Annotated in this window: 57 protein-coding genes and 1 tRNA gene (2 of these 58 only partly in view); 30 read left to right on the top strand and 28 right to left on the bottom strand. The window is 46.0% G+C overall.

Annotation, left to right across the window (positions count from 1 at the left end):
* A tRNA-Met gene (locus ICN10_RS07225) sits at window positions 1-12 on the top strand; it begins 65 nt to the left of the window's first position.
* Between the two features lie 99 nt (window positions 13-111).
* On the opposite strand, the gene ICN10_RS07220 is transcribed toward ICN10_RS07225, so the two are convergent.
* From ICN10_RS07220 to ICN10_RS07200, 5 genes are all read right to left on the bottom strand, one after another.
* Window positions 112-483, bottom strand: coding sequence for a glycine zipper family protein (locus tag ICN10_RS07220; protein WP_216214141.1), 372 nt, complete (start codon window positions 481-483; stop codon window positions 112-114).
* A gap of 27 nt (window positions 484-510) precedes the next feature.
* Window positions 511-2874, bottom strand: a complete 2364-nt coding sequence (locus ICN10_RS07215; RefSeq protein WP_370626219.1) for a DNA internalization-related competence protein ComEC/Rec2 — start codon at window positions 2872-2874, stop codon at window positions 511-513.
* Between the two features lie 115 nt (window positions 2875-2989).
* On the bottom strand, window positions 2990-3826 hold the full coding sequence (locus ICN10_RS07210) for a TatD family hydrolase (protein WP_216215255.1): 837 nt from the start codon (window positions 3824-3826) through the stop codon (window positions 2990-2992).
* Window positions 3827-3837: 11 nt separating this feature from the next.
* Window positions 3838-4533, bottom strand: coding sequence for an ABC transporter ATP-binding protein (locus ICN10_RS07205; RefSeq protein ID WP_216214139.1), 696 nt, complete (start codon window positions 4531-4533; stop codon window positions 3838-3840).
* Window positions 4526-5788: a lipoprotein-releasing ABC transporter permease subunit gene (locus tag ICN10_RS07200; protein ID WP_216214136.1), complete on the bottom strand. Its 1263-nt coding sequence runs from the start codon at window positions 5786-5788 to the stop codon at window positions 4526-4528. The genes ICN10_RS07205 and ICN10_RS07200 overlap by 8 nt, the downstream gene beginning before the upstream one ends.
* A 67-nt stretch (window positions 5789-5855) precedes the next feature.
* On the opposite strand from ICN10_RS07200, the gene ICN10_RS07195 reads away from it, so the two are divergent.
* The 4 genes from ICN10_RS07195 (at window position 5856) to lysS (ending at window position 11308) form a co-directional block, all read left to right on the top strand.
* On the top strand, window positions 5856-6812 hold the full coding sequence (locus ICN10_RS07195; protein ID WP_255536831.1) for a hypothetical protein: 957 nt from the start codon (window positions 5856-5858) through the stop codon (window positions 6810-6812).
* Window positions 6813-6833: 21 nt separating this feature from the next.
* On the top strand, window positions 6834-8585 hold the full coding sequence (gene recJ / locus ICN10_RS07190; protein WP_216214132.1) for a single-stranded-DNA-specific exonuclease RecJ: 1752 nt from the start codon (window positions 6834-6836) through the stop codon (window positions 8583-8585).
* 34 nt (window positions 8586-8619) lie between these two features.
* Window positions 8620-9724, top strand: a protein-coding gene (gene prfB, locus ICN10_RS07185) for a peptide chain release factor 2 (RefSeq protein ID WP_216214130.1) whose coding sequence is annotated in 2 segments (ribosomal slippage) — window positions 8620-8700 and window positions 8702-9724 — 1104 coding nt in all. Because the reading frame shifts where the segments join, the coding sequence is not laid out codon by codon here.
* Between the two features lie 33 nt (window positions 9725-9757).
* Window positions 9758-11308, top strand: coding sequence for a lysine--tRNA ligase (gene lysS / locus ICN10_RS07180; protein ID WP_216214121.1), 1551 nt, complete (start codon window positions 9758-9760; stop codon window positions 11306-11308).
* A 47-nt stretch (window positions 11309-11355) separates the two neighbouring features.
* Here the strand turns inward: lysS and ICN10_RS07175 are convergent, their stop codons facing one another.
* On the bottom strand, window positions 11356-11832 hold the full coding sequence (locus ICN10_RS07175) for a disulfide bond formation protein B (RefSeq protein ID WP_216214120.1): 477 nt from the start codon (window positions 11830-11832) through the stop codon (window positions 11356-11358).
* A 166-nt stretch (window positions 11833-11998) separates the two neighbouring features.
* Between ICN10_RS07175 and ICN10_RS07170 the strand changes: the two genes are divergently transcribed.
* From ICN10_RS07170 to ICN10_RS07120, 11 genes are all read left to right on the top strand, one after another.
* On the top strand, window positions 11999-12775 hold the full coding sequence (locus tag ICN10_RS07170) for a ferredoxin--NADP reductase (protein WP_215348661.1): 777 nt from the start codon (window positions 11999-12001) through the stop codon (window positions 12773-12775).
* Between the two features lie 9 nt (window positions 12776-12784).
* Window positions 12785-13579 carry a sulfite exporter TauE/SafE family protein gene (locus ICN10_RS07165; protein WP_216214119.1) on the top strand — a complete coding sequence of 265 codons (795 nt, stop codon included), beginning with the start codon at window positions 12785-12787 and terminating at the stop codon, window positions 13577-13579.
* 106 nt (window positions 13580-13685) lie between these two features.
* Window positions 13686-13850: a hypothetical protein gene (locus ICN10_RS07160; protein WP_216122241.1), complete on the top strand. Its 165-nt coding sequence runs from the start codon at window positions 13686-13688 to the stop codon at window positions 13848-13850.
* A gap of 152 nt (window positions 13851-14002) precedes the next feature.
* The gene (locus ICN10_RS07155; protein WP_216214118.1) at window positions 14003-15007 is read left to right on the top strand and encodes a sulfate ABC transporter substrate-binding protein; all 1005 of its coding nucleotides are present in this window, start codon (window positions 14003-14005) and stop codon (window positions 15005-15007) included.
* A 152-nt stretch (window positions 15008-15159) separates the two neighbouring features.
* On the top strand, window positions 15160-15996 hold the full coding sequence (gene cysT / locus ICN10_RS07150; RefSeq protein ID WP_216214117.1) for a sulfate ABC transporter permease subunit CysT: 837 nt from the start codon (window positions 15160-15162) through the stop codon (window positions 15994-15996).
* Window positions 15996-16871 carry a sulfate ABC transporter permease subunit CysW gene (cysW, locus tag ICN10_RS07145; protein WP_216214116.1) on the top strand — a complete coding sequence of 292 codons (876 nt, stop codon included), beginning with the start codon at window positions 15996-15998 and terminating at the stop codon, window positions 16869-16871. The genes cysT and cysW overlap by 1 nt, the downstream gene beginning before the upstream one ends.
* A complete protein-coding gene (locus ICN10_RS07140) occupies window positions 16868-17953 on the top strand; it encodes a sulfate/molybdate ABC transporter ATP-binding protein (RefSeq protein WP_216214115.1) in 1086 nt (361 codons plus the stop codon). The genes cysW and ICN10_RS07140 overlap by 4 nt, the downstream gene beginning before the upstream one ends.
* 40 nt (window positions 17954-17993) lie before the next feature.
* Window positions 17994-18935, top strand: coding sequence for a CysB family HTH-type transcriptional regulator (locus ICN10_RS07135; protein ID WP_216214114.1), 942 nt, complete (start codon window positions 17994-17996; stop codon window positions 18933-18935).
* 157 nt (window positions 18936-19092) lie between these two features.
* Window positions 19093-19848, top strand: a complete 756-nt coding sequence (locus ICN10_RS07130) for a phosphoadenylyl-sulfate reductase (protein WP_216214112.1) — start codon at window positions 19093-19095, stop codon at window positions 19846-19848.
* Window positions 19849-19883: 35 nt separating this feature from the next.
* Entirely contained in the window at window positions 19884-20807 is a 924-nt protein-coding gene (gene cysD, locus ICN10_RS07125; RefSeq protein WP_216214109.1) for a sulfate adenylyltransferase subunit CysD, read from the top strand.
* Complete coding sequence (locus ICN10_RS07120) at window positions 20807-22150, top strand: sulfate adenylyltransferase subunit 1 (RefSeq protein WP_216214107.1); 1344 nt, start codon at window positions 20807-20809, stop codon at window positions 22148-22150. Before cysD ends, ICN10_RS07120 begins: the two co-directional genes overlap by 1 nt.
* A 61-nt stretch (window positions 22151-22211) precedes the next feature.
* Here ICN10_RS07120 and ICN10_RS07115 read toward each other — a convergent pair whose 3' ends face one another.
* The 10 genes from ICN10_RS07115 to uvrB all read right to left on the bottom strand — a co-directional run bounded on the left by ICN10_RS07115 (window position 22212) and on the right by uvrB (window position 30820).
* Window positions 22212-22430 (bottom strand): DUF2892 domain-containing protein, encoded by a 219-nt coding sequence (locus ICN10_RS07115; RefSeq protein ID WP_216214106.1) that lies wholly within the window; start codon window positions 22428-22430, stop codon window positions 22212-22214.
* A 255-nt stretch (window positions 22431-22685) separates the two neighbouring features.
* Entirely contained in the window at window positions 22686-23123 is a 438-nt protein-coding gene (locus ICN10_RS07110; protein WP_216214104.1) for a cupin domain-containing protein, read from the bottom strand.
* A 9-nt stretch (window positions 23124-23132) separates the two neighbouring features.
* The gene (gene fdx / locus ICN10_RS07105) at window positions 23133-23471 is read right to left on the bottom strand and encodes an ISC system 2Fe-2S type ferredoxin (RefSeq protein ID WP_216214102.1); all 339 of its coding nucleotides are present in this window, start codon (window positions 23469-23471) and stop codon (window positions 23133-23135) included.
* Between the two features lie 38 nt (window positions 23472-23509).
* Complete coding sequence (gene hscA / locus ICN10_RS07100) at window positions 23510-25375, bottom strand: Fe-S protein assembly chaperone HscA (protein WP_216214101.1); 1866 nt, start codon at window positions 25373-25375, stop codon at window positions 23510-23512.
* 27 nt (window positions 25376-25402) lie between these two features.
* Window positions 25403-25942, bottom strand: a complete 540-nt coding sequence (gene hscB, locus ICN10_RS07095; RefSeq protein WP_216214099.1) for a Fe-S protein assembly co-chaperone HscB — start codon at window positions 25940-25942, stop codon at window positions 25403-25405.
* On the bottom strand, window positions 25908-26231 hold the full coding sequence (iscA, locus tag ICN10_RS07090) for an iron-sulfur cluster assembly protein IscA (RefSeq protein ID WP_012357505.1): 324 nt from the start codon (window positions 26229-26231) through the stop codon (window positions 25908-25910). Before iscA ends, hscB begins: the two co-directional genes overlap by 35 nt.
* Before the next feature lie 12 nt (window positions 26232-26243).
* Complete coding sequence (gene iscU, locus ICN10_RS07085) at window positions 26244-26630, bottom strand: Fe-S cluster assembly scaffold IscU (RefSeq protein ID WP_068322308.1); 387 nt, start codon at window positions 26628-26630, stop codon at window positions 26244-26246.
* Between the two features lie 38 nt (window positions 26631-26668).
* The gene (locus ICN10_RS07080; RefSeq protein ID WP_370626199.1) at window positions 26669-27928 is read right to left on the bottom strand and encodes an IscS subfamily cysteine desulfurase; all 1260 of its coding nucleotides are present in this window, start codon (window positions 27926-27928) and stop codon (window positions 26669-26671) included.
* Between the two features lie 29 nt (window positions 27929-27957).
* Entirely contained in the window at window positions 27958-28527 is a 570-nt protein-coding gene (locus ICN10_RS07075; protein ID WP_216214098.1) for a Fe-S cluster assembly transcription factor, read from the bottom strand.
* 151 nt (window positions 28528-28678) lie between these two features.
* On the bottom strand, window positions 28679-30820 hold the full coding sequence (gene uvrB / locus ICN10_RS07070) for an excinuclease ABC subunit UvrB (RefSeq protein WP_370626198.1): 2142 nt from the start codon (window positions 30818-30820) through the stop codon (window positions 28679-28681).
* A gap of 171 nt (window positions 30821-30991) precedes the next feature.
* On the opposite strand from uvrB, the gene ICN10_RS07065 reads away from it, so the two are divergent.
* The 5 genes from ICN10_RS07065 to ICN10_RS07045 are packed head-to-tail and all read left to right on the top strand — an operon-like array spanning window position 30992 to window position 35318.
* Window positions 30992-32191, top strand: coding sequence for an amino acid aminotransferase (locus ICN10_RS07065; protein ID WP_216214096.1), 1200 nt, complete (start codon window positions 30992-30994; stop codon window positions 32189-32191).
* 31 nt (window positions 32192-32222) lie between these two features.
* The gene (locus ICN10_RS07060; protein ID WP_216214094.1) at window positions 32223-33503 is read left to right on the top strand and encodes a polyhydroxyalkanoate depolymerase; all 1281 of its coding nucleotides are present in this window, start codon (window positions 32223-32225) and stop codon (window positions 33501-33503) included.
* 54 nt (window positions 33504-33557) lie between these two features.
* Window positions 33558-34244 (top strand): electron transport complex subunit RsxB, encoded by a 687-nt coding sequence (gene rsxB, locus ICN10_RS07055; protein ID WP_216214092.1) that lies wholly within the window; start codon window positions 33558-33560, stop codon window positions 34242-34244.
* Window positions 34244-34900 (top strand): endonuclease III, encoded by a 657-nt coding sequence (gene nth, locus ICN10_RS07050; RefSeq protein ID WP_216215248.1) that lies wholly within the window; start codon window positions 34244-34246, stop codon window positions 34898-34900. Before rsxB ends, nth begins: the two co-directional genes overlap by 1 nt.
* Window positions 34887-35318, top strand: coding sequence for a DUF1841 family protein (locus tag ICN10_RS07045; RefSeq protein ID WP_216214090.1), 432 nt, complete (start codon window positions 34887-34889; stop codon window positions 35316-35318). Before nth ends, ICN10_RS07045 begins: the two co-directional genes overlap by 14 nt.
* Here ICN10_RS07045 and ICN10_RS07040 read toward each other — a convergent pair.
* From ICN10_RS07040 to clpB, 4 genes are all read right to left on the bottom strand, one after another.
* The gene (locus ICN10_RS07040; RefSeq protein ID WP_216214088.1) at window positions 35315-35755 is read right to left on the bottom strand and encodes an HIT family protein; all 441 of its coding nucleotides are present in this window, start codon (window positions 35753-35755) and stop codon (window positions 35315-35317) included. The two genes, ICN10_RS07045 and ICN10_RS07040, sit on opposite strands and share 4 nt — an antisense overlap.
* A gap of 107 nt (window positions 35756-35862) precedes the next feature.
* Entirely contained in the window at window positions 35863-37161 is a 1299-nt protein-coding gene (gene aceA, locus ICN10_RS07035; protein WP_216214086.1) for an isocitrate lyase, read from the bottom strand.
* A 282-nt stretch (window positions 37162-37443) separates the two neighbouring features.
* Window positions 37444-38679, bottom strand: a complete 1236-nt coding sequence (locus ICN10_RS07030) for an MFS transporter (RefSeq protein WP_216214084.1) — start codon at window positions 38677-38679, stop codon at window positions 37444-37446.
* A 53-nt stretch (window positions 38680-38732) separates the two neighbouring features.
* Window positions 38733-41336: an ATP-dependent chaperone ClpB gene (gene clpB, locus ICN10_RS07025; protein WP_216214082.1), complete on the bottom strand. Its 2604-nt coding sequence runs from the start codon at window positions 41334-41336 to the stop codon at window positions 38733-38735.
* Window positions 41337-41429: 93 nt separating this feature from the next.
* Here clpB and ICN10_RS07020 point away from each other — a divergent pair, with 93 nt between their 5' ends.
* A complete protein-coding gene (locus tag ICN10_RS07020) occupies window positions 41430-41684 on the top strand; it encodes a GIY-YIG nuclease family protein (RefSeq protein WP_068322262.1) in 255 nt (84 codons plus the stop codon).
* 29 nt (window positions 41685-41713) lie between these two features.
* Here the strand turns inward: ICN10_RS07020 and ICN10_RS07015 are convergent, their stop codons facing one another.
* From ICN10_RS07015 to ICN10_RS06980, 8 genes are read right to left on the bottom strand one after another with little or no spacing between them, the layout of a single operon-like run.
* The gene (locus tag ICN10_RS07015) at window positions 41714-43372 is read right to left on the bottom strand and encodes a carboxylesterase/lipase family protein (RefSeq protein WP_216214079.1); all 1659 of its coding nucleotides are present in this window, start codon (window positions 43370-43372) and stop codon (window positions 41714-41716) included.
* Window positions 43373-43420: 48 nt separating this feature from the next.
* Window positions 43421-44002: a hypothetical protein gene (locus ICN10_RS07010; protein ID WP_216214077.1), complete on the bottom strand. Its 582-nt coding sequence runs from the start codon at window positions 44000-44002 to the stop codon at window positions 43421-43423.
* Entirely contained in the window at window positions 43999-44463 is a 465-nt protein-coding gene (gene moaE / locus ICN10_RS07005) for a molybdopterin synthase catalytic subunit MoaE (RefSeq protein ID WP_216214075.1), read from the bottom strand. The genes ICN10_RS07010 and moaE overlap by 4 nt, the downstream gene beginning before the upstream one ends.
* A 1-nt stretch (window position 44464) precedes the next feature.
* Window positions 44465-44722 (bottom strand): molybdopterin converting factor subunit 1, encoded by a 258-nt coding sequence (gene moaD, locus ICN10_RS07000; RefSeq protein WP_216214073.1) that lies wholly within the window; start codon window positions 44720-44722, stop codon window positions 44465-44467.
* An 18-nt stretch (window positions 44723-44740) separates the two neighbouring features.
* Window positions 44741-45964, bottom strand: coding sequence for a gephyrin-like molybdotransferase Glp (glp, locus tag ICN10_RS06995; RefSeq protein WP_216215246.1), 1224 nt, complete (start codon window positions 45962-45964; stop codon window positions 44741-44743).
* A gap of 55 nt (window positions 45965-46019) precedes the next feature.
* Window positions 46020-47462: a threonine synthase gene (thrC, locus tag ICN10_RS06990; protein WP_216214071.1), complete on the bottom strand. Its 1443-nt coding sequence runs from the start codon at window positions 47460-47462 to the stop codon at window positions 46020-46022.
* A 19-nt stretch (window positions 47463-47481) separates the two neighbouring features.
* Window positions 47482-48792, bottom strand: a complete 1311-nt coding sequence (locus tag ICN10_RS06985) for a homoserine dehydrogenase (protein WP_068322246.1) — start codon at window positions 48790-48792, stop codon at window positions 47482-47484.
* Window positions 48789-50045 carry an aminotransferase class I/II-fold pyridoxal phosphate-dependent enzyme gene (locus tag ICN10_RS06980; protein WP_216214069.1) on the bottom strand — a complete coding sequence of 419 codons (1257 nt, stop codon included), beginning with the start codon at window positions 50043-50045 and terminating at the stop codon, window positions 48789-48791. The genes ICN10_RS06985 and ICN10_RS06980 overlap by 4 nt, the downstream gene beginning before the upstream one ends.
* A gap of 79 nt (window positions 50046-50124) precedes the next feature.
* On the opposite strand from ICN10_RS06980, the gene ICN10_RS06975 reads away from it, so the two are divergent.
* The 8 genes in view from ICN10_RS06975 to ICN10_RS06940 are tightly spaced (at most 42 nt apart) and all read left to right on the top strand, a layout consistent with a single transcriptional unit that may run on beyond the window.
* Window positions 50125-50502, top strand: a complete 378-nt coding sequence (locus ICN10_RS06975; protein WP_216214067.1) for an Mth938-like domain-containing protein — start codon at window positions 50125-50127, stop codon at window positions 50500-50502.
* The gene (locus ICN10_RS06970) at window positions 50502-52193 is read left to right on the top strand and encodes a glycosyltransferase family 39 protein (RefSeq protein WP_216214065.1); all 1692 of its coding nucleotides are present in this window, start codon (window positions 50502-50504) and stop codon (window positions 52191-52193) included. Before ICN10_RS06975 ends, ICN10_RS06970 begins: the two co-directional genes overlap by 1 nt.
* A 24-nt stretch (window positions 52194-52217) precedes the next feature.
* Window positions 52218-53384, top strand: a complete 1167-nt coding sequence (locus tag ICN10_RS06965) for a DegT/DnrJ/EryC1/StrS aminotransferase family protein (RefSeq protein WP_216214063.1) — start codon at window positions 52218-52220, stop codon at window positions 53382-53384.
* A 42-nt stretch (window positions 53385-53426) separates the two neighbouring features.
* On the top strand, window positions 53427-54389 hold the full coding sequence (locus ICN10_RS06960) for a glycosyltransferase (RefSeq protein ID WP_216214061.1): 963 nt from the start codon (window positions 53427-53429) through the stop codon (window positions 54387-54389).
* A complete protein-coding gene (locus tag ICN10_RS06955) occupies window positions 54390-55259 on the top strand; it encodes a formyltransferase (protein ID WP_216214054.1) in 870 nt (289 codons plus the stop codon). It abuts the gene before it with no gap.
* A 25-nt stretch (window positions 55260-55284) separates the two neighbouring features.
* Window positions 55285-56331 carry a bifunctional UDP-4-keto-pentose/UDP-xylose synthase gene (locus ICN10_RS06950; RefSeq protein WP_068322225.1) on the top strand — a complete coding sequence of 349 codons (1047 nt, stop codon included), beginning with the start codon at window positions 55285-55287 and terminating at the stop codon, window positions 56329-56331.
* 22 nt (window positions 56332-56353) lie between these two features.
* Window positions 56354-57271 (top strand): polysaccharide deacetylase family protein, encoded by a 918-nt coding sequence (locus tag ICN10_RS06945; protein WP_216214052.1) that lies wholly within the window; start codon window positions 56354-56356, stop codon window positions 57269-57271.
* Between the two features lie 40 nt (window positions 57272-57311).
* Window positions 57312-57671, top strand: the 5' portion of a protein-coding gene (locus ICN10_RS06940; protein WP_216214037.1) for a peroxiredoxin. It continues 108 nt past the right edge of the window; the window shows 360 of its 468 coding nt (coding positions 1-360); its start codon is at window positions 57312-57314; its stop codon lies beyond the right edge, outside the window.

The raw sequence follows: 57671 nt of genomic DNA, 5'->3' as shown, positions 1-57671 counted from the left end.
CCCCCGCAACCAAGATTTACGTACTAAGCCCTTAATTATTAAGGGCTTTTTGCTTTTCTGGGCAACAAAAAAGCCCGATTTCTCGGGCTTTTGGACTATTTAGGGCTGGGTTTAATTCAAAACCTTGTAACCGCGCCCACTTAAACATCTCTTAACTACTGCTTCTTGGGCTTGATTGCCGGTAAAAGCGCCGCCTGCTCCGCCAATAACTGCACCCGCACCTGCAGCTTGGGCGATACCAGAGGCATTGCCGCCAGTTACCAACCCCAATAATCCGCCAACCACAGCACCAGCGCCGACACCTTTGGCCGCATTCTCGCCCATGCCCGACTGTTGTTGGGCGTAAGCCTGGCAATCACTTAGATCCTTTTCGTATGCCGCCTCATTGACGCCCTTCATATCCACCAGTGGGCGCACATTCGCCCCAGCGCAGCCAACTGTTACAGCAACCACCAAAGAAGATAAGGCGAGTAGCTTGTTCATATGCAAATCCTTTATTTAATTCCACATCTAGCGATGCCATAGTCGTTTTATATCATGCCTCCAAAAATGTGTCGAAGACTTAGCAGTATTTTTAAATAACCAAGTCTGAAATCCTGTTTCTGGAGTTTGATAAAAAGGAATATCTAAACCCCTGTAACGCGCTGTCACATCCGGATGTGGATGCCCATATCGATTTCGATAACCATTTTGCGCAAATGCTTGATCGGGATCTAATTGTTTTAGAAGCGCCAATGAAGAAGATGTTTTGCTGCCATGATGGGGTGCCATAAATATCAGCTCCCTTGCGCCAATTTCCTTAAGCATTTCTGCATCTAGCCGCTCTGTAATTTCTGCTTCACCCTGTTTTTCAACATCACCAGTTAACCAAAGCGAGCTTTGCGTATTGCGCACTTCCAGCACACAGCTCATCTCATTGGGTTTTCCAGGATATTGCTCCTGAAATACCGTTTCTTCATGAGGGTGCCAGATCACAAACTCCACGCCATCCCATATCCAGCGCTGTCCATAACGACAAGGAATGCTAGGAATCCTTCTCTGCTGCAAATTTTGCAGCAATGGATTGTTGCTAGGCAAAGATCCCATCATGGAATCAAACTGAATATGTTTTAGTAGTGTTGCAGCGCCACCCACATGATCACTATCACTATGACTAATCACCATGCGATCGATATGATCAATCCCCCTGCCTCGCAAATACGGCAAGATAATTCTCTGTCCGGCATCATCTTTTTTGCCTTGAATGGGTCCAGTGTCGTACAGCAGCCTTCTATTCTTAGTTTCAATGAGTACTGCAGTACCCTGGCCGATATCTAAAACGCTTGCTCTAAATTCTCCTTGAGAAATTCGAGATGCGCTCAATAGCTGGAGGGGTGAAATAAATAACGGTACGGAAAAAGCAATGCCTAGCAATCTTTGCTTCCATGTATCCATAATTTCGCCTGGAGGGATCGCATAAACAATACCCACTCCGGCGGCTAGCAACAGCCACCACTCTGGTTGCCTTGACCAAACTACAGAGCAACTCCAATTCGCCATCCATTCAAGAGCAATTGCTAAATATTCCATAGCTGCATGAGCAGGCCACATTAACCAGCGCCCAAAGAATTCCGGGAGTATTGCTCCGATGATTGCCAACGGCGTCACGATATAACTTACCAAGGGTATGGCAAAAGCATTTGCTAACGGCGAAACAACAGAAACTTGATAAAACCAATACAAAGTAAATGGCAACAGCGCCAATGTGACAACGGCTTGTACACGGCATGCCTCACGCAATGCTTGAGCAGTGCGAAGAGTCCAATGAACTTGCAACTCCTTCCCGGTGGGAATGCCCAGCAAACCAGACGAATCGCCCATCGCATACAAGATGGCCGCTACCGCACCAAAAGATAACCAAAAGCCTGGGGTATAAGGAGCCATAGGATCAATGAGCAGCACAAAAGCCAAGGCCCACCACCAGATGTCAAACGATCGAGGATTTCTACCGGTCCATAAAGCAAACGCTACAACACCGACCATGTACATGGTTCTCTGTGCGGGTATCTGAAAGCCAGCCAACCATGCGTAAATAAATGCTGTGATAAATCCAGAGAGTGCTGCAACCTTGCTAACTGGTGCAATCAGGGGCCAAGTACGTCTACGCCAAATAAAGGCCGCAAAAGAAGCGCCAACACCAGCCAACATCGTGACATGTAACCCTGATATGGAAATGAGATGCCCAATACCAGTTGCGTTAAACACTTGCCAATCATCCTGGTTGATTGCATTTTGATCACCCATCACTAAAGCAATGAGTACACCTACATACCTTGCATCATCTGGAAGCATAGACCGTATCTTTTTACGCAAGTGCCAACGCATCAGCTCCATACGCAACTCAATCTCAGTCCAAGCGATATCTTTATCTAGCAATAACTCCCCCGCCCTGACTGAGCCACTTGCGCCAAAGTCTTGATGAAAAGACCAGCGCTCAAAATCAAAGGTATAAGGATTAAGAGATCCATAAGGACGCTTTAACTTAGACTTGAACTTCCAGCGCTGACCAGGAATGATGTCCGGAATTTCTTGAGGATTTCTCCAGGCGGGCTGCCAACTTAAGTAGATTCGTCTTGGAAATAGATTAAGAACTTCTTTGCCCAAACTAGCGCTGTCAACCTCAAAAGAAAACTTTGCTCCCGACGAATTACTTTGCGGCAAAGCTGCTACCCTGCCCTCAAGATTTAACTCTTTGCCCTCCAACTCTATTGCAAGAATATTTTCCAAGCGGTTTTCAGCATATCGAGCATTCCATGCAAACCCCATTATGAATAGCAAACCTATGATTGCAATCTTTTTAATCAGCGTAGATTGATGAGTAAAGTAAATTACCAACAAACATAGAGCGCTGAATGTGATATAGGCAAATACCCAATTTTCGGGAACTTGCGGCAAAAAGAGAAGGAGCGATCCCCCGGCGATAAACGCCGTAATGGCTAAACGCAATGAATTAAGAGGCTAGATTGAGATTGGGTAGATCAGCGCAGAGAGCTGACCAGCGCGGCAATGCTTGCATCGCATTAGCCCAAACCGCAGAAGCAAACTCAGCATCATTAATATCTCGAATCAATGCCAATTCTTTTGCAATTCTCTCAACAAAAGCGGGTTCATTAAAGGCAATGCCTTCTTCTCTGAGCCACGCAGGCGGAATATCAGGAGAATCCGTTTCAGTCACGATGCTATCTAGCGGTAATTCTTTTAAGAGTCTTCGAATTTGCAGGGCACGCTCATAGGTAGCTGCACCACCAAAGCCTAACTTAAACCCAAGCTCAATAAATTGTTCGGCCTGCTGGAAGCTGCCATTAAAAGCATGGGCAATACCACCAGTGATATTGCGGCGACGCAAAGCTTTTAGGATTGCATCCTGTGAGCGACGCACATGCAGGACTACAGGTAATTGATACTTTTGTGCTAAATCCAATTGCACATTGAAAAAGAATTCCTGCTTATGAGGATCCAGATCCTCGACAAAATAATCCAAACCAATTTCACCTACACCCACAAAACGGGGATCAGAAAGTGATTCAACAATATGCTTCTCAAGCGTAGCGATATCACTCTCTTGCGCTTGATTCGTATACAAAGGATGAATTCCAAGGGTGTAAACCAAACCAGGAATCTCTTGGCTATATTGATGAGCCAATTCTTTTACGTGGGCACAGTCGGCCACCTTCACAGCAGGCAGAAGTATTGCTTTAACGTTTTTTTCTTGGGCAGCATGGATAACTGCAAGCAATGAGTCCGCAAACTCAGGAGCATCTAGATGGCAATGGGTATCGATCCACATGGGATGTCTACTCACACCGAGAATGGCTTTAATACTCCACGCTCTAAATGCAAAATCCGATCGCAACGTTTAGCGCGTATAGGGTCATGAGTCACGATCACAAAGGCAGTGCCTTGGTCGCGAGCAATATTCAACATCAAATCAAATACACCGTCAGCTGTCTCAGTATCTAGGTTACCTGTAGGCTCATCCGCTAGAACGCAAGCAGGATTACCAACCAAGGCACGAGCAACGGCGACGCGCTGACGCTCTCCACCCGATAGCTCGCCAGGAGTATGAAGCTCACGAGCTGACAAGCCAACCGCTTTGAGCATTTTGCTGGCGCGATCCATTGACTCATCATTACTCAGGCCGCGGATACGCAGCGGTAATGCAACGTTCTCGGCAGCGCTAAATTCATCTAAGAGGTGATGGAACTGGTAAATGAAGCCCAGACTGTGATTACGCAGCTGATCCAATTTCTTCACTGATAAGTTATTCAAATTCGAGCCAGCCAAAACCACTGAACCGGAGCTTGGATTATCTAAACCACCAAGAAGATGTAACAAAGTGCTCTTGCCAGAACCCGAGGATCCAACAATGGCAAGCTTTTCTGAAGGCGCGACATCCAAATCAATTGCTTTAAGAACCTCAACTGCAGTCGGTCCTTGACCATAAGTCTTAGCCAGGCCTCTGGCTTTGAGTACTAAGTTCTCTACATTACTCATAACGTAAAGCCTCCGCTGGCTGAACCTTAGCCGCTCTGCGGCTTGGATATAGAGTTGCCAATACAGACAGGCCAAAAGCCATCAAGCCAACCGTTAGTACATCACTAGCTCTGACATCAGAAGGTAGCTCGCTAATGAAGTACACCTCACGTGGCAAAAATTGCACTCGGAAGATTGCCTCAATCACTGGAACGATGACATCAATATTGAGTGCAATTAGCAAGCCTAAACCAACCCCGGCTAAAGATCCCAACAAACCAATCGATAAACCTTGAATTAAAAATATTCTCTGAATAAGTCCGGGGCTAGCACCCATTGTTCTCAGAATGGCAATATCAGCCTGTTTCTCGTTCACCGTCATCACCAAGGTAGACACCAAATTAAATGCCGCAACAGCAATAATTAAAGTCAGGATGATGAACATCATCTTTTTCTCAGTCTGTACTGCTGCAAACCAATTACGGTTAGACCTTGACCAGTCAGTTACCCATAGAGCTTGAGGCACGATAGCTGCCAACTCATTAGCAACCTCTGGCGCACGCTGCATATCATCGACCTTGACGCGCAAGCCAGATGGATCACGAAGCCTTAATAAGGCAGCAGCGTCCTTCCAATGCATGATGGCTAAAGAGCTGTCATATTCATAATGGCCGCTATCCACAATGCCAACCACCTGAAGTGTGCGCATACGAGGCATAGCACCCGCTGGAGTTAAATCACTCTCAGGAACAATTAAATTAATACGATCGCCAACGTGTGCACCAACAATTGCTGCCAGCTGTGCGCCTAAGGCAACGCCAAAACTTCCTGGCTTTAAATCATCAATACTGCCTGCAACAAATTGCTTTGGTAAGTCAGATACTTTGCCTTCTTCGCTTGGCAAGATGCCGCGAATTGCTACACCGCGCATCATGCTCTCACGACTAAGAAGCCCTTGAGAGCTCACCATGGGTGCCACACCAATTACATGGGGTTGGGCCGCCACCTTAAGTGCTAGCGGCTCCCAGTTTGCCAAGCCATCAGGTGCGGTAATTTCAACATGGGATAGAACTGACAACATGCGATCCCGCACTTCTTTCTGAAAGCCATTCATGACAGAGAGAACTACGATCAGTGAAGCCACCCCCAAAGCAATACCTGCGGTAGAGATTCCGGAGATAAAGGATAGGAAGCCATCACGCCTTCCCACCGTCTTGCGACGCTTAGATCGGGTATAGCGCAGGCCAATTTCTAGCTCAATAGGAAGTCTCAACATAGCCACAGTTTAGTGAATCGCGCGGGCAAACTGATGGAATACTCAAATGCCACCTAAAATCAGGGGAATGACTGCTAATTCCACCCCCACCCCAGGCCAAGTTCGCCGCTTTACCCTGTTACTTTCAGGGGAAGACGTCTTGGACGAGCCTGAAAGTAAGGATGGCCCAAGGCAAGGTCTACCCCATGAGCGCTTTTTGCTCGGGGAAGCGATGCCACTTGCCCCAGTATTGCTACTTGGGCAATCCAATCAAGCAGTCAATCCAACCGAAGTCATTGCCTGCCTACAACCAGTTCATCTACACGCCACACGAGACCATCTCATTTTGATGGGGCAAAACCAGATTGACCTGACGGTAGAAGAATCCGCCCAACTACTCAATGCTGCGCTCCCATTCATAGAAGAGGATTTTCAGAACTCTGTCCTTTTCCAAAACCAGCACTATTGGTTTATTCCTGCAGGACCTTTTTCTAGTCTTGCTAGCTATAGCATTGATCAAGCACATGGCCGCAATATTGATTGGTGGATGCCGCGAGATACCCACGAAGAAGGTATCGCTAAGCGTTGGCGCAAACTCCAAAATGAAATTCAGATGCTCTGGCATATTGGTCCAGTAAACGAAGAACGCGAACAACGTGGCATGCCCAGCATTAACTCGCTCTGGATTAGTGGTATTGGCAAACTGAGTGATGTTCGAGCGCCAGAAGCATTAAAACAATCACGGTGTTTGATGGGTCAGCACCCCATACTGACTGGCTTGGCAAGGCTTTTAGACCTTCCACACGAATTGACTTTGAATGAAAATAATCTAGCTGGCTCCTTTGCTTGGCTTGAGCAACCTCAATTGGCATGGCCACAACTCAGTGCAGCATTAATAAAAAAACAAATCGATGAAGTTGCTCTGATTGACTTTCCAAAAGGAAAGGTTCGTGAGCGCATTCTTACAGTCAAAGATCTTTATAAAAAATCTTGGGCCTTCTGGAAAAAGTCAGAGCCTCTGACCTGGAAAGAAATCACTCAGTGATGGTTAACGCATGAGTTTCGTATGAGCCTATTTTCTCAACGCCCATTTTCAGAACGTACTGCAACCTGGTTGGCGCAGAGTGGCTTGCATCCATTGCTAGCTAGGCTCTATGCTGCACGCGGTCTGCAGTCTCCTGAGGAGCTCTCGCTGGACTTAAAGCAGTTGATTTCACCGGTTGAGCTGAAGAACTGCATTAATACAGCAAGCTTACTAGCCGATATTCTCGAGAAAAAAGAGCCGATGCTCATCGTTGCTGATTACGACTGCGATGGGGCTACCGCCTGCGCTGTTGGTCTCCGAGGCTTACGCATGCTAGGTGGAGCAGATACTCCGATTCAATTTCTGGTGCCCAATCGCTTTACGATGGGTTACGGACTGACCCCCGAAGTGGTGGAATTAGCAGCACAGCAAACCCCTAAACCCAAATATCTCATTACTGTTGATAACGGTATCGCAAGTGAAGCCGGTGTTAATCGCGCCAAAGAGCTTGGGATGGAAGTTATCGTCACTGATCATCACCTACCTGGAGATCATTTACCCAAAGCACTGGCAATCGTCAATCCTAATCAACCGGGCTGTACTTTTCCAAGTAAAGCGCTCGCCGGTGTTGGCGTGATGTTTTATTTATTAGTTGCGCTACGTGCTGAACTACGCAAGCGCGGTAAATTTACCAGTGAAACTCAACCCAAGGTAGAAAATCTTTTAGACCTGGTTGCTTTAGGAACGGTCGCAGACGTTGCACAACTCGATCGCAACAATCGAGTACTCGTTTCCAATGGTTTAAAGCGTATCCGCGCGGGAATATCTCAACCAGGAATTCAAGCACTATTTCAGGCAGCTACACGTGATCCACGTAAGGCCAATACCTTTGACTTAGGCTTTGCTATCGGCCCCAGACTCAATGCAGCTGGTCGTCTGGCGGATATGACCTTAGGCATCCGCTTGCTTCTCACCGATAACGCCGATGAAGCAATGACACTTGCGCACGAGCTTGATCGTATCAATCGCGAACGCCGCGTGATTGAATCAGGCATGCAGGAAACTGCACTCTCCCATCTGGCTGAAGATCAGCTTTCTGGAACTATGTCTGAGCGCAATAGTATTTGCTTGTGGAATCAAGAATGGCATCAAGGCGTTGTAGGCATTGTTGCCTCACGCCTGAAAGAACGTTTTAATCGTCCTGCAATTGTGTTTGCACCAGCTGATGGCAATACCGGAGAAGAATTACGAGGATCGGGTCGTTCACTCACAGGCTTTCATTTAAGAGATGCACTAGATTTAGTTTCTAAACGCGAACCTGGACTAATCCTGAAATTTGGTGGCCACGCAATGGCTGCTGGATTAACTATTCGCAAAGAAGATTTTGAGAAATTCGATACCTGCTTTCAGCAAGTTGCATCAGAACTGCTCACAGATGAATTACTCGAGCGCCGCCATGCACATGATGGTGGTTTAGATCCTTCTGAATTTACCTCGGAAATTGGCGACCTATTAGCGGAAGAAATCTGGGGTCAAGGCTTCCCTCAGCCTGTTTTCTACGGAGAATTTGAGATTTCCCAGCAAAGCCTCATGAAAGAAAAGCATCTACGGTTGATGGTTCGACCCCTGGGGCTTGGGGCTAGCTCCAAGCCATTGACAGCAGTTTGGTTTAACCGCACACAAAGCCTGCCTGCCAAAGCCAGGCTAGCCTATCGATTGGTCACCGACCGCTATCAAGGTCAAGCTCGCGTTCAGCTGATGATTGAAGCCCATGATGAGGCCTCTGGAGCCTGAGGGTCTGCAGCAATAACCCCCTTATAATTAGGGGATGGAAGCTGAACAACTAAATATTATTTCGAATACCTTGTCCGATCTGCTCACCCGTGAGCAAGCTCTTCGGGGGTATCTTTGACTTCGACGTAAAGTCACGTCGCCTTACCGAAGTTAATTCAATACTGGAAGATCCCACGATTTGGGATGATCAAAAGAAAGCACAAGCGCTGGGCAAAGAAAAGAAATTGCTCGATGGCGTGGTTGCCACTCTTGCCGATCTCAATACCAACATTACTAGCGCTCTTGAGTTGTTTGATATGGCCAAAGAGGAAAGCGATTTTGAAACGATCGCCGCCATTGAGAAAGATGTTGAAGGCTACAGCAAGATTATTGGCGACCTTGAGTTCCGTCGTATGTTCCACAATGAGATGGATTCTTGCAATTGCTTTATCGATATTCAAGCAGGCGCTGGCGGTACTGAAGCCTGTGACTGGGCCAGCATGCTCTATCGCCAATATCTCAAGTATTGCGAACGCAAAGGCTATAAAACTGAAATTCTCGAGGAATCTGATGGTGATGTTGCCGGCATTAAAAGCGCAACTATCAAAGTTGATGGTGAATATGCTTATGGTCACCTCCGCTCAGAAACTGGTGTACATCGTTTAGTGCGTAAATCACCATTTGACTCATCAAATGGTCGTCACACTTCATTTGCCTCTATCTATGTTTACCCAGAGATTGATGATTCGATTGAGATTGAAGTCAATCCCGCTGATATTCGTACAGACACCTATCGCGCCTCTGGTGCGGGTGGTCAGCACATCAATAAAACTGACTCAGCAGTACGCTTAACCCATATTCCGACTGGTATTGTGGTGCAGTGTCAGAATGACCGAAGCCAGCACCGCAACCGTGCTGAGGCTATGACCATGCTGAAGTCTCGCCTCTATGAGCATGAGATGCAAAAGCGTCGCGCCGAACAAGACAAGCTAGAAGCCACCAAGACAGATGTAGGTTGGGGCCATCAAATCCGCTCTTACGTCCTAGATCAAAGCCGCATCAAAGATTTACGTACTAACGTTGAGATTTCGAATACCCAGAAAGTATTGGATGGCGATCTCGATGCCTTTATTGAAGCCAGCCTGAAACAAGGCGTGTAATAACCCCATACCCATTACTGCACCGCGATAAACATGAACGATAAAACTAATTTAGATAATGCCGCAGCTACTGAAGTAGTCGATGAGAATCACATCATTGCCGAGCGCCGTGAAAAGCTCTCTAAGCTTCGCGCTGGCGGCGTTGCATTCCCAAATGACTTTGTTCCTACGCATTTGGCATCTGACCTACATGCGCACTATGACAGCCTCACCAAGGAAGAGTTAGCAGCAAAGAAGGTTCATGTCAAAGTTGCTGGACGTATGGTTCTCAAGCGTGTGATGGGTAAAGCGAGCTTTGCAACCATCCAAGATCGCAGTGGACAAATTCAGTTCTATATCAATGATGAGTTGAGTGGTGCCGATGTCCATGGCGCCTTCAAGCATTGGGATATGGGTGACTTTATCTCCGCTGAAGGCAATCTGTTCAAGACTAATAAAGGCGAGCTGTCTGTTGAGTGCAGTAACTTGCGCCTCCTCAGCAAGTCATTGCGTCCATTGCCAGATAAGTTCCACGGCCTATCAGATCTAGAGACTAAATATCGTCAACGCTATGTAGACTTGATTGTTAATCCAGAAAGCCGCAATACATTTAAAGCACGTAGTAACGCGATCGCCTCATTACGTCGACATATGCTAGATGCCGACTTCATGGAAGTTGAAACACCGATGCTCCATCCCATCCCTGGTGGTGCAGCAGCTAAGCCGTTCATTACTCACCACAATGCTCTCGATATGCAAATGTTCTTGCGTATTGCTCCTGAGCTTTACCTCAAGCGTTTAGTAGTTGGTGGTTTTGAGCGCGTCTTTGAAATCAATCGCAACTTCCGCAATGAAGGCGTAAGCCCGCGTCACAACCCAGAATTCACAATGATGGAATTCTATGCAGCCTACACTGATTACCGTTGGCTCATGGACTTCACTGAAGGATTAATTCGTGCTGCAGCAATCGATGCACAAGGCACAGCTGTATTAACTCATCAAGGCCGTGAACTTGATTTGAGCAAGCCATTCCAACGCTTGACCATTACTGAAGCTATCCTCAAGTACTGCGGTCAGTCAGGCAAGAGCTATGAAGCAGCCCAGCTTGATGACATCAACTTCATTCGCACTGAATTGAAAAAAGGTGGTGAGAATCCAGATGCCCCAACCCTCAAGAATGCAGGCATTGGCGCACTCCAATTAGCACTATTTGAATTGGTTGCTGAAGAGCACCTCTGGGAGCCGACTTACATCATTGATTACCCAATCGAGGTAAGCCCACTCGCAAGAGAATCTGATACCCGCCCGGGAATTACTGAGCGTTTCGAACTCTTTATTACTGGCCGTGAAATTGCCAACGGCTTCTCTGAGTTAAATGATGCAGAAGATCAAGCCAATCGCTTCCGCAAACAAGTAGAGCAAAAAGAAGCGGGTGACGAAGAAGCAATGTACTTTGACCATGACTTCATTCGCGCACTCGAGTACGGCATGCCTCCAACTGGCGGTTGCGGTATTGGTATCGATCGCTTAGTCATGTTACTTACCGATGCACCAAATATTCGTGATGTGATTCTGTTCCCACATCTGCGTCGCGAAGAAGAGTAATTATTTCTAGAGTAGAAAAAGGCACCCTAGGGTGCCTTTTTTATTAATTAGGATTTCCTAAAGAAGGTAATTAACAATATCAACAAGAGAACCGTAAACCACAGCAAGGACCACTCTGGTACTTGTAATCCCAAAATAGCCGGGAGCTTTGCAGAACACAAACCATCCGCTTTGAATAACCAAGGAAGATTATTCGCTAGCTGAAATTGATTAATCCAAGTCTCCAAAGGATCTATTCCGCAGGATTCACTTGGGTGAGACAAGAGCCAAACATGATGGCCTGCTACTGCGGCGCCATATCCAGCAGCCAAAATTGCCAAGCCATGAAATAACTTTCTAAAGGGTGTAATACAGGCAGCTAACAAACAAGAAAAGGCGATCCCGAGATAGCCAACCCTTTGCAAAACGCACAAAGGACATGGCATGAAACTGACGCCTTGGTACCCAACCTGCTGCAAGACAATGGCAAACATCACCAAGCCCAAACTAAAAAAGGACAGGAATAAGTACTGGATTCTTTTCATTACTAGATGATAGCCAATAGGCTTTACCCCCTCTAAACATGCTCTTTATTACTAAAAGTCTGATCTATATCACTACAGAGTCCTATTTTTGGTGGGAATGGGCTCAATTTAAAGCTTTAAGAATGGGATAATTATCACTTTGCCACCCTCTAATTAATACGCATTTATGGCCGCATACAACACCGAAACCGTTTTGTCAGTTCACCACTGGAATGACACTCTTTTTAGCTTCACGACTACCCGCAATAAGGGTTTGCGCTTTCGTAGCGGTCATTTCTTAATGATTGGCCTGGAGGTTGAAGGCAAACCTTTGGTACGCGCCTATAGCGTTGCTAGCCCTAACTACGAAGAGCATCTCGAGTTCCTGAGTATTAAAGTTCAAGACGGTCCTTTAACTTCACGTCTGCAAAAGATTCAAGTTGGCGACCCAATTCTCGTTAGCGAGAAATCTGTCGGCACCTTGGTATTGGATGACTTAAATCCAGGCAAGCACCTTTACTTATTCAGCACTGGCACTGGTCTTGCACCATTTATGAGCATCATTCGCGATCCAGAAACGTATGAGAAGTTTGAAAAGGTTGTTCTTATCCATGGCGTACGTCTAGTAAGCGAATTAGCTTATGAGGACTACATTAAAAATGAGCTCACTCAAGATGAATACTTGGGCGAACTCATTCGCGAAAAACTCATTTATTACCCAACAGTGACGCGCGAAGCCTTCAAGCACACTGGTCGCCTCACTACTGCGATTGAATCCGGTCAACTCTTTAAAGATATTGGCTTGCCACCGCTTGATCCGGCAGTCGATCGCGCCATGATTTGCGGTAGCCCTTCTATGCTTAAAGAAACCTCTGAGATGCTTGATGCCAAAGGATTTAAGGTTTCACCAAGCCTTGGTCAACTCGGCGATTACGTCTTTGAACGTGCATTTGTAGAGAAATAATTCAGACGAATGCTCGAGTTTTTGCAGGGTTCCCTGCACTATATTTTTTCTGGCGCTTTAGTTGGTTTACTAGTAGGTCTCACTGGTGTTGGTGGCGGCTCTTTAATGACACCAATTCTGACGCTCATCTTTGGTGTAGCGCCAACGACTGCAGTTGGAACCGATCTCGCCTTTGCTGCACTTACCAAAGGCATCGGGACTGCTGCACATCGCCTCCATGGCAATGTGAAGTGGGATATCGTAGGCCTTCTCTGCATCGGCAGCCTTACAACAGCAACTGCCTCCATATTTGCGCTAAAGCAACTCGGTCCCATTTCTAAAGATTGGGTGCACCTCATCACCTTCTCCATTGGAGTTTCTGTTCTTCTAACCGCACTCTCATTAACCGTGAGAACCAGGATCCTAGAATGGGTAAAGAAAAATCCCAGAAAAATGCCTCATGGCGTTGGCTTAAAAATTGCAACGGTATTGATCGGTGGCGCCATCGGCGTCCTTGTCACCATCTCCTCTATTGGCGCTGGTGCAATTGGTGCAACACTGATTCTAATGCTCTATCCACACCTCAAGACCGCTGAAGTAGCGGGTACAGACATTGCCTATGCCGTACCTTTAACCGCCTTAGCCGGGCTTGGTCACTGGTGGTTGGGCAATGTGGATTTCAGCCTCTTGTTTGGCCTCCTACTAGGCTCTGTTCCAGCCATTTGGTTGGGTGCCAAGCTCTCAAGCACTCTTCCTGAAAAGTTCACCAGAACTGCTCTGGCAATTACTTTGCTCCTAGTTGGGATCAAACTAGTTACTGCTTAATTGTTGTATATATGCAATTTTGATATATACATATCAATAAAGATTGTTTGCTCGTCACCCTAAACGGCTGTACATTGAACCTAAATAACATTTAGGAATAGCAATCATGTCCCCCGTAAGAGAGCTCTACAACCCAGCAATTACCAAATTACTGCGTGAGCATGATCAATTACCTCACGACAAATTAGAAGAGCGCAAAAGTTTTCAGCGTCGCATCCTGTTCCTAATGAATGCCATTAAATATGCAGAGTTTGAAGATTCGTTTGCATAATTAAAAGCCTCAAAACCAAAAACCACCACAAGGTGGTTTTTTTATAACCCCAATCTTAGTCATTCGATTTCCTAATAAGCAATCCACTTTTTCTTGCTTCACAGCCTAATGATTTGCCTCTAAATTCCATTCATCTACTGAAAGGAATTGCAATGAAACACTCTGGCTTATCAAAAATATTGGCTGGCCTGCTTTTAGGTCTTGGCATCATCTCTGCAAGCTTTGCGCAGCAAAGTATTTTGAATGTGTCGTATGACCCAACTCGTGAGCTCTATCAAGATTACGACAAGGTATTTGCTGCCGACTGGAAGAAAACATCTGGGCAAGATATCTCCATCAAACAATCCCATGGCGGATCAGGCAAGCAGGCACGCGCAGTATTGGATGGTTTGGATGCTGACGTTGTCACGCTTGCCCTTGCTTATGACATCGATATTCTTGCGGAAAAAGGTTTAGTAGCTAAGGATTGGCAAAAGAAGTTTAAAGATAACTCCTCTCCTTACACCTCAACCATCGTATTCCTGGTTCGCAAAGGCAATCCAAAAGGTATTAAAGACTGGAATGATCTTACCAAGCCAGGCATCGAGGTGATAACCCCAAATCCTAAAACCTCTGGAGGCGCACGCTGGAACTATCTTGCGGCCTGGGCTTATGCGCTTAAGCAACCAGGTGGCAATGACGTAAAAGCAAAAGAGTTTGTGAAAAAACTCTTTGCAAACGTTAAGGTACTGGACTCGGGTGCGCGTGGATCGACCACCACCTTTACCGAACGTGGAATTGGTGACGTGCTTATTGCCTGGGAAAACGAAGCCTACTTAGCAGTAAAAGAATTAGGCCCAGAAAAGTATGAGATTGTCACACCGTCAATCTCAATACTAGCTGAACCGCCTGTCGCTGTTGTGGACAAAGTAGTGGATAAAAAAGGTACTCGTAAAGTAGCTACTGCTTATCTGCAAAATCTCTATACGCCCGAAGGTCAAGAGATTGCAGCTAAGAATTACTACCGACCACGCGATCCTAAGGTGGCCGCTAAATACGCCAACCAATTTGCAAAGGTGAAATTAATCACAATTGATCAAGTATTTGGCGGTTGGCAGAAGGCGCAAAAGACCCACTTTAATGATGGCGGTGTATTTGACGAGATTATTGTGAAATAACGCCTAAAGTATGTTGGCATTAAAACTAAACGGCCTGGAGAGTACTTACTGGGCCGTTTTTTCATTACCGCCGATCCTTATATTCATTTTGCGTATAAGTTAATGATCTTTTCTTGTTTCCCTTTTATTGGGGTCGACCCTAGACTCTCAGGATGTCTTCAGCAAAGAAAAATAGCATCTTCCCCGGCTTTGGTTTATCCCTCGGTTACACCATTATTTACCTGTCGATCATTGTTCTGATCCCCTTATCGGCGATCATATTTAAAACAACGAGCCTGACCTTCCCCGCATTTATTGACGCCGTTACTTCACCAAGAGTGATGGCTTCTTATCGCCTAAGCTTTGGTATGGCCTTATTTGCTGGCTTGATCAATGCATTTTTTGGGCTCTTACTCGCATGGGCCCTGGTGCGGTACACGTTTATCGGCAAGAATTTAGTAGACGCTTTGGTTGATCTTCCTTTCGCCTTACCAACTGCGGTAACCGGCATTGCGCTTGCCGCCCTCTATTCCAAGAATGGCTGGATAGGGAGATATCTAGAACCCCTGGGAATCAAAATTGCCTTTACTCCGTGGGGCGTTCTAGTTGCACTCATCTTCATTGGCCTGCCATTTGTGGTTCGAACAGTACAACCGATTCTCGAAGAAATTGAATTGGAATTAGAAGAGGCAGCCGCGAGCTTAGGCGCAAGTCGTTGGCAAACCTTTCGTAAAGTGGTGTTGCCGATCCTATTGCCAGCACTCTTAACAGGCTTCGCACTTGCTTTTGCCCGTGCTGTCGGTGAGTACGGCTCGGTCATCTTTATTGCCGGCAATATACCAATGGTTTCAGAAATTACCCCCTTAATGATTATTACCAAGCTTGAGCAGTACGACTATGCCGGAGCAACAGCAATAGCTTCAGTCATGCTTTTGATTTCACTGATTCTATTGTTGGGCATTAATGGCTTACAAGCTTGGACTGCTAAACGCACCGGGAGGACTCGCTAATGAGTTCAATGACCCGATTTGAGCGCAGTGCGGCAACTCGCGACTCTTTTATTGTTAAAGCCTTAGTATTGTTTTTGTCGCTCAGTTTTTTTGGCATTTTCCTATTGTTGCCGTTGCTCTCCGTATTTGCTGAAGCACTGCATAAAGGTTGGGTCTACTACCTCAATGCCATTGTGGAGCCAGATACTTGGTCTGCCATACAGCTCACGCTGCTCGCTGCAGCAATAGCCGTGCCACTCAATTTAATATTTGGTGTAGCGGCATCTTGGGCAATTGCTAAGTTTGATTTCAGGGGTAAACATCTGCTGATTACCTTGATTGACTTGCCATTCTCAGTTTCTCCAGTAATTGCTGGTTTAATTTTTGTACTGGTCTTTGGTGCTCAAGGTTGGTTTGGTGGCTGGCTCTCAGAGCATGACATCAAGATCATCTTCGCCGTACCAGGCATTATTTTGGCAACCATCTTTGTCACCTTTCCTTTTGTTGCTCGAGAATTGATTCCACTTATGGAAGCACAAGGACGCGAAGAGGAAGAGGCTGCGACAGTATTGGGTGCTAGTGGTTGGCAAACCTTTTGGCACGTCACCCTGCCTAATATCAAATGGGGTCTTTTGTATGGCGTCATTCTTTGTAATGCACGTGCAATGGGAGAGTTTGGAGCAGTTTCAGTTGTTTCTGGCCATATTCGTGGCTACACCAACACTATTCCACTTCAAGTGGAAATTCTTTACAACGAATACAACTATGTTGCCGCCTTTGCAGTGGCATCTTTACTTGCCTTATTAGCGCTTCTGACATTGGCTGCAAAGACCTATGTCGAGTGGCGCCTTAAATCCGAAACAAACGCACCGCCTGTAATCGAAGGACCACTATGAGTATTACCGTTCAAAATGTTTCCAAAAAATTCGGTGACTTTGTTGCCTTAAATAATGTCTCCCTAGACTTTCCGTCTGGAGAATTGGTCGCTCTTCTTGGTCCATCCGGCTGTGGAAAGACCACGCTATTGCGGATTATTGCCGGCCTAGAAACACCAGATGGTGGCAATATCATTCTGGATGGTATTGATACCTCAGCTACTCCGGTGCGCGATCGCCAAGTTGGGTTTGTGTTTCAACACTATGCACTTTTTAAACACATGACTGTTTTTGATAACGTCGCCTTTGGTTTAAATGTAAAGAATCGCAAAGAGCGTCCAAGCAAAGATGAAATTGCCCATAAGGTGCATGAACTTCTCAAGCTAGTTCAATTAGATTGGCTGCACGATCGCTTTCCTGCTCAATTGTCAGGCGGTCAACGCCAACGTATTGCATTGGCTCGCGCGCTCGCAGTTGAACCAAAAGTGCTATTACTTGATGAGCCATTTGGCGCGTTAGACGCCAAAGTTCGCAAAGAGCTGCGTCGCTGGTTACGCAAACTCCACGACGAACTCCATATCACCTCAATTTTTGTTACGCATGATCAAGAAGAGGCATTAGAAGTAGCTGACCGTATCGTTCTTATGAACAAAGGCAATATTGAGCAAATTGGTAGCCCAGATGAGGTTTACGATCACCCTGCCACCCCTTTTGTATACGGCTTTTTGGGTAACGTGAACTTATTCCATGGTCGAGTGGAAGGTGAAGGCATTCAAGTCGGCAAACATAATCTGAAGCATGATCAATCTGATTCCATCGCACAGGGAGCATCAGTACTGGCATTTGCTCGCCCCCATGAATTGGATATTATTGGTGAAAATGAGGGCAACGATGGTGTTGTTGCGGTTATTGACCGCATTCTTTCTTTTGGACTGAATTCTAGAATCGAGCTTTCTGCGATTGCCGGTGCTGATGCAAAGTCAGCACCCCAGTTTTATGAAGTAGAGCTAGCGAGATCTGAAGTTACAAAACGAGGGATAGCTGAGGGACAGCAAGTGCGCATCGTACCCTCACAGTTGCGCGTTTTTGAAAATACAAAATAAGCCGATTGCACCACAATAACTAAAAGATTGATAATCAAGCATGAACTTTCAACAACTACGTATCATTCGCGAAACTGTCCGCCGAAACTTTAACTTAACTGAAGTGGGGAATGCCTTGGCAACATCCCAATCCGGGGTAAGTAAGCACATTCTGGATCTAGAAGATGAGTTGGGAGTTGAGTTGTTTGTCCGCAAGGGTAAGCGCCTTCTAGGCCTTACGGAGCCAGGCAAAGAACTGTTGACTATTGTTGAACGCATCTTGCTTGACACCAAAAACATTAAGCAGCTAGGAGCACAATTTAGCCAGGCTGATAAAGGTCAGCTCACAATCGCTACCACTCACACGCAAGCGCGTTATGCATTACCAAATGTGGTTAGCCAATTTAAGAAAAAATTTCCAAATGTACATTTGGCACTTCATCAAGGCAGCCCACAAGAAATTGTTGAGTTATTACTTGAGGGTCGCGCAGATATTGGTATTGCTACTGAAGCGCTGGAAGGGATTCCTGAGCTGGTTACCTTCTCATACTACACCTGGCACCATACCGTGGTTGTTCCAAAAGGCCATCCACTCGAGGGTAAAAAGAATTTAACCTTAGAAGAAATCGCCGAATATCCAATCGTCACCTATCACGAAGGGTTTACCGGCAGAAAATCTGTTGATGAGACTTTTGCCAAGGCAGGCATCACTCCAGATATCGTAATGTCAGCGCTCGATGCAGACGTAATCAAAACCTATGTAGAGCTGGATCTTGGAATTGGCATTATTGCCTCGATGGCATATCAAGAAGAGCGGGATAGCAAACTAGCCCTCCTTGATGTTGGCAACCTATTCGAAGACAACACCACCCGAATCGCATTACGCAAAGGCTACTTCTTACGCGGATTTGCCTATGAATTTATTGAGCTTTGCTCACCCAAACTTGATGAAGCCAAAGTCAAAGCAGCCCTCAAGCCCGAAAGCGATATCGACCTCGATTGAGGGGGTGTTTTAGAAATGCAATACCCTTGGGGGGATAAAAGCATTACTTTTAGGTATAAAGCGATGACTTATATATATTTGTAAGTTATAAAAATAGCCAATAAACTGCTGAGTCAGAGCTGGAAAGACCTATTTGTCTTTCCCTCGGAGCATGTAAATGACCCAGCAAAACCTTCATAATACCCTCGAAAAACCAACTTTTTGGTCCATTCCAACAAGCACCCTTACTCCTGCGGAGCTTGCCGAAAAGTCTGCTGTTTTAAAGCAGCGTTTAACTGACATTTCCTCACGCTTTTCTGATGTTCGCTTTGCAACCAGCCTCGCTGCTGAAGACATGGTGATTACCGATGCTATTGCTAAGGCTGGCGCCAAGATTAAGTTATTTACATTAGCGACCGGCCGCCTTCATCAAGAAACCGTAGACATGATCAAAACTACTGAAGGCCATTACGGCATTTCTATTGAAAAAGTCTACCCACAAGATAGCGATGTTCAAGCTTTTATTGATCAATACGGTATGAATGGCTTTTACGATGGTGAAGAACCTAAGAAGGCTTGCTGTGGCGCACGTAAGATCAAACCTTTAAATGCCGCATTGCTTGGTGCAGATGCTTGGATTACTGGTCAACGTCGCGAGCAATCTACTACGCGCACCGAACTCAATTTAGAAGAGCTCGATGATGCTAGAGGTATCGCGAAGTTCAATCCTTTATTTGATTGGAGTGAAGCGGATATTTGGGCTTACATCAAACAAGAAGATGTACCGATTCATCCACTGCACCTCAAGGGCTTCCCCAGCATCGGCTGCGAACCCTGCACCCGTCAGGTAAAGAAGGGTGAAGATATCCGCGCTGGTCGTTGGTGGTGGCTGCAAAGCGACAGCAAAGAATGTGGCTTACACGTTAATAAATAATCAATCATTAAAACTTAGTAGAAACAACTTACAGAATGTCAGAACAAAAATTACTTGATGATCATTTAGATTGGCTTGAAGCTGAATCGATCTACATCATCCGCGAAGTGGTGGCGCAGTGCTCCAACCCAGCCATGCTGTTCTCCGGTGGTAAAGACTCTATCGTGATGTTTCACCTAGCACGCAAAGCCTTTCAATTTGGCGATCGCCCTGTAAAGCTGCCTTTTCCTATTTTGCATATTGATACGGGCCACAACTATCCAGAGGTGATTACCTATCGCGATGCAGTTGTTGCAAAGACTGGTGTGAAGCTGATTGTGGGTCACGTTGAAGATTCGATTAAAAAAGGCACTGTTCGTCTGCGCAAAGAGACCGATTCTCGCAATGCTGCACAAGCAGTAACCCTCTTAGAGGCCATTGCTGAGCATGAGTTCGATGCCTTAATGGGTGGCGCTCGTCGCGATGAAGAAAAAGCTCGCGCTAAAGAGCGCATCTTCTCCTTCCGTGATGAATTTGGCCAATGGGATCCTAAGGCGCAACGTCCTGAGCTCTGGAACCTCTATAACGCCCGCATCGCTAAAGGCGAGAACATGCGCGTGTTCCCAATCTCCAACTGGACAGAACTAGATATCTGGCAATATATTTCTCGCGAGAAATTAGAGCTCCCAAGCATCTACTACACACACCAACGTGAAGTGGTGAAGAAAAACAATTTATTGGTCCCGGTGACTGACGTTACCCCAAAAGCGGCTGGCGACGTGAGTGAAGTGCTCAGCGTGCGCTTTAGAACTGTTGGGGACATCAGTTGCACCTGTCCAGTACTCAGCACTGCAGCAACGCCACTAGAGATCATTGCAGAAACCGCCATTACTGAAATCACTGAACGCGGCGCAACTCGCATGGATGACCAAACCAATGAGGCCTCTATGGAGCGCCGAAAGAAAGAAGGCTACTTCTGATGACTGCCAATCAAAATCAAAACGTTGTTCGCTTCATTACCGCTGGTAGTGTAGATGATGGAAAAAGTACCCTGATTGGGCGCTTGCTCTATGACACCAAATCAATCCTGGTGGACCAATTAGAGTCCCTATCCAAAACTAAACATGCTCGCGTTACTTCTTCTGATGCGGGCGTTGACTTAGCACTTCTGACCGATGGTCTAGAGGCTGAGCGTGAGCAAGGTATCACTATTGATGTGGCTTATCGTTACTTCTCCACTCCTAAACGTAAGTTCATCGTTGCTGATGCCCCGGGTCATGAGCAATACACTCGCAACTTAGTGACTGGTGCATCTCAATCCGATGTTGCAGTCATTTTGGTAGATGCAACTCGCGTTGATCTCAACTCCAACCCAGCCACTTTATTGGCTCAGACTAAACGCCATGCAGCCATTGTGAATTTATTAGGTCTACGTCATGTGGTATTTGCCGTCAATAAGATGGATTTATATGAGTTTGATGAAAAAGTCTTTAACACCATCAAAATTGCGATTGAAGATCTGACTCAAAAAATTGGGTTGCCAAAGCCAACCCTAATTCCAATCTCCGCATTACTTGGTGCCAATGTCGTTACTGCCAGCAAACACACTCCTTGGTACAAAGGCCCCACTCTTTTAGAGTGGCTTGAGAGCTTAGACACTAGTCCCGAGTCTGAAAAGCTTGCACTCCGCTTCCCGGTGCAGTACGTTGCACGACAAGACGGTAGTGCTTCTGATGACTTCCGTGGCTACCTCGGAGAAATTGAGTCCGGCAGCATCCGCAAGGGCCAAAAGATTAAAGTGCTGCCAAGCGGATCTGAAGCAACCGTTACCGAGATCTATTTAGGCAATCGCTCAAGCAGCAAGCAAACCAATGGCAATAATGCGGTGGATTCAGCTGAAACGGGTCAAGCAGTAGCCATTCAATTATCTGAAGATATTGATGTATCACGCGGCTCTTTATTTATTAGCGCTGAAGATAGTCATCCACCAGTATTGAGCAAACAACTTTCTGCAGATTTATGCTGGTTAGATAGCGAACCACTTTCATTAAGCCGAAAATATGCTTTGAGACATACCACCAATACCGTTGGTGCAAAAGTGAAGAATATTCAACAAGTTTTGGATGTACAAACATTGTCACAAGCAAGTGATGTCCAAGCACTGTCCACCAACGAAATTGGTCGAGTTGATTTCATCTTGCAAAAGCCGATTGTTGCCGATCTATTTGATCAATCCCAGCGTACTGGCGCGTTCATCTTAATTGATGAAGCTACCAACCATACGGTCGCGGCAGGCATGATTCGCGAGGCGGTAGCGCAGTAAATCCTTTCTGATAATCGACATATTAAAAAGCCTCGCATTGCGAGGCTTTTTAACTTCATCATTATTTACAGCAACCTCCACCACCGCAATCAGAACCAGTTCCACATGAATTAATTCCAAGAACTGGATAGAGTGGGCAGAATCTAAATAGGCCTGTTGCCAAAGGCACGATGCCAACCCAACCCCACACACCAACTACATTGCTTGCTGCTAGGCCGATCAACACCAAACCTACTGCGATACGCAAAACGCGATCCATACCACCAACGTTACATTTCATTTACTTCTCCTTTTGAATGGTGCTGAACCTGACAACTAATAACAATATGTATATTTACATTATGTAATTTAACATATTAATTAATAAATAGGAAAAGAAAAAGCCACCCCGAAGGATGGCTTGAAAGATTTTTTTGGAGGTACTACCTAAAGAATGAACTACAAGTTCATATTAATCCTCTAGGCATCGGTACAAATTAGCTTTTGCATGATTACAGGGATAAGTGCATCAATCTGGTGCATTTATCCCTTATTTTTAGGGGTTAGGCTTCTTAATTGCCAGCGGTAAATCCTTGGTAGTGGCATAGAAAACCACCAATTCCACTGGCACAGAACCTTGATTGATGCCGTGATGCCACTTCTCAACCATCTCAATGACAACGTCACCCTTCTTAAAGTTACGCTGAATGCCACCCTCTTGGAATACCGTAAGTTCACCATCCATTACATAGGCGGCATTGATTGCGGGATGCTTATGAATCGGCAAGGCGGTTTGTGGTGGAATGGTAAATCGCATTACAGCAACTTCCGGCGCGCTTGATAGATAGGATGGCAATGAACTACCAGTCCAATCATTACCACTGCGAACCACTAATTCCGTCACTACCCCAGGATGATTTTCATCTGCGTGTGCTGGAATAACCGAAGCAAAAACTAAAGCAAATAGGGTTAGTGAGAATTTCACCAATCTCATAATGAAATCTTAGTGATTTTCTTTGGCGTGATTAATTGAGTATTTTGGAATTTCAATCACTAGATCCTGTTTTGCCACAATAGCCTGGCAAGACAAACGAGATTGAGGATTTAAACCCCAGGCACGGTCCAGCATATCTTCCTCATTTTCGTCTGGGGCATTAAGACTTTGAAAGCCCTCCTTCACAATCACATGGCAGGTAGTGCAAGCACACACCATATCGCAGGCATGTTCAATTGGAATGTCGTTCTCTAATAAAGCCTCACAAATCGAGGTGCCTGGAGCAACTTCAACAACTGCGCCTTCAGGACAATACTCACTATGCGGTAGGACAACGATTTGGGTCATGATTCTGTTCTGTTTATGTTTTATTGGGAATTACTTGTTTAAATTTCGGCAACATTCTTACCTGATAAAGCCTTCTGAATGCTGGCGTTCATACGTTTTTGTGCAAAGTCATCTGTTGCTTTAGCTGCATGATCGACCGCTTTTCGCACTACCGCACTGTCTGTCTCTTCATTCAAAATCTTTTGTAATGTTGCCATCTCTTGATCAATAACTGCTTGCTCTTCTGCATTAAGAAGATTGCGGTCACTATCGAGAGCCGTTTGAACGGCATCAAGCAAACGCTGAGCATTTACCTGCTCCTCACGCAAGGACCTTGAGAGCAAATCCTCTTTAGCGGAAGCGAAACCATCCTGCAGCATGCGCGTAATTTCTGCATCAGTTAAGCCATATGAGGGCTTGATATCAATCGATGCCTTAACGCCAGAGCCTTGCTCAGTTGCACTGACAGATAGAAGACCATCAGCATCCACCTGGAAGGTGACACGGATGCGCGCAGCTCCCGCAGCCATAGCTGGAATACCACGCAATTCAAATTTTCCTAGAGAACGGCAATCCTGCGCCAACTCACGCTCGCCCTGCACTACCTGAATAGCCAAAGCAGTCTGGCCATCTTTAAAGGTCGTGAAATCTTGGGCTCTAGCAACCGGAATCGGTGTATTGCGAGGAATAATCTTTTCTACCAGGCCACCCATGGTTTCAACACCAAGAGAAAGTGGAATGACATCCAATAAAAGCCACTCATCATCTTTGCTCTGATTACCAGCCAGCAGGTCTGCCTGCATCGCCGCACCTAATGCTACAACTTGATCAGGATTTAAATTATTTAATGGCTGCGTGCCAAATAGCTCACCGACAGCACGCTGCACATTCGGCATGCGAGTTGAGCCACCTACCATCACAACGCCTTTAACGTCCTCAGCTTTGAGGCCGGCATCACGCAGTGCTTTTTTACAAGCCATCAAAGTCTTTGCAACTAAATTCTGAGCGATCTCAAAAAATTGTGCTTGGCTAATACCAACGTTAACTACCGTACCATCGGCAAGCGTCTCATGAACGCGCGCTAAGGGATTGTGACTGAGTTGTTCTTTCGCATGCTTACAGGCCTGCAAGAGCGTGCGATGATCGTGTATTGATAGCGGCGGAAGCTTAGCTTGTTCAATCACCCAGCAATACAAGCGATGGTCGAAGTCATCACCACCTAGAGCTGAGTCGCCACCAGTAGAAAGCACCTCGAAGACACCCCTACTCATACGCAGTATGGAAATATCAAAGGTGCCACCACCCAAATCGTAGACGGCGTATACCCCTTCCGAGGCATTATCTAAGCCATAGGCAATTGCCGCCGCAGTTGGCTCATTCAACAAACGGAGGACTTCAATACCAGCTAATTTCGCAGCATCTTTCGTTGCCTGACGCTGTGCATCATCAAAGTATGCGGGGACTGTAATTACAGCACCGACGATTTCATCGTTAACAGAGTCTTCCGCCAACTGACGCAAGCGCGCCAGTATTTCTGCAGAAACTTCAATAGGGCTTTTATCGCCAGCTACTGTTCTTAACTTGAGCATTCCAGGTTGATCAACGAAATCATATGGGGCACTTTCAATATGCTCGACATCAAGCAAGCCTCTGCCCATAAAACGTTTCACCGAAACAATCGTATTCTTAGGATCAAGCACAACATTTTCAAGCGCTTCAAATCCAGCTTGAGTCCTACCATTAGGCAAGTAACGAATAACGGATGGAAGCAGCTCGCGCCCCTGGGAATCTGGCAACACCTTTGGCAAAGCATCACGCACAATTGCCACCAAAGAATTAGTGGTCCCCAAATCAATACCAACAGCAATACGGCGCTGATGTGGCGCTAGCGATTTACCGGGTTCTGAGATTTGTAATAAAGCCATAAGGGTTAGAGTGTAGCTTGTGAGCGCCTATATCAGAGCTGCAATAGTGTCATCTAGCTCAACCGCAAACTTATCAATAAAGAGCAGACCTCGAAGTAGCTCTGCTGCGCGCTGATAATTCTTGGCGCCGTCGATTGCCTGGGTAATTTCAGCAAGGGTCTCAGCTTTAGATTCCTCGACTTCTGCCATCAAGACTTCAAGCGCAGGCAAATCTTCTTCTTGCTCATCCAAATTCTCACGCCATTCCATTTGTTTCATGAGAAAAGCAGCGGGCATGGCGGTATTGGTTTCTAGCTTGGCATCAACCCCGTGAAGCTGGCAAATATATAAACCGCGTTGAATCGGATTCTTGAGAGTCTGAAAGGCGGTATTAGCCAAGGTTGCCATTTGCATAGCAATGCGCTGCTCCGAGTCGCTACCGCGAGCATGGCGATCAGGGTGCACTTCCCTCTGAATCGCTAGGTATGCCTGATCTAGAGCAGGCAAATCGATTTTGAATTGCTGATTTAATCCAAAGAAGCGAAAGTAATCGTCAGACGCGGAAGGATTCGCCACAACCACACTCATCTTTTACGTTTGGATTTTGAAACTTAAAGCCTTCGTTCAAACCCTCACGCACAAAATCTAACTCCGTACCATCTAAGTAAGCCAGACTTTTTGGATCTACAAATACCTTAATACCGTTGGACTCAAATACCTGGTCCTCAGCAGCGGGCTCATCAACATACTCGAGTTGATACGCCAAGCCAGAGCAGCCCGTTGTACGAACACCTAAGCGCAAGCCGCAACCTTTACCGCGCTTTTCTAAATTGCGGTTAACGTGTGCGGCTGCTTTGTCGGTTAAGGTGATTGCCATAGTTATGCCTGCTTATTTCGCCGGATGTTTTTCTTTGTAATCCGCTACTGCGGCCTTGATAGCATCTTCAGCCAGAATTGAGCAGTGAATTTTCACTGGAGGCAACGCCAACTCTTCAGCGATCAATGAATTCTTAATCTCAAGCGCTTGATCCAAAGTCTTACCTTTAACCCACTCAGTTACCAATGAAGATGAAGCGATCGCAGAGCCGCAGCCGTAAGTCTTGAACTTGGCATCCTCAATCACACCCTGATCATTTACGCGAATCTGTAGCTTCATCACGTCACCACATGCAGGTGCGCCAACCATACCGGTACCTACGCTGTCGTCACCTTTTTCAAAGGAGCCAACGTTACGGGGATTTTCATAATGGTCAATGACCTTTTCGCTATATGCCATGGTATTTCCTCTTTAATTTCTTTATCTTTATATCTCTTTTAATGTGCAGCCCATTGAATCGTGCTCAGATCGATTCCATCTTTGTACATTTCCCACAGTGGTGATAGCTCACGTAACTTGGCAATTTTTTCTTTCACCAACTTAATAGTGAAATCCACTTCTTCTTCAGTAGTAAAGCGACCCAAGGTAAAGCGAATCGAGCTATGCGCTAATTCGTCATTACGGCCAAGAGCTCTTAATACATAAGAAGGCTCTAAGGAAGCTGAAGTACATGCTGAACCAGATGAAATAGCCAAATCTTTCAGGGCCATCAACATAGACTCACCCTCAACATAGTTAAAGCTAATGTTCAGGTTATGAGGCACTCGATTGTCCATGTCGCCATTGACATAAACCTCTTCAATATCCTTCAAGCCATTTAACAAGCGATCGCGTAAGGCGCGAATACGCTTATTTTCTGAGGCCATATCGATACGGGCAATGCGGAATGCCTCGCCCATGCCTACAATCTGGTGAACAGCCAAAGTACCAGAACGCATACCGCGCTCATGACCACCGCCATGAATCTGGGCCTCAATACGAATACGGGGTTTACGGCGAACAAACAAAGCGCCGATACCCTTAGGGCCATAAGTCTTATGAGCAGAAAAACTCATTAGATCTACTTTGGTCTTTTCTAAATCAATTTCTACTTTGCCGGTTGCTTGCGCTGCGTCCACATGAAAAATAACGCCGCGTGAACGGCACAATTCACCAATCGCAGGAATATCTTGTACAACTCCAATTTCATTGTTGACGTACATAACTGAAGTTAAAATTGTGCCCGGCTTCATCGCCGCTTCGAGCTGTGCAAAATCAATCAAACCATTCGGCAATACATCTAAGTAAGTCACTTCAAAACCTTCGCGCTCTAATTCGCGACAAGTATCTAAAGTCGCCTTGTGCTCAGTCTTAACTGTGATGATGTGGTTGCCACGATCTTTATAGAAATGCGCCGCACCTTTTAAGGCCAAATTAATACTCTCGGTGGCACCGCTGGTAAACACAATCTCTCTTGGATCAGCGTGAACTAAAAGAGCAACCTCTGAACGCGCCCACTCAACCGCTTCTTCTGCAGCCCAGCCATATGCATGGCTGCGTGAAGCAGCATTACCAAACTGCTCGCGCAGATAAGGCAACATTTTGTCGACCACTACCGGATCAATCGGCGTAGTAGCTGAATAGTCCATATACACCGGGAAGTGTTTAGGGCTAAACATAGGAACCGGTTGTTTTGGAAGGTCTTTTGGTGCGTTCATGGTTTATTTATCTATAGGTAATACTGTTATTAACTTTGTCGCGCCAAGTTGAATACGGAATTCACTAGCGGTAATTTAGGGGCAACATCTTTTTTGGCTGCAAGTGCTGGAGCAGGCTTATCTGCTTTTGCGCTTTCAACTTTGATTTTCTTTTGGCGCATATCTTGAATCACAACGCCGCGGCCTTCTTGTTGCTGAACCAAATCTTTTAGGCTCACCGAGCTGAGGTACTCAACCATCTTGGAATTGAGATTGCTCCAAAGATCATGGGTCATACAACGACCATGATTTTCTTCATCGCTATGACAATTACCTTTACCACCACATTGAGTGGCATCGAGAGGTTCATCAACAGCAACAATAATGTCAGCAACGCTCACCTCGGAAGATGGTCGCGCTAGGGTGTAACCACCGCCAGGACCGCGAGTACTTTCCACGATATTGAAACGGCGTAATTTGCCGAACAATTGCTCGAGGTAAGAAAGGGATATTTTTTGTCTTTGGCTAATTCCGGCCAAAGTTACAGGACCATGCGTTTCACGCAGGGCTAAATCAATCATTGCGGTTACTGCAAAACGACCTTTAGTTGTAAGTCTCATATGTCACCTTGGTAATGGATTGTTATGGACAGCTCACAGTCGGGCGGGTAATACCCGACCATTCCACTCAACTTTAACATATTCCCTAGCAATCTGCTCGGGAATTATCCCAAAAATCCCTCTTACAAGCCAGGAATTAAGGGGGTAATCCTCAGACAGAGTCCCTGGATCTAGCCCCAAAGGCCATTTCTTTGACCTTAGTGAGCCTATCTCGAGTGCTAGCAGCCTTCTCAAACTCCAAATTCTTAGCTTCAGCGTTCATTTGCTTCTCTAGGCGCTTAATCTCAGCCGCTAGATCCTTCTCGCCCATATCCTCATAGCGAGCCCGCTCCTGCTCAACCTGCATCTCCTGACGCTTCTCTTTGACGTCGTAGACCCCATCAATAATGTCTTTAATGCGCTTTTGAACCCCTTTGGGCTCAATGCCATGAAGCTTATTAAAGGCAATCTGCTTGGTACGGCGCCTTTCGGTCTCCCCCATTGCCCTGCGCATGGAGTCCGTAATCTTATCGGCGTACAGGATCGCTTTGCCTCGCACGTTTCGAGCGGCTCGGCCAATCGTCTGGATCAAGCTGCGCTCCGAACGCAAGAAACCTTCTTTATCAGCATCCAAAATAGCCACTAATGAGACCTCTGGAATATCCAAACCTTCGCGCAATAAGTTAATACCAACCAACACATCGAAGACACCTAAACGCAAGTCACGCAAAATTTCTACGCGCTCCACGGTATCAATATCTGAGTGAACGTATCGCACCTTCACGCCGTTATCGGATAGGTAGTCCGTTAATTGTTCCGCCATACGCTTAGTCAATACAGTAACCAATACGCGCTCACCCACTTTCACGCGCGCATGAATTTGATCCAACAAATCATCTACCTGCGTACTTGCTGGTAAGACCTCAATTTCTGGATCGACTAATCCAGTTGGTCTAGCTACTTGTTCAACAACTTGACCTTGATGCGTATTTTCATAATCTGCTGGCGTTGCAGAAACAAAAATGGTTTGACGCATCTTCGTTTCAAACTCGGTAAATTTCAACGGGCGGTTATCCATCGCAGAAGGCAAACGGAAACCAAATTCCACCAAGGTATGTTTACGGGATTTGTCGCCGTTGTACATCGCATTGAGTTGCCCAATTAAGACGTGGCTTTCATCAAGGAACATCAAAGCATCATTAGGCAGGTAGTCCACCAGCGTAGGCGGAGCTTCGCCAGGCGCGGCGCCAGAGAGGTGGCGAGAGTAGTTCTCGATCCCTTTACAAAAACCCAATTCATTGAGCATTTCTAAATCAAAACGGGTGCGCTGTTCAAGACGTTGTGCTTCAACCAACTTACCATCTTTAACGAACTCATCTAAGCGAGTGCGCAATTCTGTTTTGATGGTTTCGATCGCTTTCAGAACAGTGTCGCGCGGAGTAACGTAGTGCGAACTTGGGTAAACCGTAAAGCGTGGAATCTTCTGACGAATTTTTCCAGTGAGAGGATCGAAGAATTGCAAACTTTCGATAACATCATCAAACAACTCAACACGCACTGCCAACTCATTATGTTCGGCAGGGAAAATATCAATCGTATCGCCACGCACGCGAAACACGCCGCGCTTGAAATCTAATTCATTACGGTCATACTGCATGGCAATGAGTCGCATCAAAATATCGCGCTGACTCATCTTGTCACCAGGGCGCAACGTCATCACCATGCTGTGATAGTCGCCCGGATTACCGATACCGTAGATTGCAGAAACAGTGGCAACGATGATGACATCACGACGCTCTAAAAGACTCTTGGTTGCCGACAAACGCATCTGCTCGATGTGTTCATTGATCGAAGAGTCTTTTTCAATAAACAAGTCGCGCTGAGGAACATAGGCTTCCGGTTGGTAGTAGTCGTAATAACTAACAAAGTACTCAACCGCATTTTTGGGGAAAAATTCCCTAAATTCGCTGTAGAGCTGGGCGGCTAGGGTCTTATTTGGGGCAAAAATGATGGCTGGACGACCTGTTCTGGCGATGACGTTGGCCATCGTGAAGGTCTTTCCGGAGCCAGTAACCCCCAAAAGCGTCTGAAAGGTCAATCCATCCTCAATACCCTCCACCAGAGCATCAATAGCCTGGGGCTGGTCTCCAGCAGGTGCAAATGGCTGATAGAGCTGATAAGGGGAGTCTGGGAAGGTCACAAACTTAGCTGGATCAAGGTCGTGGCCGGCCTCACCCAATGGATCTGCCGCCGGGCTTTTATTTACCGTTTTTACTTCGGAATTTGGAGCAATTTTGGGTAACTTAGGGGGCATCTCGGCTATCATTTCATCTGTGAGATTTCTTCACAGCGAATTTTGTACAAATAATGATTTTGCCGTTTTTCTTAGGAAATAGTTGATTCTGGCCTCAAAAACCGACAATTAAACTGAATTTAACGTCAATTACGAACAAAACCACCCTATAACCTTCAATTTCAAGCCCAAATGACCCTGTTTGCCTCAGTTCAATTAGCCCCTAAAGATCCTATTTTTGGCCTCACAGAAGCCTACGTTGCAGACCAACGCGCCGACAAGGTGAACTTAGGCGTTGGCGTGTACTACACAGACGAAGGCAAGGTTCCACTTTTAAAAGCAGTGATTAAAGCTGAAGAGGCAATTGTTGCAAAGCACTCACCACGCAGCTATATCCCAATCGAAGGACCTAACCCATACAACAGTGCAGTGCAAAACTTATTGTTCGGCGCTGACTCATCACTCATTAAAGATGGACGCGTTGTAACCGCCGAATGTCTTGGTGGTACAGGTGCCTTGCGCGTTGGCGCTGACTTTATTAAACGCCTCAACTTAAACGCACCTTGCGCGATTAGTAATCCCACTTGGGAAAACCATCGCGGCATTTTTGAATCTGCTGGATTTGAAGTGGTTGAGTACACCTACTTTGATGGCAAAACACGTGGCGTTGATTTTGACGGCATGGTGAAGTCTTTAGAGTCTTTCCCAAAGAACACTACCGTGTTGTTGCATGCTTGCTGCCACAACCCAACTGGCGCAGACATTACTGAAGCGCAATGGCGTCAAGTAATCGATATCTGCAAAAACAAGGGCTTGATTCCTTTCCTGGATATGGCTTACCAAGGCTTTGCAGCTGGGATTGAGCAAGATGGTGTTGCAGTTCGTCTCTTCGCTGAATCAGGCATGTCTTTCTTTGTATCGAGCTCTTTCTCCAAGTCATTCTCACTCTATGGTGAGCGTGTTGGAGCATTGTCTATCGTGACACAAAGTAAAGATGAATCTACTCGCGTGCTTTCACAATTGAAGCGCGTGATTCGCACTAACTACTCCAACCCACCAACTCACGGCGCGGCAATTGCTGCTGCTGTTTTGAATTCACCAGAACTGCGCAAGCTCTGGGAAGATGAGTTGGCAGAAATGCGTGATCGTATTAAAGCGATGCGTCACGGTCTCGTTGAAAAACTCGCTGCTGCCGGTGTAAAGCAAGATTTTGCTTTTATCGAGAAGCAACGTGGAATGTTTTCTTACTCAGGCTTAACGGCTGAGCAAGTTGAGCGCTTACAGAAAGAAGATGGCATTTATGCCCTCTCTACTGGACGCATTTGTGTGGCAGCCCTCAATACTAAAAATATTGATAAAGTGGCTAAAGCAATCGCCCGCGTCTTAGCGTAACAAGCGGATATCCTGAATTACCGGAGGCACCATGCTATATCAGTTACACGAATTTCAAAAAGCCCTACTTCAACCAGTTAGTTCATGGGCAAGAGCTGCTTCAGAAGCTTTTATTAACGCTTCTAATCCTGCTTCTAAAGTTCCAGGATCTGACCGTTTAGCAGCTAGCTATGAACTCCTCTACCGCTTAGGCAAAAACTACAAGAAGCCAGAATTTGGCATTCGCTCAGTGATGGCCCATGGCAAAGAAGTTGCCATCCATGAAAGAACTGCGATTGCAAAACCATTTTGCAACTTAGTGCGCTTCAAGCGCTTCTCCGATGATGTCGAAGTCATTAAGAAGCTCAAAGAAGATCCAGTCGTATTAATTGTTGCTCCGCTATCCGGACATCACTCCACGTTGTTACGTGACACTGTGCGCACACTCTTGCAAGATCACAAGGTTTACATCACCGATTGGATTGATGCACGCTTAGTGCCTGTTGAAGACGGTGAATTTGGTCTTGATGACTACGTCCACTACGTACAAGAATTCATTCGCACCATTGGCGCAAAAGATTTACACGTAATCTCCGTTTGTCAGCCAACAGTTCCAACTTTAGGCGCAATCTCCTTGATGGCATCAGCTGGTGAAGCAACTCCAGCATCGATGATCATGATGGGCGGCCCAATTGATGCACGCAAATCACCAACTGCAGTGAATAACTTGGCAGACCAAAAATCTTATGAGTGGTTTGAAAGTCACGTGATTTATAACGTGCCACCTAACTATCCAGGCGCTGGCCGTCGTGTATACCCAGGTTTCTTGCAACACACGGGCTTTATCGCCATGAACCCGCAAAACCATTTGCAGTCTCATTGGGATTACTTCCAAAACCTGGTACGCGGCGACGAACAGGATGCTGAATCACATATTCGCTTCTACGATGAGTACAACGCTGTATTAGATTTGGACTCCAAGTTCTACTTAGACACCATCAAGACTGTTTTCCAAGACTATTCATTGCCAAATGGCACATGGGAAGTAGCTGGCGAACTCGTGAAACCACAGGATATTAAAAAGACTGCGCTTCTAACTGTTGAAGGTGAGTTGGATGACATCTCTGGAAGTGGCCAAACACGTTCAGCCCATGCTTTATGTGCAGGCATTCCAAAAGAGAATAAAGACCACTATGAAGTTGCTGGTGCAGGACACTACGGCATCTTTGCTGGACGTCGTTGGCGCGAGAAGGTTTATCCAAAGATTAAGACGTTCATTCGTGAACATCAGAACACGAAGAAAACTGCTACTCGGACTACCAAGTCTGCATAAATTAAGGGCTCTTCGGAGCCTTTAATTTTAATAAGATCCCTGCAAGCAATTTCTATGAGCCAAGCCAATAACCTCATTGATCAACTTGAGGATATTCTTCCGCAAACGCAATGCACTAAGTGCGGATACCCAGATTGCCGCGGATACGCAGAAGCCATGGCTAGTGGCGAAGCCTTACCGAACCGCTGCCCTCCTGGCGGCATAGAGGGCATTGAACGCCTAAGCAAGGTTCTGATACCCATATACCCACAAGATGCTTTTGAACTTCACCCCACTATTGATCCAGAATGCGGCGTAGAACGCCCCCGTCCTGTAGCGTTTATCGATCCACAGAAATGTATTGGCTGCACGCTATGTATTCAGGCATGCCCTGTTGATGCGATTGTTGGCGCCTCTAAACAAATGCACGTTGTGCTGACCGAGTGGTGTACAGGCTGCGATCTCTGCATTCCCCCATGCCCAGTAGACTGCATCAGCATGATTAATGTCACCGGAGATAAAACCGGTTGGAATGCTTGGTCACCCGATCTTGCTGATATCGCACGCAAGCGCTATCACGAACGTGACATACGATTAGATCGAGAGCAAAAAGATAATGATGATCGACTAGCTAAAAAAGCTGCGGCTAAATTACAGTCCGTTAACAGCGAATCACCCCAATCCGAAGAAGAATTAAAAGAGCAAGAACGCAAGCGCGCCATTATTGCCGCAGCTATCGCACGCGCACAAGAAAAGAAATGATGAATCTAGAAAAGCGTCGTGCTTTTTTTGAGCAGCTCAAAGCGAATAATCCCAAACCAGAAACTGAGCTTGAATATAGCTCGCCATTTGAGCTATTAATTGCGGTACTACTATCCGCTCAAGCGACTGATGTATCGGTTAACAAGGGGACACGCAAGCTCTATAAGGTTGCCAATACGCCACAGGCCCTGTTAGATCTTGGTGAGGAAGGCGTTAGACCCTACATTCAGCATATTGGTTTGTTTAATTCCAAAGGCAAACATATTCAAGAGACCTGCCGACTACTCTTGGAAAAACATGGGGGCGAAGTTCCTCAGACTCGCGAAGAACTAGAGGCGCTACCTGGCGTCGGTAGAAAAACTGCGAACGTTATTCTGAATACCGCTTTTGGACAGCCTACCATCGCTGTCGATACTCATATATTCAGAGTTTCTAATCGCACAGGTCTTGCGCCCGGTAAAGATGTAGTTAAGGTAGAAGAGCAGTTACTCAAGCGCGTACCAAAAGAGTATCTACACGATGCCCATCATTGGCTTATTCTGCATGGAAGATATACCTGCAAGGCGCGTAACCCAGATTGCGCACAATGCATAGTTGAGCCACTATGTGGCTTCAAACAAAAGACTGGCAAAGGAAAAGTTCGTGGCGATATTTAACCCAACTCGTGAAGAAGTTCGTCGCTTTTTCTGTGACACCTGGAAGAAAAAGACTGAGAATCAAATTCTTGATCCGATGGAGACGCTCGCGAGTGATTGGATGGTTGAGCACCCTGAATATCACGACCTCCTTGCTGATCCTGAAGGCGCCCTAGGTCAAGATTACACACCTGAACGCGGTGAAACCAATCCCTTCTTGCATTTATCGATGCATCTCTCTATAAGCGAGCAGATCTCAATTAATCAGCCGCCAGGCATTAAAGAGATCGCAGATAAGTTATCGCAAAAGCTTGGCTCAATGCATGAATCACAACACGTCATGATGGAGTGCCTTGGACAAGTAATGTGGGAAGCGCAGCGCGAAGGTCAAGCACTCAACCCAGAGAAATACCTCGAGGCTCTTAAAAAGCTAGCTTAAGAAAGATTGGCAATGGCAGACTTAATAGCTGCCGGCAATTCTTGAGCTTTTTTTCTTCTGGCTTCTAACGTAGATGCTTGCGTTTCTTGAGTCTTCTTAGACCAAGCGGATCCAGGGAAAAAAGCATCATCTTTAAATCTGGGAATAACGTGCCAATGAATATGGGGAACCATATTGCCTAAGGCAGCAATATTGACCTTATCAGGGTGCATCACGTGACGCACGGCTTCTTCAACGGCAAAGACCAAGGTCATGAGGTGATCGCGCTCACTATGACTAAGATCAGTCATCTCGGCCACATGGCGATTCCAGATCACTCTACAAAAACCAGGCAGATCGGGATCATTCACCATGATGACTCGACAGTCATCACCGCGCCAAATAAGTTGCCCCTCTTCGGGCTTGAGTTCGTCTTTACAGAGTGCGCAATTAGTCATGGGAAGAATGTAAACGAAAACGGCATCTAAGTCACCCTTGTGGGGTAATTTAGATGCCGCGGCAGTATTGGTGTGTTACTGCTTACTACGTACTACTTAGGGATTTCTTAGTGGAACTGCTCTTCTTCAGTAGAACCAGTCAATGCAGTTACAGAAGACTTACCACCTTGAATAACAGTAGTTACGTCATCGAAGTAACCAGTACCAACTTCTTGCTGATGTGAAACGAATGTGTAACCACGATCACGAGCAGCAAATTCTGGCTCTTGTACTTTCTCGATGTATGCAGTCATACCGCGCTGCATGTAGTCTTGAGCCAAGTCAAACATGTTGTACCACATAGAGTGGATACCAGCCAATGTGATGAACTGATACTTGTAACCCATTGCACCTAATTCACGTTGGAATTTAGCAATTGTTGCGTCGTCCAAGTTTTTCTTCCAGTTGAAAGATGGTGAGCAGTTGTAAGCCAACATTTTGCCAGGGAACTTCGCGCGAATTGCTTCAGCAAACTGACGAGCAAACTCGAGGTCAGGAGTACCTGTTTCACACCAAACCATATCAGCGTATGCAGCGTATGCCAAACCACGTGAGATCGCTTGATCCAAGCCTTTACGTGTCTTGTAGAAGCCTTCAGCTGTGCGCTCGCCTGTCAAGAATGGCTTGTCATTTGCATCGTAGTCAGATGTCAACAAGTCAGCAGCTTCAGCATCGGTACGAGCCAAAATGATGGTTGGAACACCCATTACGTCAGCAGCTAAACGTGCAGAGATCAATTTTTGTACAGATTCTGTAGTTGGCAACAATACCTTGCCACCCAAGTGACCGCACTTCTTAACAGAAGACAATTGGTCTTCGAAGTGAACACCAGCAGCGCCTTGCTTGATCAATGCTTTGCTTAATTCGAATGCATTCAATACACCACCGAAACCGGCTTCAGCATCAGCAACGATTGGGGCGAAATATTCAATATAGCCAGCATCACCTTTATTAATGCCTTTAGCTGTTTGAATTTCGTCAGCACGTTGGAATGAGTTATTGATACGCTCAACCATCTTTGGAACTGAATCAACTGGATACAAAGATTGATCTGGGTACATAGCAGCATATGAATTGCCGTCAGCAGCAACTTGCCAACCTGACAAGTAAATTGCCTGAACACCAGCTTTAACCTGTTGCATTGCTTGACCACCAGTCAAAGCACCTAAACAGTTAACGTAAGCTTCGTTATTCACTAAGTCCCAAAGACGCTCTGCGCCATGCTTAGCTAAAGTGTGCTCAATCTTTAATGAGCCACGGAGGCGTACTACGTCCTCAGCCGTGTAGCCACGAGTAATACCTTTCCAGCGTGGATTGGTATCCCAGTCTTTTTGTAGTGCTGCGATTTCTGCTTTGCGATCTGCCATGTTTTTCTCCCTAAGTTAAACAAGTACTTCAAAATTTGAGGACTCTTAAGACCAGTTCAAGTCTTATGTCTTATATAAGAGTTTAGACAGTTCAAAAAAGCAAGCAAGCGAAATATGGGATATTTTTAAAAATATTTAGTTATTTAAATTCAATAACTTAAAGTAATATTTTTACAATGTGGAATGAAAGTCCATGGTTTGGAATAAATTCAGGGGCTAATGATTGCACTGCATTTTACGCAGCGTAATGACATTTCATATTATGAAATTATTAGAGCTCAACTAAGCGGTTTTTGGCGCAATACCGGCAGACACCTTAAATACCGTCGGAATGATCATGAGCTGGAAGGCAACAATACCCAGGAACAATGCATTTGGAAGGCCGGCATCCATAAAGAAACCAAAGATAAAAGGCCCTACCGCAGCACCCAAATCAATTCCCGAATAAACGATTCCGTAAACGCGTCCAGCAACGCCTTTTGGAGTTACCGTCTTCACCAATAAATCTCGTGAAGGAGCAACAACACCGTAGCCAAAGCCTAAGCCAAAAAATAAGATTGGAATAAGGCCAACTGGAATAAATCCAGCGCCTAGTAGTAAGCACATCACTATCGTTACGGATAAGCAGGATGTCACGATACGCTCAGGCGCTTTCAACTTTGCAGCTAAATATCCACCGAATAAAACACCACCAGCACTACCAAGTGCTAATAAGGTGATGTAATAACTTCCCACATCTAATGGTACTTGATAGATTGAAAATAATGCACTTGGTGCAAAGGATTGCAGACTTGAAGTAGAAGCCATGCTGAAGAAAAAGAAAATCCAACATAACCATACGGCAGTTAACTTCAGAAATGCGAATGCACTCTCTTGCACAACCCCAGGATTAGCAGCTTGATTGCTTGCGTGAGTATCGTCATGACGTTCTTTGACGTTATCTAAAAGATAGCTTCGATTGACCCACAAAACCACCAAGATACAAGCCTCCAGCAGGGCTGCGCTTAAGAATGCAATACGCCAATCACTGAATTGGGCAATGGCCACCATGAACGCTGGCGCTGCCGCCCAACCTAAGTAACCCGTGACTCCATGCATTGAATAGGCGTACGGTAGATTAGGGGGTGATACCTTGTGATTAATGAGTGTGTAATCAACAGGATGAAAAATACCGTTACCGCAACCAGCGATAACCGCCCCCATTAAGAGCATGGCATATCCATTACTTTGTGAATACACCAGAGCCGCAAGTATTAGCAAGCTAATACCGCTAAACAGAACTGGCCTTGCGCCAATGCGATCCACTAAAAATCCTGAGGCAGCTTGAGCAATGCAAGACACCACAAAGAAAACCGACATGAGTAAACCGAGCTCTGCATAACTCAATGCAAAAGCATCCTTCAACCATGGGAACATGGGAGGGAGTACTAAATGAAAGAAATGAGAGCTGCCGTGAGCTAGGCTAATGAGACCAATAACCCGGACATCACTGGCACGCCTACTAAGCGCAACAGTCATGTACCGAGTTTACTGGCGCAGGAATATTCCTGCTGAACTAATACAACTACTAGTTAGTGAACCTGACGGCTAAAGCTAAATTCGCCGGCCTTATCAACATCCACAGGAACTACATCCTTAGGACCGAACTTGCCTTCCAGAATCATCTTGGAAACAGGGTTCTCAATATGCTGCTGGATAGCCCGTTTCAGAGGCCTTGCTCCAAAGACAGGATCAAAACCTACCTCCGCAATCTTATTGAGGGCCGCATCGCTGACTTCAAGTTGCATATCAACCTTTGCCAATCGATCAGATAAGTTTTTGAGCAATATCTTCGCGATATTAGCGATATTGCCTTTGTCTAAGCCGTGGAATACCACGATCTCATCGATACGATTCAAGAACTCAGGACGGAAATGGTTTTTCAACTCCTCAAATACCGCCTCCTTGATTTCAGATTGCTTCTTATCAGTCATTGATTGAATCAAATGCGATCCAATATTACTGGTCATCACGATCACCGTATTCTTAAAGTCCACTGTACGACCTTGGCCATCAGTTAAGCGACCATCATCTAGCACTTGCAAGAGAACGTTGAAGACATCTGGATGCGCTTTCTCGATCTCATCGAACAAGATCACGCTGTAAGGATGGCGACGAACTTGCTCAGTTAAATAACCACCCTCTTCATAGCCAACGTAACCTGGAGGCGCGCCAATTAAACGCGCAACACTATGCTTCTCCATGAACTCACTCATATCAATACGAATGAGGTGGTCTTCACTATCAAACAAGAAACCAGCCAATGCCTTGCAAAGCTCCGTCTTACCAACGCCAGTAGGCCCAAGGAATAAGAACGAACCATAAGGACGATTCTCTTCTGCCAAGCCGGCACGTGAACGACGGATCGCGTCGGACACTGCGCGAATAGCTTCCTCTTGACCAACGACACGCTTATGTAGGAGCTCTTCCATCTTGAGCAATTTATCGCGCTCGCCCTGCATCATCTTGGAAACTGGAATACCTGTCGCACGAGAAACCACTTCAGCAATTTCTTCTGCGCCCACTTGAGTACGTAGTAACTTATTCTTCACTACGCCATCTTTGTCGCCTTTTGCCTCTGCAGCTGCAGCAGATTTAAGCTTAGCCTCGAGCTCAGGCAGCTTGCCATATTGCAACTCAGCAACTTGCTCTAACTTGCCATCACGCTGTAACTTGGCGATATCAGCCTTAACCTTCTCAATCTCTTCCTTCAGATTGGCAGCGCCCAGTACGGCACCCTTCTCTGCTTTCCAGATTTCTTCCAAATCAGCATACTCAGCACCAAGACGCTTGATCTCTTCTTCAATAAGACCAAGACGCTTTTGTGACGCCTCATCTTTTTCTTTTTTAACCGCTTCGCGCTCAATCTTGAGTTGAATGAGACGACGCTCAAGCTTGTCCATTACCTCAGGCTTGGAGTCAATCTCCATACGAATGCGTGAACCAGCCTCGTCAATCAAGTCGATTGCCTTATCTGGTAAGAAACGATCGGTAATGTAGCGGTGCGACAACTCAGCGGCAGCCACAATAGCTGGATCAGTAATCTCAATGCCGTGATGCAGCTCATAGCGCTCTTGCAATCCACGCAAGATGGCAATCGTTGCCTCAACACTAGGCTCCTCAACCATCACTTTTTGGAAGCGGCGCTCTAGCGCAGGATCTTTTTCAATGTACTTGCGATATTCGTCTAAGGTTGTTGCGCCGATGCAATGCAACTCACCACGTGCCAAAGCAGGCTTAAGCATGTTGCCAGCGTCCATTGCGCCATCGCCTTTACCAGCACCAACCATCGTATGAATCTCATCGATAAAGATAATGGTTTGACCCTCATCTTTAGCAACGTCACTGAGCACTGCCTTTAAGCGCTCTTCGAATTCACCGCGGTATTTAGCGCCAGCCAATAGCAAAGCCATATCCAACACCAAGACGCGTTTGTTCTTCAGTGTTTCAGGAACTTCACCATTCACAATGCGCTGGGCTAAGCCTTCAACGATCGCTGTTTTGCCCACACCCGGCTCACCAATCAGGACAGGGTTATTCTTGCCGCGACGCTGCAAGATCTGAATGGTGCGACGAATCTCATCATCACGGCCAATTACTGGATCAAGCTTGCCCATGCGAGCACGCTCAGTTAAATCCACGGTGTATTTCTTTAAGGCCTCACGTTGACCTTCAGCATCTGCACTATTCACTGATTCTCCTCCGCGCACTAAATCAATAGCCGCTTCTAACGATTTACGATTTAAGCTATTCTCACGAGCAACCTTGCCAAGCTCGCCTTTGTCATCTGCTACAACCAATAAAAACAGTTCACCCGCAATGAATTGATCATTGCGTTTGTTAGCCTCTTTTTCACATAAGTTCAGCCAATTACTGAGATCACGACCAACCTGGACTTCCCCGCTAGTGCCCTGCACTTCTGGAAGGTTGCTGATAATCTTTTCCACACCTTTTTCAAGGCCAGCGACATTGACACCCGCTCTTGTTAGCAGGCTCTTTGCACCACCATCAGAATCACGCAACATTGCCAGCAACACATGGGCTGGCTCAATATATTGGTTGTCTTTGGCTAAAGCGATACTTTGAGCCTCACTTAAGGCCTCTTGAAACTTAGTTGTTAATTTATCTATTCTCATTTATGCACTCCATATATCTATCTATAGAATATAAGGGCAATATCGCTAATTTCAAGGGTTTTACACCCCCTTTTTACTCAAATTTGACCCATTTTGACCTGGCTTGTTTACCTACTGGAATGTTCTGACGGCACGTACTATGCCGGCATTACAAACCGTCTAGAACATCGTCTAGAAGCTCACAACTCAGGGCAAGGCGCTCGCTATACAAGAGCTCGCAGACCAGTTGTCCTTTTAGCTACACAAGAGCACCCGGATCGATCTGAGGCCTCAAAGGCAGAGATCAAATTAAAGCAACTTCCCCGCTCTGAAAAGTTGGCATTCTTTAAAAACAAAAACCACCCTTGAGGGTGGTTGGTTTGCTATTTACTTGAATTTTAGAAAGCGTCTTTTACACGCTCGATCGCATAGATTTCTCTTAAATGCAGAGCTTGATAAGCTACCCGATCTTTAAATAATCCTGTAATCGTTTCTGAGCCAGGTGAAAAATTTCTCATAACATCTGCATTCAGGTTGTAAATAGGCCAATTTGCCTGACCACTCACATTTGGATTACCAGTTTTGGCAAATGCCGCCCAACTAGCAGATAACCTCTCTGACATTGCTTGATCCTGAGGGTTATTTTTATCCACAATCGGAAACCAGTCTTTTGGCCAAACATGCGTTTTCTTGAACCCAGCAATATCTTTTTCAATTCGATCGCATTGATTCACGCCAGTTAAGGCCTGCTTAGGAGCTTGGGTTACTAGCCCCAAACTACCAAAGACATACGGTATCTCGTATGTATGAGGCGCACCCGGTAAAGCAGCACGAATATTTTGAGTTAAGTAATCAAAGTAATAAGCGTAGCCGGGGGCAATACCATTCATGCTATTTGCCAATAATTTGGTACTGGCGCGATACATCAGATCCTGGATTACAAAAGAATTCAAAATACACTTATCTTTTACATTGGCATAAAGCTGCTCAATAATTTTTGGGTCTTCGTGAACATTCTTCAAAAAGACATCTAAGGCAGGCTCACCAGGCAACATGAAATCGCTATCAAATGAGTTTGTACCAATCATGAAGGGCACTTTCGCCTGCTTACCAGCGGCAAATAAAGGAATGGGGTCGCCCTTTAAAATCTGACCATCCACAAAAGGACCACCAAACTCACCAGCATAGTAAGAGTTGCCATCAAGGACTAGTTTTTGAACTGGTAATTTTCTTAAATCGGCTAACGATTTTGCGCCAAGTGCAGACATAAATTTAGCGCCTATATCTACCTCTGGTGTTAAGCCAAAACGCTTTTCAGTCATTCCCCTTAAAGGACTTTGTTGCGCGCTTTGGGCAATCGCCTTGTGGAACAATCCCTTAGCTGCATCAGAAACCATTAACCAGGTAACACTTCTACCACCAGCTGATTGACCAAAGATTGTTACGTTATTGGGATCTCCCCCAAATGCTTCAATATTCTTTTTAACCCACTTTAAAGAGGCAATTTGATCCATGGTGCCGTAATTACCTACTGGCTCACCCTTAGCTTTTGCTTCCTCAATCAACTCTTTTGAAGCAAAGAAGCCCAATGACCCAAGGCGATAGTCAACCGTAATAACGATGACACCATTCTTCACCAAATTGATTGGGGTGAACTGTGGATCTTTAGCGCCATCAACGATTAAACCGCCGCCATGGAACCAAACCATGACTGGCAAATTCTTATTAGGTTTAGAGGGTGCAAAAACATTGAGCTTTAAACAATCCTCACTACCTGGCAGTCCAAGACCATCGTTAAGATTTTTAATATATTGCTGCGGACAAGCACCACCAAACTTACTAGCATCACGTGTTCCACTCCAAGCAAGAGCTGGTTGCGGAGGGCGCCAGCGCAAGTCACCTACAGGAGGGGCAGCATAGGGAACGTTTTTAAAAACATGCATGCCGTATTCGTTAGCGCCTTGAAGGCTACCAGTGTCAACTTTTACAATAGGTCTATCCGCAGCAGCTACACCGACTGTAAATAGAAAGAGTAGCAACGAAATAATTTTCTTCATTTAAGTACTTTCAAGCAGGAAACTGTTTATTAAGAACCAGCCGTTAAATTAGCAACCGGAAGTGGTTGCCGTTGGAACGCTCACTCCGGCAGTGCCCGGCAAACTAGACCAGGCAGAACTAGATGAGGTTATTGGCAGCATGTATGCCCAGTGTGTAAGACCGCTAACTCCATTGCCTGTAGACATCTGCATTAAAAACGCAGGCTGACCACTTGATGTGGTAAGTTGCCCAGAGCCTACAGTAAGAGAGGCTCCATAAAAACCCAATGAGACAGAATTATTGGCTGTGACGGAACCTATGATTGTGGCAGCTGACCAGCTCGCACCATTATTCGTACTTGCAAAAGAACATCCCTGGAGATAACCGCCATTCGCAGATGTGATGTGCCAAATAGTTTGATCATTCACGGCGCTGACTTTTGGATTTGCAGAACCGCTATACGAATAAGCTAACAAATATTCAGTAGGCACATACCAATAAGTATCAACAAAAGCAGAAAGATCTTTTGTGGCCAGTGTAGATGGGGTTGATTGTGCGTGCACGCTATCACCCGCACCGCAACCCGTGAGACCTGCTGCTGAAAGAATCGACATGCACAACAAGATCCTGCCGACTAAGGTATTTTTCATTTTTCTTTCCACTTGGATAGCGCAACTTCATCGGTAACCCTAGCATCTACCCAACGAGCGCCTTCAGGCGTTTCTTCTTTTTTCCAAAATGGAGCTGCCGTTTTAAGGTAGTCCATGATGAACTCGCAGGCAGCAAAAGCTTCTCCCCTGTGCGCACTAGTAACTGCAACCAGAACAATTTGATCCTCAGGTAAGAGTGGTCCCACTCGATGAATCACTAGAGTTTGATAGATGCCCCAACGTGCTTTAGCCTGATCCAGAATTTCTTGTAATGCCTTTTCGGTCATCCCCGGGTAATGCTCGAGGGTCATGCCTTTTACCTGGCTACCGTCATTCATATCCCGGACAGTGCCCAAGAAAGAAACTACCGCGCCAACCCGTGGATCATTCTTACGGAGCGCTGCTATTTCAGCGCTAAGGTCGAAATCTTTTTCCTGAATGCAAATAGATGAATTGGACATGCTAGCCGCCGGTTACCGGAGGAAAGAAAGCTACTTCAGACCCATCTTGAAGAGCGGTATTGGCATCAACCATGTGTTGATTAAGGGCACAGCGCAATACCCTGCCCTCAGCTAATTCTTCAGACCAAGGGTTGCCGCGCTCAATAAGATGCGCCCTGAGTTCAGCTATCGTTTTCACTGTTGCTGGAATGGTAATGCTCTCTTGCGAGATGCCAAGAGCCTCACGCAATGAGGCAAAGAATCGTAATTCGAGTTTCATGAGCTAATCGTAAACCGATTATTTGAGGAGCGCATCAAAGGGAATGTATTTCACCAATTCACCAGCCTTAATTGGCTGATTTGGTGGGCAATCAACTAGGCCATCACCCCAAGAGGCGCTAGTGAGTACGCCTGAGCTTTGATTTGGGTACAGATCAAGGCCGCCTTGATCATTAATCTTAACGCGCAAGAACTCATTACGACGATCGGCTTTTAGCCAATCAAAGTCCGCACGCATTAAATACGATTGGGGAAGCTTGGCTTCGCGTCCCTGGAGTTTCAAAATAAATGGGCGAACAAATAATAAGAAGGTAACAAAGCTAGAAACTGGATTGCCAGGTAATCCAATAAACCAAGCTTCACCGTCTTTAGGCTCGCTTGATTTACGTACCGCACCAAATGCTAGCGGCTTACCCGGTTTGATGGCAATTAGCCAAAGATCCAATCTTCCCTCAGCAGTGACTGCAGGCTTAATATGATCTTCTTCACCAACCGATACGCCACCAGAGGTGATTATTAAGTCATGATCTTTACTGGCTTTTCGCAATGCTTCGCGTGTTGCATCCAAGCAATCAGGAACAATACCTAAATCCGTAGCATCACAACCCAAAGACTTCAGGCAAGCCAATAAGGTATCGCGATTGGAGTTATAGATACCACCAGGCTTTAATGGATCACCTGGAAGCGCTAACTCATCACCCGTAAAGAATGCCGCAACTTTCACGCGACGTTTTACATTGAGATGCGTTAAGCCAGCAGAAGCGGCAACACCTAACTCTTGAGGGCGCAAAAATGTGCCAGCAGTCAAGCAAGTCTTGCCAGTTGTTAAATCTTCACCACTACGACGAATCCATTGACCCGATGTGGGAGCAACATTAATAGTGACTTGATCGGGCTGATCCCCAACCGTGCAATCTTCTTGCATTACAACGGCATCGGCACCAGGGGGAACAGGAGCGCCCGTGAAAATTCTGGCAGCAGTGCCAGACTCTAATTGAGTTCCGATAGAGCCAGCCGGAATACGTTGAGCAATTCTCAATTTTTTTCCGGGTGTTACTGTATCTGCACAGCGAACCGCATAACCATCCATTGAGGTGTTATCCAATGGCGGTACATCCACCAAACTCTTTACATCCTCAGCCAGAACCCTTCCCAATGCCGCTTGAGTGTTTACCTTTTCGCTCTCATTGACTGTCACTGCATTTGACAGCAAATGGTCTAAGGCCTGCTGCGCAGTCAACATTGGTGGCTTTGTCATAGGATGATTGCTTGTTGCTTAAAGTTTTGGGTTAAGTCGATTAACCAAGATGCGTTGTAATGAAAGCTTTAACTTGATTCACATCGGCATCAATATTTTCTACGCGCTGCGGCTTAGATTTAATATCTTTAAATGCAGGTGGGCATTCAGCAGGTCGACCCAAAGCAATCTCAATGGTTTCTTCAAACTTAATCGGTAGCGCTGTCTCCAGCACAATCATTGGAATGCCAGCCTGTAGGTGCTCGCGGGCAACTTTCACACCATCAGCAGTATGCGTATCGATCATGACGCCATAGCGCTGATCAATATCACGAATAGTTTCTAAGCGATTCTCATGGGTGCTGCGACCAGATTGAAAGCCATACTTGCCCAGCTCTTTGAAAACAGCATCTTTAGAGATATCAAAGCCACCAGTTTCATCTACTTGCTTAAACATGCCTGCAGTAGCCTTGCCATCTTGACCCATGAAATCAAATACAAAACGCTCAAAGTTACTGGCTTTAGAGATATCCATGGATGGACTGGATGTATGAAGTGTCTCAGCAGACTTGCGCGCCCGGTAGATGCCAGTACGGAAGAACTCGTCAAGGACATCATTCTCATTGGTCGCCACAATCAGATGCTCAATCGGCAATCCCATCATGCGCGCAATATGACCGGCACAAACATTACCAAAGTTGCCAGATGGCACGGTGAATGACACTTTTTCAGCGCTAGACTTTGTTGCCAACAGATAACCTTGGAAGTAGTAGACCACCTGAGCCACTACACGACCCCAATTAATGGAGTTCACTGTACCAATCTGATTCTTCGCTTTGAAAGCGTGATCATTACTTACTGCTTTAACAATATCTTGGCAGTCATCAAAGACACCAGCCACTGCTAAGTTAAAAATATTGGGGTCTTGCAGGGAATACATTTGCGCAGATTGAAAAGCACTCATCTTGCCGCGAGGTGAAAGCATGAATACTTTCACACCCTCTTTGCCACGCATTGCATATTCAGCAGCACTACCAGTGTCGCCAGAAGTTGCGCCCAAAATATTGAGATGCTGACCTTTTTTCTTAAGAGCGTATTCAAAGAGATTGCCAAGCAACTGCATAGCCATGTCCTTGAAGGCCAAAGTAGGCCCGTTTGAAAGACTTAAAAGACCAATACGAGTTCCGTGCTCTTCACCCAACCAATGTATCGGTGTAATGTCCTTTGCGTTGTCCTGTGGACGTCCATTGCAGTAGACCTGCTCGGTATAAGTTTTACGCAAGAGAGCGCGCAAATCAGCCTCAGGAATATCGTCGGAATACAGACTTAAAACTTCGTAAGCCAAATCAGCATAAGACAAACCGCGCCAAGAATCTAACTGTGCCGCAGTAACCTTTGGGTATTGGACAGGCAAATACAGGCCGCCATCAGGCGCCAATCCGCCTAACAAAATTTCTAAGAAGGATTGTTGCGGACTATTGCCGCGAGTAGATTGGTAACGCATGTATTTTGCTGAGTTTTACTTAAGACAGATTTTCTAAACGGATCTTTACTACTTCACCGGCAACAGTTTTAAGAGCTTGAATCTCTTTAATCGCGGCAAGCATGTTCTTTTCTTTGGTTTCGTGAGTCAAGGCAACCAAATCAGTTTGGCTCTCACCTTCATCAGCCTCTTTCTGCAAGAGCGCATCGATTGAAACGCCATGTGAAGCCAAAATTTTGGTGATATCTGCCAACACGCCAGCTTGATCAGCTACACGCAAGCGCAAGTAGTAGCTAGTGGTGATCTCGCCAATTGGCAGCACTGGTGTGTCATGTACGGCATCTGCCTGGAAGGCCAAATATGGAACGCGATGCTCAGGATCAGCATTTAATAAGCGGGTAATGTCTACCAAGTCTGCGATCACAGCGGAAGCAGTTGGCTCAGAGCCTGCGCCCTTGCCGTAATACAAGGTAGTGCCAACAGCATCGCCAAACACTTGCACGGCATTCATAGCACCTTCAACGTTTGCAATCAAACGCTTCGATGGAATGAGTGTTGGGTGTACGCGCAACTCAACACCAGTTGGTGTTTTCTTAGCAATACCTAGCAACTTAATGCGATAGCCTAATTGCTCGGCGTATTTAATATCAATTGCGTCTAACTTAGTGATGCCTTCAATGTGTGCTTTTTCAAACTGCATTGGAATACCAAATGCAATTGCACTCATGATGGTCGCTTTATGCGCTGCATCTACGCCTTCAATATCGAAAGTTGGATCCGCCTCTGCGTAACCCAAGCGTTGCGCTTCTTTCAGTACAGTCTGGAAATCCAAACCTTTGTCGCGCATCTCTGACAAGATGAAATTGGTTGTGCCGTTAATGATGCCGGCGATCCACTCAATACGGTTGGCAGTTAAGCCTTCACGCAAAGCTTTAATAATTGGAATGCCGCCTGCCACTGCCGCCTCAAAAGCAACCATCACGCCTTTGTCATGCGCAGCTTTAAAAATCTCATTACCGTGCACGGCGATCAAAGCCTTGTTGGCTGTCACTACGTGCTTACCAGCAGCAATCGCCTCTAGAACCAAGTCCTTGGCAATTCCATAACCACCAATCAACTCAACAACAATATCAATCTCTGGGTTATTAATCACAGCGCGTGCATCACTCACCACTTGCGCACGATCCTTAACCAATTCTTTGGCGCGCTCTACATTTAAATCAGCAACCGTATTAATACGAATGCCACGCCCAGCGCGACGGGTAATCTCATCTTGGTTACGTTCGAGAACAGTGAATACGCCACCACCAACAGTGCCAATACCTAAAAGACCTACTTGAATCGGTTTCATGATGCCTTTGCTGCAGTTGAAGAAGCCTTACGGCTGTGCTTATTACGATAACGCTCCAGAAAACGTGCAAGGCGGCCGATAGCCTCCTTCAGCACATCCTCGTGAGGCAAGAACACTACGCGGAAGTGATCAGGTTTACCCCAGTTAAAACCGGAGCCCTGCACTAACAATACTTTTTCTTCTTTTAAAAGATCAGCAACAAATTGTTGATCATCTTCAATTGGATAAACCTCTGGGTCTAACCTTGGAAATAAATACAAAGCTGACTTAGGTTTCACACAAGTGACACCCGGAATATCGGTAATCAGTTTCCAAGCAAGATCACGTTGCTTCGCAAGACGACCGCCATCGCCCACTAAGTCATTAATACTTTGATAACCGCCTAATGCAGTTTGAATCGCGTATTGACCTGGCACGTTTGCACACAAGCGCATCGAGGCCAGCATGTTTAAGCCTTCGATGTAATCGCGCACCATCTCTTTATCACCCGAGACAATCATCCAGCCTGCGCGATAGCCACATGAACGGTAATTCTTAGAAAGACCATTGAAGGTAATAGTGACTACATCGGTCGACAAAGATGCAAGAGAAATATGCTTCTCACCGTCATACAACATCTTGTCGTAAATCTCATCAGCAAACAAAATCAAACCGTATTCACGAGCAATACTTGTTAACTCAAGCAAAACTTCTTTGGAATAAATTGCGCCAGTAGGATTGTTTGGATTGATCACCACAATCGCTTTAGTGCGTGGCGTAATTTTTTTACGCAGATCATTTAAATCCGGCGCCCAATCTTTGGATTCATCGCAAAGATAGTGCACAGGTGTACCGCTCGACAAACTCACAGCAGCAGTCCACAGTGGGTAATCTGGTGTTGGTACCAAAACTTCATCGCCATCATTTAAGAGTGCATTCATCGACAGCACGATGAGCTCAGAAACTCCATTGCCGGTGTAGACGTCATCCAAGGTCACGCCTTGAATGCCTTTTTCTTGGCAGTACTGCATGATCGCCTTGCGAGCCGAAAAGATTCCCTTGGAATCCGAATATGCTGAGGCGTTGCTTAAATTGCGAATCATGTCCAACTGAATCTCTTCAGGAGGATCAAAACCGAAAACCCCTACGTTTCCAATGTTTAATTTGATGATTTTGTGACCTTCTTCCTCCATGCGCTGAGCAAGCTCGAGCACCGGCCCACGTATGTCATAACAGACGTTATCGAGCTTTTGGGACTTTCGGATTGGTTTCACAATAAATTAAAGGGTAAGTTCTTGAAATATGAGAAAAAACAGCTAGCTATAATCCACATAATTATGACAGAGAGTCCACTTGAAGCTTCAATCTGACCCCCATTCCGGAGCGAATACGATCACTGGCTACGGCGATGGTTACGTAGAGATCAATAAGACTCCTTACGCCCATGCTGTTGTCCTGAGCTCGGATGGCGCCATCTCAGAGTGGTCAGCCCGGTCATTTGACGACTTGGAAGCCCATCACTTCTCGCAACTCATTGATTTAAAACCAGAATTAATCCTTATTGGGACCGGCAAACGCCAGCGCTTTCCTAAGCCAGAACTCCTTAAAGCCCTGATTTCCGCCAAAATTGGCTTTGAAATCATGGATTCCCAGGCCGCCTGCCGGACATACAACATCCTGGTGGGCGAAGGACGTCAGGTCCTGCTAGCTCTGATTGTGGAGCCCGTTTAATGCAATTTGGCCAAATTCGGCAGTCTTCAGCCCTGCATCCGGGCAAGATTTTGTTGTTGGTCATTATTTACGGCTTGCTGTGGTTTGGCACTTTGAACTACCGCCATCTCATTCCATCTGATGAGGGACGCTACGCAGAGATCGCCCGAGAAATGCTCGTGACCGGTGATTGGATTACACCTAGATACAACGGCTACAAGTATTTCGAAAAACCACCATTGCAAGCATGGGCTACTGCAGCAGCATTTCAAGTATTTGGCATTGGTGACTGGCAAGCACGTCTTTGGACTGCACTTACTGGATTTCTCACCATTCTCTTAGTTGGATTTACTGGCGCTCGAATTTATAACGCTCGAGCAGGATGGTTAGCCGCCGTTGTATTGGCCTCAAGTCCGATGTGGGTTATCAGCGGTCACTTCAATTCGCTCGACATGGGCTTGTCTGCTTTTTTAGTTGCTGCTTTGTGTAGCCTATTAATTGCACAAACATCTCACAATAAAAACAGTTGTAGAAATTGGATGTGGGCATGTTGGGCTTTCATGGCACTAGCAACTTTATCTAAAGGTGTTATTGGCGCCGCAATTCCTGCGATGGTTTTTATTGCTTATTCCATTAGTACTTGGGATTGGAAAATTTGGACTCGGCTTCGTTTATTTAGTGGAACTATTTTGTTCTTAGCAATCACTGCGCCTTGGTTTATTTTGGTGGCACAGCGCAATCCTGAGTTTTTAGAATTCTTCTTCATTCATGAGCATCTTCAACGTTTCACACAGGATGCTCACAGCAGAACAGGTCCTATTTATTACTTTGTGCCACTGCTACTAATTGGGCTGCTTCCCTGGTTTCTACAGATCCCAGGAGCAATTGCACAAGCCTGGAGCGAGCGCCGCCGTGAGTTTTCTGCTGGCTGGTTATTGGTCTGCTGGTTTGTAGTTATTTTTGCGTTCTTTAGCGTCTCACGTTCTAAATTACCCGGCTACATCATCCCAGTATTTCCTGCGCTTGCTTTACTCATTGGCAATCGATTGGATCGTTTACTTGGTCACACCAACACCATGGCTCTGTCATGGAAATTACAGACACTTGGATTTGCACTGCTTGGTTGCGTTGGATTTTTCTTTTTGGATGCCATCGGCAAACAAGCAAGACCTGATGAGGTTAATGCATATGCGCAATACACCTATTGGGTGATTGCTGCATTAATAGCGCTCATTATTTTTAGCGCTTATGCCGCATGGCAAAGTAAACGCAATGGTATTCAAAGTATCGTGAGTTTTGCTTGCGGATTTTTTCTGTGTGCCATCATTGCGGGAACAGGCCATGAGACATTAGGTCGTGCCGTCTCAGGTATTGATCTCGTAGAACGAGTGAAAGCATCCATTCCTGAAAAAGTAAATTTCTATTCTGTTCGTCTTTTAGATCACACCGTGCCCTTCTATTTAGGCAGAACGATGATCATGGTTGAATCCCCCGACGAGCTCGTGTTTGGTGTCAACCAAGAGCCCGATCTCTGGATGCCAACACTGGATGCATTTATTGCTCGCTGGAAAGAAGACCAAACGGCCTACGCCATCATGGTTCCAGAGCAATTTGAAGCACTAAAGGCTCAGAATTTTCCAATGCAAGAAGTTGATCGCGATTCACGCAGGGTCATTGTGAAACATCCAGATGCATCGAATGTGACGCAGTAACGCATTAAAGTAATATAAGACATCATGTCAGACTCCAGCCAACCATTCATTCCCTTTACACGTCCTAGCTTCAATCAAGAAACGATTGATGCTGTTTCGGAAGTATTGCGCTCTGGCTGGGTGACATCAGGGCCCAAGTTGGCAGAGTTTGAGGCAACTTTAAGCAACTACTTTGGTGGTCGCCCCGTCCGCTGTTTTGCTAACGGCACTGCAACGATGAAGATTGCCCTGCAAGTTGCAGGTATTGGTGCTGGCGACGAAGTTATTACTACTCCAATCTCTTGGGTGGCAACATCGAATGTCATTTTGAGTGTAGGCGCTAAACCGGTCTTTGTAGATATTGATCCAGTCACACGCAATATTGATCTCAATAAAGTTTCAGCTGCAATCACACCAAAGACGCGAGCAATCATGCCAGTCTATTTGGCTGGCCTACCTGTTGACATGGATCAGCTCTATGCATTGGCGAAGCAACACAATCTTCGTGTCATTGAGGATGCAGCACAAGCTTTTGGATCTCAATGGAAGGGCAAGAAGATTGGTAGCTTTGGTGACTTAGTCAGCTTTAGTTTTCAAGCAAACAAGAATCTCACCACTATTGAAGGCGGTTGTCTTGTACTCAATAATGCAGATGAAGCAAAGCTTGCTGAGAAGTTCCGCCTGCAAGGATTAACCCGTCAAGGTATGGACGGTATGGACGTCGATGTATTGGGTGGCAAAGATAATTTGACAGACGTCAACGCGGCCATTGGCCTCGAGCAACTCAAACAACTGCCTGCATATCAAGCGCGTCGTGCTGCTTTAGCGCGCCAATACTTTGATGTCATTCGCGCTGAATTAAAAGCTGCCGCATTAGAGAATTTGAAGTTAGAACTTCCAGTTGAAAACTTTACTGAAAGCAACTGGCACATGTTCCAAATAGTTTTACCGCTTGATCAGTTAAATACAGATCGCGCCCAAGTCATGACTGAGTTAAAAGATTTGGGTATTGGCACTGGCGTTCATTACCCCGCTATTACAGGCTTTACGCTGTATAAAAACCAAGGCTATAAAACCTCTGATACACCAATCGCAGAACGAATCGGCAAATCCATCCTCACACTTCCTTTATTCCCCGCAATGGCAGATGAGGATATTGGCCGTATAGCCAAGGGATTGATCGGAATTTTGCAGAAATACCGCAAAAACTAGCGTTATTGGGGTTGAGCCCTGAGAATCAGGCAAAATTGCTGGATGACTGCCAATTTAGTTGCCAACCCAACACTCAGTATTGTTATTCCCGTTTACAACGAGGAAGATGGTCTCCAAGCTCTCTTTGATCGCCTCTACCCGGCGCTTGATACGCTTGCCGCTAAACGCAAAATTACTTACGAAATCGTTTTCGTAAATGACGGCAGCAAAGATCGCTCCGCCGGCATTCTTTCTAAGCAGGTGGAATTACGTCCCGACGTCACTCGCGCAGTTTTATTTCATAGCAACTTTGGTCAACATATGGCGATCATGGCTGGCTTTGAATACGCCAAAGGTGAATACATCATTACCCTGGATGCTGATTTACAAAATCCTCCAGAAGAAATTGATGCACTTACCGAGCAACTGCTAAAAGGTCATGATTACGTCGGCACGATTCGCGCAGATCGTCAAGATAGCTTCTTTAGAAAATTCGCTTCACGCGCCATGAATCGATTACGTGAAAACATTACCCGTATCACGATGACTGATCAAGGCTGCATGTTACGTGGCTATAGCCGTCGCATTGTTGATCTTGTTCGCCAATGCGATGAGAGCAACACTTTTATTCCAGCGCTGGCTTACACCTTCTCTGCTAACCCGGTCGAGATCTCTGTTAAACATGAAGAGCGATTTGCTGGCGAATCTAAGTACACCCTGTATCAACTCATTCGCTTGAACTTTGATTTGGTTACCGGCTTTTCAATCATGCCACTGCAGATCTTTTCGATTCTCGGCATGCTCTTATCCCTTGCTGCTGGCAGCCTGTTCGCCTACCTACTAGTGCGTCGCTTCGTTCTAGGCGCTGAGGTTGAGGGAGTGTTTACCCTCTTCGCGCTGACCTTCTTCCTAATTGGCGTCATGCTCTTTGGGCTTGGTCTTTTAGGCGAATATATTGGTCGCATCTATCAGCAAATTCGCAAACGTCCTCGTTATGTTGTGCAAACTGTTTTAGAGAAAAAATAATTGCACGCAGTCGTCTTTGCTTATCACGATGTGGGCGTTAATTGCCTGAAAGCGCTTCTCGGCGCCGGCATACAAGTTGACCTCGTAGTTACCCATCAAGATGATCCCAATGAAAATGTTTGGTTTGGGAGTGTGGCAAAACTGTGTGCTGAGAAAAATATTCCATACATCACACCAAACGCAAATGAATTGGTAGACCTCATTCCGAAGTTTCAAGCGCTTGCACCGGATTACATCTTTTCCTTCTACTATCGCTTCATGATTCCAGAGCAGATATTGAAGTGCGCAAAAATTGCTGCACTCAATATGCATGGCTCACTTCTACCAAAATATCGTGGGCGTGCGCCAGTGAATTGGGCCATCCTGCATGGCGAAACAGAAACCGGTGCTACCTTGCATATCATGGAAGCAAAGCCGGATGCAGGAGATATTGTTGGGCAAGCAGCTGTCAGTATTGGCCTAGATGAAACCGCTACTGATGTATTTGGCAAAGTAAGCCAGGCTGCTGTGACTGTCATTGAGCAGGTCTTGCCTAGCTTGATTCAAGGAAATATTCCCCGAAAGCCTAATGAACTCCAAAAAGGCAGCTATTTTGGGGGCCGGAAGCCCGCGGATGGCCAAATTCACTGGAATCAGACCGCCAAACAGGTTCATGACCTCGTTAGAGCTGTTGCACCGCCCTATCCAGGTGCCTTTACGGACCATGACAATAAGACCATGATCGTCGCCCGTAGCAGCCTAAATGGGCCATTTCCAGCCAATCTCGATCTTGGGGTTTGCGGCATCCAAGTGGTTGATAATCGGGTATTCGGCATTTGCGGCGACCGCCAAGCAGTAGAAATCTTGGAATGGTTTCCAGCAAGCAAATAAATTAGATTAAAACGAGGCAGTAAAGATGAAAAAAGTACTCATTCTTGGTGTTAACGGTTTTATTGGTCACCACCTTTCCAAGCGCATTCTTGAGACAACCGATTGGCATGTCTACGGCATGGATATGCAAAACGATCGTCTTGGTGACTTAGTAAATCATCCGCGCATGCACTTCTTTGAAGGTGACATCACCATCAATAAAGAATGGGTTGAGTATCACATTCGTAAGTGCGATGTCATCTTGCCTTTAGTTGCTATTGCTACACCCGCAACTTATGTTCAGCAGCCACTCAAAGTGTTTGAGCTCGATTTCGAAGCAAACCTTCCAATCGTGCGCTCTGCAGTGAAATACAAAAAGCATTTGGTATTTCCATCCACATCTGAAGTGTATGGAATGTGTGAGGATAGTGAATTCGATCCCGCAAAGTCCAATATGGTTTACGGTCCAATCAACAAGCCACGCTGGATCTATGCCTGCTCTAAACAGCTGATGGATCGCGTGATTTGGGGCTACGGCATGGAAGGCCTCCGCTTTACCCTCTTCCGTCCATTTAATTGGATTGGCCCTGGTCTCGATAGCATCTACACACCAAAAGAAGGCTCTTCCCGCGTAGTGACTCAGTTCTTGGGTCATATTGTTCGTGGCGAATCTATTAACGTTGTTGATGGTGGCGCCCAGAAGCGTGCCTTTACATATGTTGACGATGGTATCGATGCTCTAATGCGCATCATCGACAACAAAGATGGTGTTGCTAACGGCAAGATCTACAACATCGGCAATCCAAAAAATAATCACTCTATTCGTGAACTCGCGAATCAGATGCTAGAAATTGCTCGCAGCATTCCTGAATATGCGAAGACTGCGAATGAAGTGAAGATTGTAGAAACTACTTCTGGCGCTTACTACGGTGAAGGCTATCAAGACGTTCAAAATCGTGTGCCAGCAATTGATAACACGATGAGCGAACTAGGTTGGAAGCCAACTACTACGATGTCCGATGCGCTCAAGAATATTTTTGAAGCCTATCGCGAAGATGTAGAAAAAGCACGCACCTTGGTCGACAAAGAATAAGAGAAAGCAAACCCAAAGGTTCATGGCTAAGATTGCTCTCAAGGTTGATGTTGATACCTTACGCGGCACCAAAGAAGGCGTACCTAATTTAGCTCGCACGCTAGAGCGCTTTGGACTTAAGGCGACCTTTCTCTTTAGCCTTGGCCCGGATCACACCGGCTGGGCTTTAAAGCGCGTTTTCCGTCCAGGCTTTCTGAAAAAAGTGAGTCGCACTTCCGTTGTAGAGCACTACGGCATTAAGACATTGCTCTACGGTGTTCTACTCCCAGGACCAGACATTGGCAAGAAGGCTGCAGCAGAAATGCGCGCCATTGATCAAGCAGGTCATGAGACTGGCATTCACACCTGGGATCACGTTGCCTGGCAAGATGCAGTACGTACTCAAGATGCGCAATGGACAAAGTCCATGATGCAAAAAAGTTGGGATAGATTTGTAGAGATTTTTGGTCATGCGCCAGCTACTTATGGCGCCGCTGGTTGGCAAATGAATTCGGCAGCTTTTGAGCAGCTCGATCAATGGGGGATTGCTTACTCATCTGATGGCAGAGCCGAACCTAACCTCATACCCTATCGCCTTGAGCTACCCTCTGGCAAAGCCAAACATGTTCAATACCCAACAACACTCCCTACATTTGACGAGCTGATTGGCATCGATGATGCTGATGAGTTTGGAGCAGTCAAGAAGCTTTTAGAGATTACTCAAAGTAACCCCAACGACCAAGTGTTCACGCTACACGCTGAGCTAGAGGGGCAAAAGCTGCTGCCTGCATTTGAGCAGCTATTGGCTGGATGGCTAAATCAAGGTCACGATCTTGTCACAATGGGCGAGCTTCATAAATCCTGGGAAGCCACTAAACAACTCGATAAAATAGCGGTATTGCCGCTGACCTGGGGTGAAATACCTAATCGCAGTGGTGAATTAATCATTCAAAATACCTAATAATTTAATAAGCAGTAGAGACAACCAACGAAGGATCATCATGACAGTAGCTATCGGTAAACCTATGCCGCAGTGCGCAATTCCAGCAACCTCTGGATTGACATTTTCACCTGCATCCGCAAAAGGCAAAAAGCTAGTTCTTTATTTTTATCCTAAAGACATGACTCCTGGCTGCACAGCTGAGTCCGGCGAATTTAGAGACAACATTGAAGCATTCACCAAAGCGAATACTCTGGTGGTAGGGGTTTCCCGAGATGGCCTCAAATCTCACGATAACTTCCGCAGCAAACTAGAGCTTCCTTTTGAGCTGGTTGCCGATACCGAAGAAAAGCTTTGCCAGATCTTTGGCGTCATGAAGATGAAGAATATGTACGGCAAACAAGTCCGTGGAGTAGAGCGC

Origin of the sequence: Polynucleobacter sp. 86C-FISCH (assembly GCF_018882415.1) — a bacterium.
In the GTDB taxonomy this organism is placed as follows: Bacteria; Pseudomonadota; Gammaproteobacteria; order Burkholderiales; family Burkholderiaceae; genus Polynucleobacter.
Note: the sequence above shows the minus strand (reverse complement) of the source record. Positions and strands in the feature narration are given on the sequence as shown.

Coding starts and splice junctions, on each gene's coding strand:
- ICN10_RS07060 (WP_216214094.1), top strand. CDS start 32,223: ATGCTATATCAGTTACACGAATTTCAAAAAGCCCTACTTCAACCAGTT.
- ICN10_RS07130 (WP_216214112.1), top strand. CDS start 19,093: ATGACCCAGCAAAACCTTCATAATACCCTCGAAAAACCAACTTTTTGG.
- cysD (WP_216214109.1), top strand. CDS start 19,884: ATGTCAGAACAAAAATTACTTGATGATCATTTAGATTGGCTTGAAGCT.
- ICN10_RS07115 (WP_216214106.1), bottom strand. CDS start 22,430: ATGAAATGTAACGTTGGTGGTATGGATCGCGTTTTGCGTATCGCAGTA.
- ICN10_RS07160 (WP_216122241.1), top strand. CDS start 13,686: ATGTCCCCCGTAAGAGAGCTCTACAACCCAGCAATTACCAAATTACTG.
- ICN10_RS07165 (WP_216214119.1), top strand. CDS start 12,785: ATGCTCGAGTTTTTGCAGGGTTCCCTGCACTATATTTTTTCTGGCGCT.
- clpB (WP_216214082.1), bottom strand. CDS start 41,336: ATGAGAATAGATAAATTAACAACTAAGTTTCAAGAGGCCTTAAGTGAG.
- lysS (WP_216214121.1), top strand. CDS start 9,758: ATGAACGATAAAACTAATTTAGATAATGCCGCAGCTACTGAAGTAGTC.
- ICN10_RS07110 (WP_216214104.1), bottom strand. CDS start 23,123: ATGAGATTGGTGAAATTCTCACTAACCCTATTTGCTTTAGTTTTTGCT.
- ICN10_RS06985 (WP_068322246.1), bottom strand. CDS start 48,792: ATGAAACCGATTCAAGTAGGTCTTTTAGGTATTGGCACTGTTGGTGGT.
- iscU (WP_068322308.1), bottom strand. CDS start 26,630: ATGGCATATAGCGAAAAGGTCATTGACCATTATGAAAATCCCCGTAAC.
- aceA (WP_216214086.1), bottom strand. CDS start 37,161: ATGGCAGATCGCAAAGCAGAAATCGCAGCACTACAAAAAGACTGGGAT.
- hscB (WP_216214099.1), bottom strand. CDS start 25,942: ATGAGTGTGGTTGTGGCGAATCCTTCCGCGTCTGACGATTACTTTCGC.
- ICN10_RS07155 (WP_216214118.1), top strand. CDS start 14,003: ATGAAACACTCTGGCTTATCAAAAATATTGGCTGGCCTGCTTTTAGGT.
- ICN10_RS07065 (WP_216214096.1), top strand. CDS start 30,992: ATGACCCTGTTTGCCTCAGTTCAATTAGCCCCTAAAGATCCTATTTTT.
- ICN10_RS07015 (WP_216214079.1), bottom strand. CDS start 43,372: ATGAAGAAAATTATTTCGTTGCTACTCTTTCTATTTACAGTCGGTGTA.
- ICN10_RS07135 (WP_216214114.1), top strand. CDS start 17,994: ATGAACTTTCAACAACTACGTATCATTCGCGAAACTGTCCGCCGAAAC.
- ICN10_RS06960 (WP_216214061.1), top strand. CDS start 53,427: ATGACTGCCAATTTAGTTGCCAACCCAACACTCAGTATTGTTATTCCC.
- ICN10_RS07040 (WP_216214088.1), bottom strand. CDS start 35,755: ATGACTAATTGCGCACTCTGTAAAGACGAACTCAAGCCCGAAGAGGGG.
- ICN10_RS07195 (WP_255536831.1), top strand. CDS start 5,856: ATGACTGCTAATTCCACCCCCACCCCAGGCCAAGTTCGCCGCTTTACC.
- ICN10_RS07075 (WP_216214098.1), bottom strand. CDS start 28,527: ATGAGACTTACAACTAAAGGTCGTTTTGCAGTAACCGCAATGATTGAT.
- ICN10_RS07120 (WP_216214107.1), top strand. CDS start 20,807: ATGACTGCCAATCAAAATCAAAACGTTGTTCGCTTCATTACCGCTGGT.
- nth (WP_216215248.1), top strand. CDS start 34,244: ATGAATCTAGAAAAGCGTCGTGCTTTTTTTGAGCAGCTCAAAGCGAAT.
- ICN10_RS06970 (WP_216214065.1), top strand. CDS start 50,502: ATGCAATTTGGCCAAATTCGGCAGTCTTCAGCCCTGCATCCGGGCAAG.
- ICN10_RS07030 (WP_216214084.1), bottom strand. CDS start 38,679: ATGACTGTTGCGCTTAGTAGGCGTGCCAGTGATGTCCGGGTTATTGGT.
- uvrB (WP_370626198.1), bottom strand. CDS start 30,820: ATGCCCCCTAAGTTACCCAAAATTGCTCCAAATTCCGAAGTAAAAACG.
- hscA (WP_216214101.1), bottom strand. CDS start 25,375: ATGGCTTTATTACAAATCTCAGAACCCGGTAAATCGCTAGCGCCACAT.
- fdx (WP_216214102.1), bottom strand. CDS start 23,471: ATGACCCAAATCGTTGTCCTACCGCATAGTGAGTATTGTCCTGAAGGC.
- ICN10_RS07175 (WP_216214120.1), bottom strand. CDS start 11,832: ATGAAAAGAATCCAGTACTTATTCCTGTCCTTTTTTAGTTTGGGCTTG.
- cysT (WP_216214117.1), top strand. CDS start 15,160: ATGTCTTCAGCAAAGAAAAATAGCATCTTCCCCGGCTTTGGTTTATCC.
- ICN10_RS06965 (WP_216214063.1), top strand. CDS start 52,218: ATGTCAGACTCCAGCCAACCATTCATTCCCTTTACACGTCCTAGCTTC.
- ICN10_RS07010 (WP_216214077.1), bottom strand. CDS start 44,002: ATGAAAAATACCTTAGTCGGCAGGATCTTGTTGTGCATGTCGATTCTT.
- moaE (WP_216214075.1), bottom strand. CDS start 44,463: ATGTCCAATTCATCTATTTGCATTCAGGAAAAAGATTTCGACCTTAGC.
- ICN10_RS07205 (WP_216214139.1), bottom strand. CDS start 4,533: ATGAGTAATGTAGAGAACTTAGTACTCAAAGCCAGAGGCCTGGCTAAG.
- glp (WP_216215246.1), bottom strand. CDS start 45,964: ATGTTGACTGCGCAGCAGGCCTTAGACCATTTGCTGTCAAATGCAGTG.
- iscA (WP_012357505.1), bottom strand. CDS start 26,231: ATGGCAATCACCTTAACCGACAAAGCAGCCGCACACGTTAACCGCAAT.
- ICN10_RS07140 (WP_216214115.1), top strand. CDS start 16,868: ATGAGTATTACCGTTCAAAATGTTTCCAAAAAATTCGGTGACTTTGTT.
- moaD (WP_216214073.1), bottom strand. CDS start 44,722: ATGAAACTCGAATTACGATTCTTTGCCTCATTGCGTGAGGCTCTTGGC.
- ICN10_RS07170 (WP_215348661.1), top strand. CDS start 11,999: ATGGCCGCATACAACACCGAAACCGTTTTGTCAGTTCACCACTGGAAT.
- ICN10_RS07080 (WP_370626199.1), bottom strand. CDS start 27,928: ATGAACGCACCAAAAGACCTTCCAAAACAACCGGTTCCTATGTTTAGC.
- recJ (WP_216214132.1), top strand. CDS start 6,834: ATGAGCCTATTTTCTCAACGCCCATTTTCAGAACGTACTGCAACCTGG.
- ICN10_RS07200 (WP_216214136.1), bottom strand. CDS start 5,788: ATGTTGAGACTTCCTATTGAGCTAGAAATTGGCCTGCGCTATACCCGA.
- ICN10_RS06945 (WP_216214052.1), top strand. CDS start 56,354: ATGGCTAAGATTGCTCTCAAGGTTGATGTTGATACCTTACGCGGCACC.
- ICN10_RS06950 (WP_068322225.1), top strand. CDS start 55,285: ATGAAAAAAGTACTCATTCTTGGTGTTAACGGTTTTATTGGTCACCAC.
- ICN10_RS07210 (WP_216215255.1), bottom strand. CDS start 3,826: ATGTGGATCGATACCCATTGCCATCTAGATGCTCCTGAGTTTGCGGAC.
- cysW (WP_216214116.1), top strand. CDS start 15,996: ATGAGTTCAATGACCCGATTTGAGCGCAGTGCGGCAACTCGCGACTCT.
- ICN10_RS07220 (WP_216214141.1), bottom strand. CDS start 483: ATGAACAAGCTACTCGCCTTATCTTCTTTGGTGGTTGCTGTAACAGTT.
- rsxB (WP_216214092.1), top strand. CDS start 33,558: ATGAGCCAAGCCAATAACCTCATTGATCAACTTGAGGATATTCTTCCG.
- thrC (WP_216214071.1), bottom strand. CDS start 47,462: ATGCGTTACCAATCTACTCGCGGCAATAGTCCGCAACAATCCTTCTTA.